Consider the following 56596-nt stretch of genomic DNA (forward strand, 5'->3'; position numbering starts at 1 on the left):
CGAGGCGGAGGCCGAACCCGCGGCCGAGGCGGAGCCAGAAGCCGAGGCGGAGCCGGAAGCCGAGGCGGAGGCCGAACCCGCGGCCGAGGCGGAGCCAGAAGCCGAGGCGGAGCCGGAAGCCGAGGCGGAGGCCGAACCCGCGGCCGAGGCGGAGCCGGAAGCCGAGGCCGAACCCGCGGCCCAGGCGGAGCCGGACGCCCCCGCCACCGCCCTGGCAAAAGCAGGCCTCACCACCGCCCGCGCCAAGGTCTACCTCGTACTCGACCGCTCCGCGAGCATGCGCCCGTACTACAAGGACGGCTCCGCCCAGGCCCTCGCCGACCAGACCCTCGCCCTCGCCGAGCACCTGGACCCCGACGGCAGCGAGAAGGCCTCCGTGCACGTCGTCTTCTTCTCCACCGAGGTCGACGGCACCACCGACCTCACCCCGGCCTCCTCCGAGACCGCCATCGACGACGCACACGCCGGCCTCGGCCGTATGGGCCGTACCAGCTACCACGCCGCCGTGGAAGCCGTCCTCGCCCACTACGACAAGACGGCCGCCGCCCCCGACTCCCCGGCCCTCGTCATCTTCCAGACCGACGGCGCCCCCGACGCCAAGACCCCCGCCACCCAGTCCCTCACCGAGGCCGCGAAGACCCACCCCTCGGTGTTCTTCTCGTTCGTCGCGTTCGGCGACCACGACAACAAGGCCTTCGACTACCTCCGCAAACTGAAGACCGACAACACGGCCTTCTTCCACGCGGGCCCGACCCCCCTGGAACTCACGGACGCGGAGCTCTACGACGGCGTCCTGATCGACTGGCGCCCCTGACCCCGTACTCCCGCAGAACCCGCAGAACCCGAGGCCGCCCCTTCCCACCCCTTAAAACGGGAAGCGGGCGGCCCACCCATGTCGGCTACGATTTCAAGGTTCGCGAGAACGCAAGCAGGCAAGAACCACGCACCCCGAAATCCGACCTGGGAGCAGCCCCCGATGGCTCGACACCTCATCACCAGCGCCCTTCCGTACATCAACGGAATCAAGCACCTGGGCAACATGGTGGGGTCCATGCTCCCGGCGGACGTGTACTCCCGCTACCTCCGCCAGCGCGGCCACGACGTCCTGTACATCTGCGCGACGGACGAACACGGCACCCCCGCCGAACTGGCGGCGAAGGAGCAGGGCATCCCCGTAGACGAGTTCTGCGCGCAGGCACACGACGCGCAGAAGGCGGTCTACGACGGCTTCGCCCTCGCCTTCGACTACTTCGGCCGGAGCTCCAGCCCCCAGAACGTCGAGATCACCCAGCACTTCGCCCGCCGCCTCAACGAGAACGGCTTCATCGAGGAGCGGGCGATCCGCCAGGTCTACAGCCCCACCGACGGCCGCTTCCTCCCGGACCGCTACGTCGAGGGCACCTGCCCCCACTGCGGCTACGACAAGGCCCGCGGCGACCAGTGCGAGAACTGCACCCGCGTCCTGGACCCGACCGACCTGATCAACCCCCGCTCGGCGATCTCCGGCTCCACGGACCTGGAGGTCCGTGAGACGAAGCACCTCTTCCTCCTCCAGTCGAAGCTGGAGGGCGAGGTCCGCGAATGGGTGGCCCGCCACGACAAGGACTGGCCGCAGCTGGCCTCCTCCATCGCCCACAAGTGGCTGACCGAGGGCCTGCACGACCGCGCGATCACCCGCGACCTCGACTGGGGCGTCCCGGTCCCGGCCGACACCTGGCCGGAGCTGGCCGCGGAGGGCAAGGTCTTCTACGTCTGGTTCGACGCCCCGATCGAGTACATCGGCGCGACGAAGGAGTGGTCGGACCTCGACCCGGAGAACCGCGACTGGAAGTCGTGGTGGTACGACGTCGACAACGACGTCCGCTACACGGAGTTCATGGCGAAGGACAACGTCCCCTTCCACACCGTGATGTTCCCGGCCACCGAGCTCGGTGTCCGCGAGCCGTGGAAGAAGGTCGACTACGTCAAGGCCTTCAACTGGCTGACGTACTACGGCGGAAAGTTCTCCACGTCCCAGAAGCGCGGCGTCTTCACCGACCAGGCCCTGGACATCCTCCCGGCGGACTACTGGCGCTACTTCCTCATCGCCAACGCCCCCGAGTCGGACGACTCGTCCTTCACCTGGGAGCACTTCACGGCGACAGTGAACAAGGACCTGGCCGACACCCTCGGCAACTTCGTCAACCGCGTCCTGTCGTTCTCCAGGAAGCGCTTCGGCGACGACGTCCCCGCGGGCGGCGTGCCGGGCGAGGCGGAGACCAGGCTGGGCGAGCAGATCGCCGAGCTCCTCGCCGAGTACGAGGGCCATCTGGAGACCCTCCAGTTCCGCAAGGCCGCGGCAGCACTGCGCGCCCTGTGGTCCGCGGGCAACTCCTACCTCGAGGAGAAGGCCCCCTGGCTGGAGATCAAGACCGACAAGGACGGCGCGGCCCTCACGCTCCGTACGGCGATGAACCTGATCCACCTCTACGCGGTGGTCTCGGAGCCCTTCATCCCGACGACGTCGGCCGCCATGCGCCAGGCCTTCGCCCTCCCCGCCGACACCGCAACCTGGGTCACCCCGGACGAGGCGAAGTCCCTCACCTCGGTCCCCGCCGGCACCTCCTTCACCGTCCCGCCGGTCCTGTTCGCCAAGCTGACGGACGAGGACCTGGAGACGTACAAGGAGCGCTTCGGCGGCGAGTCGGCCTGACACCCCACGCCCCTGGGCCCGGAACCGAACGGTTCCGGGCCCTCTCTCATGTCTCCAAGCAGGCGAAGCAGAAAGGTAGTGTCCTCGCTTCCCGCCGACCCGGAGCCTGTGCCCAGGACGGCCGGCCCGCGGGATGTGGTCTCCGCGTGGGAATCGTGAGACCCGGGCAGGTGCCTCCACTGCCCCCTGGTCCTGCCCTACGAGTGTCGGCGAAACTGAACGCGGGCAGGAGGCAATCGCCTAGGCTGCTGGATCGAACAGGTGGGGGCGATGGCGGCACCGGGGGAGACCGGACCAGAAACAGCGTCGGTCCGGAATGAATTCGCGCTGGAACGGTACCGGTACATCCTCCAGCAGATCCACGCGGTGAACGAGAACGCGCACCGCTTCCTCGCCCTCTACCAGACGCTCGCCACCGCACTCGTCAGTGCTGCCCTCCTCCTCTTTGTCGGCTACCGAAAGTGGGACCTGGCGCCGACCACCGCGCGGGGTGGAGTTATCGGGTTACTGATCCTCGTCACCGTCGTCGCTGCCTTCACCAGCACGCTGATCGTGGTGGGGGCGATGACCTGGCTCGACTATCGCAACGAAGAGTGCGACATCACCGACGAGGTCGTCGGACCGGGGTTCCGAAAGCGCCCCCGGCCGGGCAACTTCCTGCGTTGGTACGAGACATACGTACTGCTCTTCGTCCTTGTCTCGGTGATCATCATGTGGTTGATCGCCGTGCTCTTCCTCCTGCCGGCAATGAGGTGATCGTCCCCGGTGTCCGAGCACGACTACACCAGCACGTCTCTGTGGCAGAGCACCCTTGCCGTGCAACCGGGTGACGACCCCCACTCCGAACAGCGCGAACGACTGCGTACGTCGTATCTCGAACTGAGGAAGAAAGCAGCCGTACTCCTTCAGGAGAATGCGCGCAGCATGCCCGAGTTCACGGTGCACGACATCACGCACGTGGACGCTCTGTGGGAAACAGCCGATCTCGTATGCGGAAACGAGGTGACACTCAATCCCGCAGAGGCCTACGTGCTGGGCTGTGCCTTCGTGCTCCACGATGCCGCGATGGGGGAGGCCGCATACGGGACGAGCGTGCCCGCGGCCCTGGGAGAGAAGCGGTGGCGCGATCTGCTGTCGGTGGCCTACTACCGCCAGGAGGGATGCTGGCCCGATCAGGACCAACTCGACTCCCCGCCTGCCGAGATCGCCGACGCATGCCGGGCCACTGCGATCCGCGAATCACACGCCGAGCAGGCACGCCGGCTGGTGGACCGGTCCTGGCGGTCCAGCACGGGCAACGAGATCCACCTCATCGAGGACGTCCCGTTGCGCGAGGCATACGGCCCGCTGATAGGCAATCTGGCAGTCAGCCACTGGTGGCCGGTCGACCGGCTGGCCGACGAGTTCCGCCGCGAGTGGGGCTCATGGCCGTGGCAACCGCGCGGCTGGACCATCGATCGGCTCAAGCTGGCGTGCATTCTGCGGTTGGCCGACGTGACCCAGATCGACAGCCGCCGTGCTCCGACACTGCTGTTCGCGCTGCGCAATCCGCAGGGTGTCTCCCGCGAGCACTGGCGCTTCCAGGAGCACGTCAGCCGCCCCGACCGGAGCGGCGACCGGGTCACCTACACCTCGCACCAGCCCTTTCTCCCCAAGGACGCCCCCTCCTGGTGGCTGGCCCTCGACTATCTGCGCGATATCGACCAGGAGTTGAAAGCGGTCGACGCCCTCCTGCACGACCTCGGCCGTAACCGGCTCGCGGCCCGCGCCGTTGCGGGGGTCGACTCCCCCGAACGCTTCGCCGAGCACTTCCGCGTGCAGGACTGGCGCCCCATCGACGGGGCGATCAAGGTCTCCGACGTCCCCGGTCTGGTCCGGAGCCTGGGCGGCGAGCAGTTGTACGGCGACAAGCCCGAAGTCGCGCTTCGGGAACTGATCCAGAACGCCCAGGACGCCGTGCTGGCCCGCCGGGCGCTGCAACCCGGCTTCCCCGACGGACGCATCGAGATCCGTCTGAGCGAGGCCGACGGCTCCTGGTGCCTGGAGGTCCGTGACAACGGCGTCGGCATGGACGAGGAGACGCTCATCCATGGGCTGCTCGACTTCGGCACCAGCGGCTGGAGTTCTCCCACCGTCCGCAACCTGCTGCCCGGACTGGCCAGCGAGGGCTTCGCGCCCAGCGGCCGGTTCGGCATCGGCTTCTTCTCCGTCTTCCTCCTCGGCGACCGGGTGGAGGTGATCACCCGCCGCTATGACGCCGCGAGCCGGGACGCCCGCCGCCTCACCTTCGACGGCCCCTCCCATCGCCCTCTGCTCACGCCTCTGCCCGAGCAGGGCTGGTTCGCCGAGGGCACGACAGTACGCGTCACCTTGAGCAAGGCTCCCAACGACGTCAAAGGCCTCTTCCACCGGACCGTCGACGAACGGCTCTCGCAGCTCGCCCAGCAGTTGGTCCTGGAAAGCACGGTGCCTATCCACACCTGGGAACCCGGCGCGACCGCACCCGAGATCCTCGCCCCGTTCTCCCTGGCCACAGGGGCGGCGGACGAGGTTTTCGACCGTCTGTATCCGCCACTGCCCCATGGTTGGCGCACCGGGGAGGAGAAACAACGCCTCCAATTTCGAGACGATTTCGTCAGACAGGCCACCGAAGTGCTCGACGACCGGGGACGGCGCATCGGTCTGGCTACGCTCGGGAACGACCTGTACTACGCGGGACGGCGTAATTACTCGGGAGTCGTCACAGTCAACGGACTCCTCGCCGACGAGTCGATCTCCTTCGCCGGGTACCTCGCCGGTCAGCCCAGTCGAGCCTCACGCGACCAAGCCACCCTCGCCGCCACCCCGGACCAGGTGCGCGACTGGATGCGCACGCAGGAACAACAACTCCGCAGCACCGGGAGCTTCGGGGATCCGGTCCAGCTGGAACAGGCTCACACCCTGTACGGCGCCTTCAACGGGCTCTCCGACGACGTCGCCTTCGCCCTCACGGCCCAGGGTCTGCTCCGTCCGACCGACGCGGCCGACTGGGTCGCACAGCGGAACGAGGTCTTCATGTGCTTCGGCCTTCCCCTGGCAGTGCATACCCGGCCTCCGGCGGTCTACCACTACCTGTCCGGGCAGAATGTGCAAGTGCCCGAGAACTGGGTTCTCACCTTCAGCAGGATTCCTGACGGGCCTCTGCGGGAGGCTTTTCCACAGGTGATGAACCGCGACGCTGATTACGAGTTCGCACGTCACCACCTCACGCTGACATGGCAGAAGGTGTGGTGGCGGATGTCCGGCACCCTCGACGGACTCTTCCTGCGCGCCCTGTGCGAGGCATGGTCGTGCACCCCCGAGTCCGTGCTGGCGCCGGTCGAGCGGCGCGGCTGGTCCGACATCCGCCCCCTGGACGACGAGAGCCTCGGTGCCGTTCCGGGCTACCTGTTCCACCGGCCATCGGGCCACTGAGTCTGAGTAGGAACCGTGAGAGACAGGGGCTCGGAAGGCAGAACGGCTTTCCGAGCCCCGTATTGTTCCGCCATGGCAGTGCCCGAAGTCGTCCCGATCGCCTACACGCCCAAGCACCGGACCGAGTCCATCGGCCGGTACGCGGATGGGCAGTTCCTGGCGTCGATCACCTATGCCTTCCCTCAGGGATTCCGCCTCGACCAGGGCTGGGAAGAGCACAAACGCCTCTACACGGTGCTGCACACCTTCGACGCCGAGGGCCGCTACCGCGACTCGGAGATCTGGTGTGCCGGCACCTGGGCGCAGCAGCTGCGCAACCCGGACGGAGACGGGTCGGTCCTGCAGAGCGCCCGTATCCACCTGGCAAAGCTCCTGCGCAGTCTGCCCCGCCGTTCCTACACGGACATCGCGATACGGCCGTTCCAAGTCACCGTAGAGGGTGTGCTGTTCGGCCTGGTGATCCGCGAGGACGAAGGCGAGAGCTGGGCCGAGCTCTACCCGGACCGTCTCGCCTTCGCCGAGCCCTGGGACGGCACGTACGACACCTGACCCCTGGGACTCTCTAGGACGGGTTGCTGAATGCGATGCCGACCGCCGTCGACGTCGTGAAGGACGCCAGCGCCACCAGTACGGAATCGGCGAGCTGCTGCATCGCGGGCCCGGCCCAGTGGCTCTCCGCGATCTGCGCCGTGCGCCGTTTCACCGCGGCCTGGTCGGCGTCCGGGAACGCCGAGGCGTGCAGCCCGCCGTGGTGCAGGAGCACGAGGAGGGCGGCGGTGCGCTCATCGGGGTCCCGGCCCGCCAGGACGACCTGGTCCAGCGTGCGGCGCAGGGCGGCCTCGACGCTGCCGTCGGCCTCGGGAAAGCGGCTGGTGCGGAACAGGCCGAGGACGCGCCGCTGCTCCTCCCGGATCAGCCCCTTGTCGAGCAGCCCCTGCCGTGCAGCCTCGTAGGCCTCCTTGCGCAGGCCGAAGACCCACTTCTGTGCGTCGCCCTTGTCGTCCTGCTGGTCCTGGCCGGCGATTCGCGCCAGCGGGGCGTCCAGCGCGGCCGCACCGAGCGGAGTCGCGTCCTGGAGGACGACCTTCCCGTCGCCGATCCGGATGCGGCCGGCCAGCGCGAGCTCGAGCAGGGCGGCGGCGGAGATCATGTACTCGGCCTGCGGCTGCTGCTCGGCCTTGCCCGTGGTGTCGTCGAGGGCTAGGAGCAGGATCTGCTCGCCCAGGGTGGTGGCGGTGCCGGCGGGCTCGGTGTCGCTCATGTCTGTCGTGCTCTCCCTGGTCGTGATCTGCGCAACGTTACGCGCGTCATGGCAACGGGTGCGGACCGGGGCAGCCCGGCCCGCGCACACGGAGCGGGTGACGGAGCCGGTGGGACACGGGTACGGCCGCCGGTTCGCGCTGCTGGACGAAACGGCGGCCGTACGGAGTGGGGGTGACGCCTATGAGTTGGTCAGGACCCCGGCGCCCGTGGTCGTCGCCAGCTCCGTCGGCAGGTTCTTCGCCGACGTCTCCAGCCCCGCCGTCAGCGTCGGCGTCCAGTTCACCGTCGTCTTGATCTTCTTCGACGAGGCGGCGTTGTACGCGGCGACCAGGTCGGTCGCGGTGCCGTTGACGAGGTTGCCGCTGCCGGCCACCGAGCCCGTGCCGTCGCCGCTGAGCAGCTTGGAGACCTTCTGGGAGGCGGAGGTCTTCCAGAAGTTGTTCTGCGCCACGACCTGGGCCTTGGCGCGGGAGTTGATGCTGTACAGCAGGTCGTAGCCGTTGAGGGCCGTGACGTCGTAGAAGTTGTTGTAGATGTGGATCTGGCCGATGCGGGACAGCGGCGCGCGCTGCACGATGCCCTTCCACACGTTGTGGTGGATGGAGACGCGCAGCTTGCCGGTGCTGTCGGTGTCGCTGCTGCCGATCAGCATCGTCTTGTCGTGGCTGGTGAACTGGTTTCGCTCGACGGTGACCAGGTCCGAGCCCTTGGTGATGTCGAGTTCGCCGTCGTGGATCTGGTACTGGCGTCCGTAGTACGTCGGATCGGCCGTGTCGAAGCCCGGCGCGTCCGTGAACGTGTTGTGGTCGGCCCAGACATGGGTCGCCCCGCGCAGGGTGACCGAGTCGTACTGCGAGTTCCAGTTGCCCTTGTCGCCGTCCGTCGGGTCCCACTGCGGGAAGCAGTCCTGGGTCGCGGAGAAGGTCAGGTTGCGGACGATGACGTTGTCCACCTTCTGGATCTGCAGCATGCCGCCGGTGATCCCCGCCTTGGTGCCGGGCACGCCCACGATGCTGGTGTTGGCCGGCACCTTGAAGACGATGTTCGCCGCCTGCTTCTTCTGTGCGGTGGCACGCGCCTTCTCCTGCGTGCCCGACGCCAGCTTGGAGCGGCCGTAGGTGGCCGGGTCGTACGCCTTCAGGTACGAGGAGAGCGAGTAGCCCGTGCCCGACGCGTAGTTCGCGCAGGTCCGCTTCTTGCCGCTGTCGTCCGTGTTGGCGTCGATGGTGCCCTTGACCCTGATGATCCGCGGGGTGGTGTCCGACACCGAGCCCAGCGCCTTCACCAGCTGCGCGCGCGTGGAGACGGTGAAGGTGTGCGCGGAGTCGGCCTTCGCGCCACCGGTCGTGCCGGAACCGGAGGACGCCCAGCCGTCCTTGGCAGCAAGCGTCTGGTGGTACAGGTCGACGGTCGTCGTCCCGGCGTTCGCGTTCATCACGAGAACACCGGCACCGACACCGGCTGCCACGACGGCGGCGGAGACGACGAGGGTGCGGCGCCCTCGGAGGGAGCGGCGGTGCGAGGCAGATGCCACGGGGATTCCTTACGCGGTTGTGGGACAGGTGCTGCTCGTGATGCTCCGGTGAAGGAGCTTCCGTCCCTAAGTGGCCGCCGGAATCAAGGGAGTTGCCGCGGGGGGCCGGAAATTTCTCCGACCGCCCCGCACCGCGTGAGGACTATGACGATGCCGACGCGCTCGGCTGGGTGTCCGTGCTGTCGTGCGTCTCGTCCGGCGCGACGCCCATGGTCAGGTGGGCGCGCACGCCCTTGGCGATGTGCTTCTTGTCGTACTTGAGGTAGAGCAGGCCGCCCTCGTGCCCGTTGTCCGGGTAGATCGTGTCCTCGTCGAGGGTGGTGCGGGTCGTGGTGTTCGTGGAGTACGGGGCGACCTTCGCCGAGGCCAGCACCGACTTCTCGTCGAAGAACAGCTGACCGGTGTGGCAGGTGTGGCCGCCCTCGTAACCGGCGTCCGTCCAGGTGCCGTCCACGTGCACCTTGACGTGGATGTGTACACAGCGGCCCTGGTACCAGCCCGGGAAGACCGTCTTGAAGGTGACGTAGCCGCGCTTGTCGGTCTTCCAGGTGCCGCGCAGATAGCGCTCGTCGTCGGTCGGCTCGGAGTGGCCGCCGCCCGTACCGCCGGAGGGGGCGCCGGACGGGGGCTCGCCCGTCGGGGTGCCGGAGGGTGCGTCGGTGGGTGTGCCGGTGGGTGTGCCGGACGGGGCGTCCGTCGGGGCGCCGCCCCCGCCGCCGCTGCCCATCGCCTCGTAACCGGAGTAGACGCCCAGCGCGGTGCAGTGCCAGATGTCGACGGCCGCGTTCTTCACGGGCTTGCAAGTCTCCGCGTCGATCACCTTGAGGGTGAGGGTCAGGGGGATGCCGTCCTGGTCCTCGGTGATGTCCTGGCGGATCTTGTCTGCGTCGATGTAGTACGGGCCCTCGGTGGTCTCCGACGTGAGCGTGTAACAGGTCTCCGCGGTGCTCGAGGCGCTCGGCGAGGCGTCGGTGGCCGACTCGTCCGCGGAGGCGGTCAGGGCGAGTCCGCCGCCCACGCCCACCGCTGCTACCGCGCCCGCGCCCACGACGACGACCTTGCGGCGCGTCAGGTCCTTCTTGTGTTTCGGCTCTTCGGCCGTCTGCTTTCCCGTCATGGTCCGCGAAGCTAGGGGGGCCGCCTGTCAGGAGCGTGGGAAAGCACTGTGGAACCCATGAATCCTTAAAGCCGGGCCGCAATCGGTTCTTGAAGGGCGTGCTCTTGAAGGGCGTGCTCTTGACGGGCCTGCCTTGCTTGTGGCGCCGGTTCGGGAGCGACGGAAGCCGGGTCCGCCGCCAGCCCCAGCGCCTCACGGGCCGCCTGGACGTGCCGGAGCCCTTCCTGCGCCGTCCGCGTCACCCGCTCGTACTCCGCCGTCGTACGGGCCTCGGCCAGCAGGGACCGGGCGGCGCGATGACACTCCGCGGCGTCGGTCAGCGCCTGCCCCGCCGTCTTCCCGTTGCTCGCCCAGCTGCTTGCACCGGGCGGCATCAGGCTGCCGCCCAGCCGTATCAGCCAGCGGTTGGCCTCGGCCTCCGCGTCCAGTTCGGTCGCGCCCGGCACCACCCGTGTCCGCCGCAGCGCGACGACCGCGCCCACCGTCCCGGCGATCAACAGCACCGAGAGCGCGATCGCGTACCCCATGACTCCTCCTCGGCCCGGCGGCCCGGAAGGCCGGCACCTGCGATGTCACTCCCTATGACACAACAGGCTTCTGTGCTGCCCCCTCGGGATTCCTGTGTGCCTCCGGTGAGGTTTCCAAGCAAGCGAAAGGGCTCGAAACCGACGGTCGGTTTCGAGCCCCTGTCACTTCAACTGGCCTACTTCGGCTGCGGCTTGCGCACCGTCAGGTGCAGCTCCTTCAGCCGGGTCTCCTCCAGCTCGGTCGGTGCGCCCATCATCAGGTCCTGGGCGTTGCCGTTGAGCGGGAAGGCGATGGTCTCGCGGATGTTCGGCTCGTCCGCGAGGAGCATGACGATGCGGTCGACGCCGGGGGCGATGCCGCCGTGCGGCGGGGCGCCGAAGCGGAAGGCGCGCAGCATGCCGGCGAACTTCTCCTCGACGGTCTCGCGGTCGTAGCCCGCGATCTCGAAGGCCTTGAGCATGATCTCCGGCTCGTGGTTCCGGATCGCGCCGGAGGACAGCTCGACGCCGTTGCAGACGATGTCGTACTGCCAGCCCAGGATGTCCAGCGGGTCCTGGGTCTCCAGGGCCTCGAGGCCGCCCTGCGGCATGGAGAAGGGGTTGTGCGAGAAGTCGATCGCGCCGGTGTCCTCGTCCTTCTCGTACATCGGGAAGTCGACGATCCAGCAGAACCGGAAGACGCCCTCCTCGAAGTGCCCGGCGCGCTTGGCGGCCTCGACGCGGACCGCGCCCATGATCTTCGAGACCTCGTCGAACTCGCCCGCGCCGAAGAACACCGCGTGACCGGCGGCCAGTTGGAGCCGCTTCGTCAGCTCGGCGACGTTCTCCTCGGTGAGGAACTTCGCGATCGGGCCGGTCAGCGAACCGTCCTCGGCGACGCGCACCCAGGCCAGGCCCTTGGCGCCCTGCGAGACCGCGAAGTCGCCGAGCTGGTCGAAGAACTTCCGGGGCTGGGCGGAGACGTCCGGCACCGGCAGCGCACGCACGTGCTTGCCTGCGAAGGCCTTGAACTCCGAGCCCTCGAAGATGTCGGTGATGTCGACGAGCTCCAGCTGGGCCCGCAGGTCCGGCTTGTCGGAGCCGTACTTCAGCATGGCCTCGCGGAACGGGATCCGCGGGAACGGGGAGGTGACGTGCCGGCCGTTGCCGAACTCCTCGAACAGCTCCGTCATCAGCTGCTCGATCGGGCGGAAGACGTCCTCCTGCTCGACGAAGCTCATCTCGACGTCGAGCTGGTAGAACTCGCCCGGCGAGCGGTCCGCACGCGCGTCCTCGTCGCGGAAGCAGGGCGCGATCTGGAAGTACCGGTCGAAGCCGGAGATCATCAGCAGCTGCTTGAACTGCTGCGGAGCCTGCGGCAGGGCGTAGAACTTGCCCGGGTTCAGACGGGACGGCACCACGAAGTCACGCGCGCCCTCGGGGGAGGTGGCGGACAGGATCGGCGTCGCCATCTCGTTGAAGCCCAGCGCCGTCATCTTGTGCCGGATCGCCGAGATGACCGCCGTGCGCAGCATGATGTTGCGGTGCATGCGCTCACGGCGCAGGTCCAGGAAGCGGTACTCCAGGCGCCGCTCCTCGTTGACCCCGTCCTCGGTGTTGATCGTGAAGGGGAGCGGGGCGGCCGCGCCGAGCAGCTCGACCTCGCCGACCTCGACCTCGATCTCACCGGTCGGCAGGTCCGGGTTGACGTTCTCGGTGCCCCGGGAGACGACCTTGCCGTCGACGCGGACCGTCGACTCCTTGGTCAGCTTGTCGAGGGCCTCGTAGGCCGGGGTGCCCGGACGGGCGACGAGCTGCGTGATGCCGTAGTGGTCACGCAGATCGATGAAGAGGATGCCGCCCAGGTCGCGCCGATTGTGCAGCCAGCCACTCAGCCGGACGTCGGTGCCGACGTCAGAGGAGCGGAGCTCGCCGCAGGTGTGGGACCTGTACCGATGCATCGTCGTTCATCCAGTCTTCGCGGATCGGGGTCTGTGTCACTCAGGGTGTTTCACGTGAAACAACCCCCAGGGTACCGGGCACCCCAAGATCGGCTCCCCACCATTAAGAGTGGGCAATCGGTGGCACTCCTCGATCACCTCTCCATAAAGTGGGGCAATGCGCACTGGTGAGCCTCTGCCCGCCGTGGGGGAGGTTCTCGCCGCCCTCGCGACCGGCCTGTGGCACTGGGACACCGCCACCGAACTCGTCACGGTCGACGCCGAAGCGGCTCGGCTGCTCGGGCTGCCTGCCGTGCAGACCACTCTCACGGAGGCCAAGGCCCGGGCCCGGCTCCATCCGGTCGACTGGAACGAGATCATCGCCGTCGTCGGACTGGCCGTCGCCGAGGGCACGCTGGCCGAGGTGCGGATCCGGATCATGGACGAGCACGGCCGGATCATCCGTGTCGTGCGCTCCCGCTCCAAGCCGTCGTTCGACGCCGGGAAGAAGTCCTTCCAGCTGATCGGCACGCTCCAGGAGGTCACCGAGCCGACCCCGGGCACGCCGGCCGGACGCAGCGCCGTCACCGGCGACTGGCGGCGTTCCAGGGAGGCGTTCCTGCTGGACGCGGGCCGGGCGCTGGCCGAGGCGCGGTCCACGGAGGAGGTGCTGCGGGTCGCGGCGGGCCTGTCGATGCCGGGGTTCTCGCCGGACGGGCTCGCCGTGTTCAGCGTGCAGGGCGACCGGCTGAGGATCATCGGCCACCACGGCCATCAGCCCGGCGACGAGGGTCCCTTCTCGCACATGTCGCTGGACACCGACTACCCGGCCGCCGAGGTGGTCCGCACGGGCCGCGCCGTCTATCTCACCACCCCCCAGCAGTACAAGTCCCGCTACCCGGTCACCTGGCCGCTCGCCTCGTCCTTCGGCCGCAGTTCCTGGGCGTTTCTGCCGCTGACCGTTGCGGGTCGCACGATGGGCGCCTGGATGGCGGCCTTCGCCTATCCGGTGACCTTCAATCCCGACGAGCGGTCCGTGCTGACAACGGTGGCCCGCATGCTCGCCCAGGCCCTGTCCCGGGCCGGCGCCGCCGAGACCGAGCGGGCGCTGACCGACGGCCTGCAGCGCTCGATGCTGCCCACCCTCGGCCCGCAGATACCGGGCATGAGCGTCGCGGCCCGCTACGTCCCCACCGGCGGCGGCCTCCAGGTCGGCGGCGACTGGTACGACATGATCCCGCTGCCCAACGGCCGTATCGCCCTGGTCATCGGCGACGTCCAGGGTCATGACGTGCGGGCGGCCGGCCTGATGGGCCAGCTCCGTATCGCCCTGCGCGCGTACGCCTCCGAGGGCCACCGCCCCGACGCGGTGCTCTCCCGCGCCTCCCGTTTCCTGCACGGCTTGTCGGACGGCGCCACCCAGCACGGCGCCCCCGAGGAGGACGCCCTCGCGGACCTGCGCTTCGCGACCTGTCTGTACGTCGAGGCCGACCCGGCGACCGGCACCCTCGACATCGCCCGCGCCGGGCACCCCGACCCGGCGATCCGGATGGCGGACGGCACGGTGCTGGCCCGCCCGACGGCGGGCGGTCTGCCGCTCGGCATCGACCCGGACGCCGACTACCCGACCACCCGGATCACCCTCGAATCCGGCGAGACCATGCTGATCTGCACCGACGGTCTGATCGAGACCGGCGGCCACGACCTGGAGAGCGGCTGGCAGCGGATCCGCACCATCCTTGAGGACCACAAGGGCGACGACCTGGAGGAGCTGGCCGACGCCCTGGTCCAGGGCGTGCACGGCCCCTCCTCCCACCACACCACCGGCCCGCTCGCCGACCGGCGCGAGGACGACATAGCCGTACTGCTGCTGTCCCGGCCGGTGGAGGGCCACGGCGAAGCGCTGTTCGTGCCGCCGCCGGTGCGCCGCACGATGCTGTCCGTCGCGCAGGCCGAGCCGGAGCGGGTGGCGGTGGCCCGTCAGCAGCTGCGCGAACTGCTCCACGACTGGCCCTCGCCGGACCAGGTCGACTCGGCGGTGCTGCTGGTCTCCGAGATGCTCACCAATGTCCTCGTGCACACCGACGCCGACGCGCTGCTGCTGGCGGAGGTGCGGGGCGAACACGGCAGCCGCCGGATGCGCATCGGGGTCACCGACAACAGCGACGCCCTCCCGCACAGGCGCAGCCCCGGCGAACTGGCCTCCTCCGGGCGGGGGTTGATGCTCATCGAGCTGCTCGCGGACGCGTGGGGCGTGGACCCGCAGGGCGAGGGCAAGAGCATCTGGTTCGAGCTCTACGAGTCCGACGGCTCGGCTTCCGGCTCCGGGTAGCGCGTCCGCAGTTCGTGCAGGACCCCGAAGGCGGCCGCGGTCAGCGGCACCGCCAGCAGCATGCCGAGGACCCCTGCGACGGACGCTCCCGCCGTGATCGCGACCATCACCACCGCCGGGTGCATCTGCACGGTCCGGCTCTGGATCATGGGCTGCAGCACATGCCCCTCCAGCACCTGGACCGCCAGCACCACCCCGAGCACCCACAGAGCGATCACGAAGCCCCGGTCGGCAAGCGCGACCAGCACGGCGACGGCGCCGGAGACGAAGGCGCCGAGGTAGGGGACGTAGGCACCGACGAAGACGAGCGCACCGAGCCCTACGGCCCCCGGGACGCGGAGGAACAACAGCCCCACGGTGATGCAGACGGCGTCGATGAGCGCGATGAGGGTGGTTCCCCGCATGAACCCCTCGACGGCCTCGAAGGCCCGCCGGGCCATGGCTTCGAGGGTGTCGCCGCTCTTCCCCGGAGCGATACCCCGGATCAGGTCGGCGGCCTTGTGCGAGTCCCGCAGGAAGAAGAAGACGAGGAACAGCGCCAGCACGGCCATGGCGATGCTCTCGCCGACGATGCTCACCCCGCTGATGACGTTGGACGCGGCCGTCCCGCCGAACTTGGTGAGCAGGTCCTTGGCGTTCGTGGCGAGGTCGTCCAGCGAGGTCCCCGCGGCCCCGAAGTGATCGGCGACGCCCTGAGCCGCGTCCTTGAGCGAGGCGACGATCTGGTCCCCGGTGTCGATGAGCGCGGCGACGACGATGTACACGGCCCCGCCGACGACGGCGACCACCGCAACACATGTGAGCCCGGCGGCGATCGACCGGTTGACCTTCGCCTTGACGAGCCGCCGGTGCAGGGGTCCGAGCAGCGCGGTCCCGAGCAGGGCGAGCAGCACCGGCGTGACGGCGGTCCGGAACTCCGAGCACAGCCGGACCCCGACGTAGACGACCCCTGAGACGAGCAGGACGACGGCACACCAGCCGGCCAGGCGGCGGGCGGCGTCGGGGAGGAGCTGCACGGCTCAAGGCGATCACGGGCGGCCTCGCCTGTCCTGCGCGGACAGGCCGCCCGGGTGACGGAACGTCAGAGCCTGTGAACAGGCTCTCGGCTCACGTGCGCGGGCCCGCCGGCACCTTCGGCGGCTCGGTCGGTGCCACGGACGGCTCGGCGGGCGCCGTGGTCGGCCGCTCCGCCGCTGCGGCCGGTGGACGCAGCACCAGCAGCACGCCGGCCGCAAGGATCCACACCCCCATGAGCAATGTGGTGATCCAGGCGGTGAACGGGCCCGCCAGGGACCCGAGTGCGATGACCAGCGCCGGCCAGCCCAGCCACTGCGGCAGGTCGTCGGTCGTCCGGGACACCCGCCACATCGCGAACAGCAGGACGGCCGCCGCGGCCATGGCTCCGATGAATGCGCCGTAGGCCAGGTCGATCAGCAGCATGGCCAGCAGGGCCGTCCCCGCGACCACCAGGAACGTGTCGTCGTACTTGGCCGAGATCGCGAAGATGCCGGAGATCAGTGCCGCGGCCATCATGAGCACGGCGAAGGCGATGCCGCCCGCCAGGACCAGCTGCGACCGCTTCCCGGCGATGCGGGTGAGGGGGCCCAGGAAGAACAGGAACAGCATGGACGAGGTGAGCAGCAGCAGGGTCGTGGTCTCGAGCAGGTCGAGGTTGCTGCTCTTGAGGTAGAAGGTGAGGGTCTTGGCCAGGCCCCTCTTTCCGGTGTCGTCCGGGATGTTGCTGTTCAGGATGATCACCGCGGTGAGCATGATCACCCCGGACCCCACCCCGGCGACACCGGGCCAGTACAGGCGCTTCGTCATCTCGGCCTCCTCGCGACGAAGTTCCGCGAGGGTCCCGATTCAGGACTCTTTTCCTATTCTGCCCCTCTTATCCCCTGTTTACCTTTCGATCTCAGAGCCCGCCCTCGGTCATCCCGTGCACCGCCGGGATGGTCCCCAGCCGCCCCTTCTGGAAGTCATCGAAGGCCTGCTGGAGCTCCTCGCGGGTGTTCATGACGAACGGGCCGTAGTGGGCCATGGGCTCACGGATCGGCTGCCCGCCCAGGAGCACGACCTCCAGGTCCGGCGTGTGGGAGTCCTGCTTCTCGTCCGCACGGACGGTCAGCGCGGAGCCCGCACCGAACACGGCGGTCTGGCCCAGCTGGATCGGGCGGCGCTCGGCACCGACCGCGCCCCGGCCGGCGAGGACGTACGCGAGGCCGTTGAAGTCCTCGCGCCACGGCAGGGTGATCTCCGCGCCCGGCGCCAGCGTCGCGTGGATCATCGTGATCGGCGTGTGCGTGATGCCGGGGCCCTGGTGGCCGTCGAGCTCACCGGCGATGACACGCAGCAGCGCACCGCCGTCCGGGGTCGTCAGCAGCTGCACGTTGCCGCCGCGGATGTCCTGGTAGCGCGGGGCCATCATCTTGTCCCTGGCCGGCAGGTTCACCCACAGCTGCAGGCCGTGGAAGAGGCCGCCGGACATGACGAGGGACTCCGGCGGAGCCTCGATGTGCAGCAGGCCCGAGCCCGCGGTCATCCACTGGGTGTCGCCGTTGGTGATGGTGCCGCCGCCACCGTTGGAGTCCTGGTGGTCGAAGATCCCATCAATGATGTACGTCACGGTCTCGAAGCCGCGGTGCGGGTGCCAGGGGGTGCCCTTGGGCTCGCCCGGCGCGTACTCCACCTCGCCCATCTGGTCCATCATGATGAACGGGTCGAGGTACTTGTAGTTGATCCCGGCGAACGCCCGGCGCACCGGGAAGCCCTCGCCCTCGAAACCGCTCGGCGCGGTCGTGACGGCGAGTACGGGACGCGCCACGGCGTCGGCCGGTGCGGCCACGCGGGGCAGGGTCAGCGGGTTCTCGACGGTCACTGCAGGCATGTCGGTACCTCCTTGTGCGGCCAGTTTAGTTGAGCATTGAACTTTCTGCCACCCGTAACACAGAAAGCCCGGAGGGCATTCCCTCCGGGCTCTCGTAGGGGGGTGTCAGCCGTACATCCTGCGCATCGCGAACTCGACCATCTGCTCCACGGCCTTCGCGTCGAAGACCATGCGGTGCTCACCCTCCATGTCGAGGACGAAGCCGTAGCCGGTGGGCAGCAGGTCGATGACCTCGGCCCCCGTGATCACGAAGTACTTGGACTCCTTGCCCGCGTACCGGCGCAGCTCCTTGAGCGAGGTGAACATCGGGATCACCGGCTGCTGGGTGTTGTGCAGGGCGAGGAAACCGGGGTTGTCGCCGCGCGGGCAGTAGACCTTCGAGGTCGCGAAGACCTGCTGGAAGTCCTCCGCGGACAGCTGTCCGGTGGTGAAGGCCCGTACCGCGTCCGCGAGCGACGGCGGGGACGGCTCGGGATACAGCGGTGACTGCTGCCCGTAACCGCCGGGGCCCTGCTGCGGCTGGGCGTACTGCTGCTGAGCACCCGCACCCACGTTCTGGTCGTAGCCGTACATGAGCGCAAGAGTACTGAGTCACAGATGACCCATTCGGGGTTGCTTCTTATTACCGGCGGGTAGCATCATCGTAGCTACTTGTTGGTACGTGAACTAGCGCGAGGATCCAGTGCCTCGCCGATCTCTCTAGACGGAGCAGTCGCCATGGGGCACTACAAGTCGAATCTCCGCGACATCGAGTTCAACCTCTTCGAAGTACTCGGGCGCGACAAGCTGTACGGCACCGGCCCGTTCGAGGAGATGGACGCCGAGACCGCCAAGAGCATCCTCGAGGAGCTGAGCCGCCTCGCGGAGAACGAGCTGGCGGAGTCCTTCGCGGATGCCGACCGCAACCCGCCGGTCTTCGACCCGGAGACGAACACCGCCCCGGTCCCGGCGTCGTTCAAGAAGAGCTACAAGGCCTTCATGGACTCGGAGTACTGGCGCCTGGGCCTGCCCGAGGAGATCGGCGGCACCACCTCCCCGCGCTCCCTGATCTGGGCCTACGCGGAGCTGCTGCTCGGCTCGAACCCGGCCGTGTGGATGTACGCCTCCGGCCCGGCGTTCGCCGGCATCCTCTTCGACGAGGGCAACGAGGTCCAGAAGCACATAGCGAAGATCGCCGTGGAGAAGACCTGGGGCTCCACCATGGTGCTCACCGAGCCCGACGCGGGCTCGGATGTCGGCGCCGGCCGTACCAAGGCGATCCAGCAGGAGGACGGCTCCTGGCACATCGAGGGCGTGAAGCGCTTCATCACGTCCGGTGAGCACGACATGGAGGAGAACATCCTCCACTACGTCCTCGCCCGCCCCGAGGGCCACGGCCCCGGCACCAAGGGCCTGTCCCTCTTCCTCGTCCCGAAGTACCTCTTCGACTTCGAGACCGGCGAGCTGGGCGAGCGCAACGGCGTGTACGCGACGAACGTCGAGCACAAGATGGGCCTCAAGGCCTCCAACACCTGCGAGATGACCTTCGGCGACCAGCACCCCGCCAAGGGCTGGCTGATCGGCGACAAGCACGACGGCATCCGCCAGATGTTCCGGATCATCGAGTTCGCGCGGATGATGGTCGGCACGAAGGCGATCTCCACGCTGTCGACGGGCTACCTGAACGCGCTGGAGTACGCCAAGGAGCGCGTCCAGGGCCCCGACCTGGCCAACTTCATGGACAAGACGGCGCCCAAGGTCACCATCACGCACCACCCGGACGTCCGCCGCTCGCTGATGACGCAGAAGGCGTACGCGGAGGGCATGCGCGCGCTGGTGCTCTACACGGCCTCCATCCAGGACGAGATCCAGATCAAGGAGGCGGCGGGCGAGGACTTCAAGGCGCTGGAGGCGCTGAACGACCTGCTCCTGCCGATCGTCAAGGGCTACGGCTCCGAGAAGGGCTACGAGCAGCTCGCCCAGTCGCTGCAGACCTTCGGCGGCTCCGGCTTCCTGCAGGAGTACCCGATCGAGCAGTACATCCGCGACGCCAAGATCGACACCCTGTACGAGGGCACCACCGCGATCCAGGGCCAGGACTTCTTCTTCCGGAAGATCGTCCGCAACCAGGGCGCGGCGCTGAACTCGCTGGCCGAGGACATCAAGAAGTTCCTGGCGCTCGGCGAGGGCGGCGAGGATCTGGCGGGCGCCCGCGAGCACCTCTCGAAGGCCGCCGTCGAGCTGGAGGCCATCGTCGGCCTGATGCTGACCGACCTCGCGGCCACCGAGCAGGACGTCAAGAACATCTACAAGGTGGGCCTGAACACCAGCCGCCTGCTGCTCGCCTCCGGTGACGTGGTCGTCGGATACCTGCTGCTCAAGGGCGCCGCGGTCGCCGCCGAGAAGCTGGAGACGGCCTCGGCGAAGGACAAGGCGTTCTACCAGGGCAAGATCGCGGCGGCGAAGTTCTTCGCGGCCAACGTGCTGCCGGGCGTCACAGGCGCCCGCAAGCTCGCCGAGAACGTCGAGCTGGGCCTGATGGAGCTGGACGAGGCCGCGTTCTAACCTCCCCGGTTCTGGGTAGCCAGAATTCCACATCGCCCTCACGAGGGCCCGCTCCCCATCACGAGGAGTGGGCCCTCGTACGTCGTTAAGGTGAACCCCATGAGCGAACCCCCCCGCTTCGACCGCGGCCACACCGACGACCTCATGTCCTTCCTGACGGCCAGCCCGTCGCCGTACCACGCGGTGGCGAGCGCCGCCGAGCGGCTGGAGAAGGCAGGGTTCAGGCAGGTCGCGGAGACGGACGCCTGGGACGGGACGAGCGGCGGCAGGTACGTACTGCGCGGTGGCGCGATCGTGGCCTGGTACGTCCCCGAGGGCGCGGCGCCCCACACGCCGTTCCGTATCGTCGGCGCGCACACCGACTCCCCGAACCTGAGGGTCAAGCCGCTGCCCGACACCGGAGCGCACGGCTGGCGCCAGGTGGCGGTGGAGATCTACGGCGGACCGCTGCTCAACTCCTGGCTCGACCGCGACCTGGGCCTGGCGGGCCGGCTGACCCTCAGGGACGGCTCGACGCGCCTGGTGAACGTGGACCGGCCGCTGCTGCGCGTCCCGCAGCTCGCCATCCACCTGGACCGTTCGGTGTCGGCGGAGGGCCTCAAGCTCGACAAGCAGCGCCATCTGACGCCCATTTGGGGTCTGGGCAACGATGTGCGGGACGGCGACCTGATCGCCTTCCTGGAGGAGACCGCGGGGCTGCCGGCCGGTGAGGTCACCGGCTGGGACCTGATGACGCACTCGGTGGAGCCGCCGGCGTACCTGGGCCGCGACAAGGAGCTGCTCGCCGGGCCTCGCATGGACAACCTGCTGTCCGTGCACGCGAGTGTGGCCGCGCTGACGGCGGTGGCCGGGGGCAAGCCGCCCTGCATCCCCGTACTGGCCGCCTTCGACCACGAGGAGAACGGCTCGCAGTCGGACACGGGTGCGGACGGTCCGCTGCTCGGCAGTGTCCTGGAGCGTTCGGTGTTCGCGCGCGGAGGCTCCTTCGAGGACCGGGCGAGAGCGTTCGCGGGCACGGTGTGCCTGTCCTCGGACACCGGTCACGCGGTCCACCCCAACTACGCGGAGCGCCACGACCCGACACACCACCCGCGCGTCAACGGCGGCCCCATCCTCAAGGTCAACGTCAACAACCGCTATGCGACGGACGGTTCGGGCCGTGCGGTCTTCGCCGCCGCCTGCGAGAAGGCGAACGTCCCCTTCCAGTCCTTCGTCTCCAACAACTCCATGCCCTGCGGCACGACGATCGGCCCGATCACGGCGGCCCGGCACGGCATCAAGACGGTCGACATCGGCGTCGCGATCCTGTCGATGCACAGCGCGCGGGAGCTGTGCGGCACGGACGACCCGTATCTGCTGGCGAACGCGCTGGTGGCGTTCTTGGAGGGCTGACGCCCGGCGCCGGTCCAGCTCCCCGAGGCCGCTTCGGGTGCCTCGGGGAGGCGGTCGGCGATGGCATGGACCGCGGTGAGAACGGTGGCGAAGCCGCTGCGCAGCTCAGCTTCGAAGGCGCCGACGCGCTCCGTCAGCCCTGGCGGATCACGTCCGTGCCGGGGCCGCCGGAGAGCGTGTCGCTGCCCGCGCCGCCGTACAGCCTGTCGTTGCCGCTGTTGCCGTACAGCTTGTCGTTGCCGCTGTTCCCGTACAGGACATCGTTGCCCTTGCCGCCGTACAGGGTGTCGTCGTACGTCCCGCCGGTGATCGTGTCGTTGCCGTCGTCGCCGGACAGGTACTGGGCGCCGGAGCCGCCGTGCAGCGTGTCGTTGCCCGCGCCGCCCTGGATGATGTTGTCGCCGCCGCTCGCGGTGATCGTGTCGCTGCCGTCACCGCCCCAGGCCAGGCCCTCCGCGCCCACGGTGATGGTGTCGTCGCCCGCGCCGCCCGAGACGTAGGCGCCGTCGAGGCGGCCCGAGTCGGTCGACTTGTCGTTGCCGGCGCCCAGGGAGATCTGGGCATAGGTGTACACCTGGTCGGTGTTGTTGGCGTACGCGAGCGTGTCGTTGCCGTCTCCGAGGTCCACGATCACGCCGGCGTACGGGTCCTGGCTGTCCACGGAGGTGACCGTGCAGGAGACCTTCGTGTGGTCCGAGCCGACGGGGTAGGCGCAGTCGTGGCCCGCGCTGACCGGGACGACGTCGTCGATCACGTAGGTGATGCCCGTGCGGTCCGCGGTGAGCGTCGCGGTGACGGTGGCCTTGTTGGTCTGGCCGGGGGCAGCCTTGTAGGTGAGCTGCCAGTCGTACTGGTTGACCGCGGCGGTGGCCGGCGTCGTCGCGGCGTCGGCGGTGCCGGCCACGGTGAGCGGGACGGCGAGGGCCGTACCGAGCACGACCGTCGCCGCCGAGACGGCGCGTATCATCCGGCGGCGGGCGGGACGAGAGAGCATGGTGGGACCTCCGAGAAGAACGTGCGGCGCGGTGCGCCTTGTGCAGGATCCGACTCGGAGGCCACCTGATTGGTTGGTCAACTTCCCTGTACGCGCGCGAAGTTCACCTGCGGGACACCTCTTTGCCCGGTGGAGTGCGAGGTCCGGTCAGGTGAGGGCGTGGCCGGTGGTCGCGTCCACGTGCGACGGGACGTCGTCATGGCGATCGCCGACCGTCGAGGTGCCGGTCGGTTCGAGGAGCAGGATCTCGGTGGGCACACGCGCGTACGGCTTGTGTTCGGTGCCGCGCGGGACCGTGAAGACCGAGCCCTTGGGGAGCGTCACCGTGCGCTCGCCGGCCGGCTCGCGCAGGGAGATGTGGAGTTCGCCCTCCAGGACCAGGAAGAACTCGTCGGTGTGGTCGTGCACGTGCCAGACGTGCTCGCCCTCGACCTTCGCGACGCGTACGTCGTAGTCGTTGACAGCCGTGACGATGCGCGGGCTCCACTGCTCGGTGAAGGAGGCGAGGGCCTGGTCCAGGGAGATGGGTTCGCTGCTCATGCACGTCATCGTCGGCGGTGGCCCGGCGACTGCACGAGTGCTAGAAATCGCACATGCCGCAAGGATCCTCGCACCGCTGCCCGCACAAGGTCGCCGTGATCGTCGACGAGGGCACCAACCCGTTCGAGGTCGGCGTCACGACCGAGCTCTTCGGGCTGCCGCGGCCCGAACTCGGGCTCCCCGGCCCGCTGTACGAGGTGACACTGTGCACGCCCACCCCCGAGGTGCGCATGAACCACGGCTTCTTCACGCTGACCGGGGTGCCCGGCCTGGACGCCGTGGACGACGCGGACACCCTCGTCGTGCCCGGCCGCCCCGACAACGTCGTGCCGCGCGGGGCCGCCGTACTGGACGCGATTCGCCGCACGCACGCGCGTGGCGCCCGCGTCATGAGCCTGTGCACCGGCAGCTTCGCGCTCGCCGAGGCCGGCCTGCTGGACGGCCGCCGGGCCACCACGCACTGGATGTGGGCCGACGTCTTCCGCAAGCTGCACCCGCAGGTCCGCCTGGAGCCGGACGTGCTCTTCGTCGACGAGGGCGGCATCCTGACCGCGGCCGGCAGCGCGGCAGCGCTCGACCTCGGCCTGCACGTCGTACGCACGGACCACGGCGCCGAGATCGCGAACGCCGTCTCGCGGCGGCTGGTGTTCGCCGCCCACCGGGACGGCGGGCAGCGGCAGTTCGTGGAGCGGCCGGTGCCTCAGGTGCCCGACGAGTCGCTCGGTCCGCTGCTGGCATGGGCGCAGGAGCGGCTGGGGGAGCCGCTGACGGTGGCGGGCCTCGCGGCTCGCGCGGCTGTCTCCCCCGCCACGCTCCACCGCCGCTTCCGGGCGCAGCTCGGTACGACGCCGCTGGCGTGGCTGACGGGGGAGCGGGTGGCGCTCGCCTGCCGGTTGATCGAGCGGGGGGAGGAGCGGCTGGACGTGGTGGCCGCCAGGAGCGGCCTGGGGACCGCGGCCAACCTACGCGCGCGCGTGCGGCGCGAGACCGGACTCAGCCCGTCGGCCTACCGGCGGCGTTTCGGACCGGCCGCCGGGGAAGCGGTGACGGTATGAGATTCCTCGTACGCGACCGGATCCTCGGCATCGGTGACGACTACTGGATCGAGGACGAACACGGCAGCAAGGTGTTCCTCGTCGACGGCAAGGCCATGCGCCTCAGGGACACCTTCGAGCTGAAGGACACGCACGGGCACGTCCTGATCGACATCCACCAGAAGATGTTCGCCCTGCGCGACACGATGGTGATCGAACGGGACGGCGACGCACTCGCGCGCATCAAGCGCAAACGCCTGTCCCTGCTGCGCAACCACTACCGGGTCTCCATGGTCGACGGCACGGAACTGGACGTCAGCGGCAAGATCCTCGACCGGGAGTTCGCCGTCGAGTACGACGGCGAACTGCTGGCCGTGATCTCGCGGCGCTGGCTCCACATCCGGGACACGTACGGCGTCGACGTCGTACGGGAGGACGCGGATCCGGCGCTGCTGATCGCGGTGGCGGTGTGCGTGATCCACCTGGCGGAGAAGGAGCGGGAGGACGACTGAGGGCCGTGGCGGTGCCAGGGCGGTCTACAGGACCCGGTCCTTCAGTGCCGGGAACTGCTCCCGCGTCGTCGCGACCTTCGCCGGATCGAACTCCACGGTGAGGATCTCCTCGTCCGCCCCCGCCTGAGCGAGTACCTCGCCCCACGGATCCACCACGATCGAGTGACCCGCCTGCGGAACTCCCGCATGTGTCCCGGCCGTTCCGCAGGCAAGCACGAACGCCTGGTTCTCGACCGCCCGCGCCTGGGCCAGCAGCGTCCAGTGCGCCCGGCGGCGCTCCGGCCAGCCCGCCGGGACGACCAAGGTCTCGGCGCCGGCGTCGACGAGGCCGCGGAAGAGTTCGGGGAAACGGAGGTCGTAGCAGGTGGCGACGCCGAGGGTCGTCTCGGGCAGGCGCACCGTCACCAGTTCCCGCCCCGCGCCCATCAGCACGGCCTCGCCCTTGTCGAAGCCGAAGCGGTGGATCTTGCGGTAGGCGGCGGCCAGATCACCGGAGGGGGAGAAGACGAGAGAGGTGTTGTAGAGGGGACCGTCAGGGTCACGTTCGGGGATCGAGCCCGCGTGCAGCCACACGCCCGCGTCGCTCGCTGCCTTCGCCATGGCCTCGTACGTCGGTCCCTCGAGCGGCTCGGCCTCGCGGCCGAACTCCTCGTAGGCGAAAGCGCCGGTCGTCCACAGCTCCGGCAGCACGACCAGATCGGCCCCGGCCTGCTCCCGTACCAGCGAGGTCACCCGCCGCCTACGCGATTCGACCGATTCGCCCTCGTCTACGGCGATCTGGATGAGAGAGGCGCGCACACTACCACCGTCCTGGCATTCGAGCCGTCCACACGGGCCTACGATCGTCACACGAAAGCACTGCCGGGGTGCCTCACAGCAGCGTAACTTAGCGTTTCAAGACACCCGCCGAGTGCAGCCACCTCCCGCTGGCAACGCTGCCACCAACCGCCCGTGTACCGACCGCCGAGGGGTCCCGTTCCGTGAGTCTGCATCCCACCCTCCAGCCCTACGCCGACGCCTGGACCCATTCGATCGAAGCGATATCCGAGCTGGTGGGGCCGCTTGTGGAGGGAGAGTGGAACCGGCGGACGCCGTGCCCGGGCTGGTCCGTCCGGGATGTCGTCTCCCATGTCATCGGGCTCGACTGCGAAATGCTCGGCGACCCGCGCCCCATCCACACGCTCCCGCGCGACCTCTTCCACGTCACCAACGACAGCCAGCGCTACATGGAGATGCAGGTCGACGTCCGCCGTCACCACACGGCGCCGGAGATGACCTCCGAGCTGGAGTACGTGATCATCCGCCGCAACCGCCAGCTGCGGAACGAGTCGCGCGACCCTGGCACCAAGGTGCGCGGCCCCCTCGGCACCGAGCTCACCCTCGAAGAGTCCATGCGTGCCCACGCGTTCAACGTGTGGGTGCACGAACAGGACCTCCGGGCGGCCCTCGGCCGCCCCGGCAACCTCGACTCCCCCGGCGCACACATCGCCCGTGACGTGCTGCTCGGCGCGCTCCCCGAGGTCGTCGCCGAAAAGGCGGACGCGCCGCGCAGTTCGGCGATCGTCTTCGACGTGCACGGCCCGGTCGAGTTCCTGCGCACCATCCGCGTCGACATCCAGGGCCGCGGCACCCTCGAGACCGCCCCCGCCCTCGGCCCCGCCGCCACCCTCACCCTCGACTGGGAGACATACGTACGCCTGGCCTGCGGCCGGGTGACACCGGAGGCGGTGGCGGACCGGGTGAAGGCGGAGGGGGCCCCGGAGCTGACGGCGGCGATCCTGCGGAACTTCACGGTGACGCCGTAGCGCCTTCGGATGCGGTGATCAGTGGTCCTCGGTGATCGTCGTGGCGACACCGCCGCTGATCACGACCTTCGCGGAGACGCCCTTCTTGGCGGCGCTCTCCAGCTGGTCCAGGGTGCAGCGCGTGGTCCCCGACGATCCCGCGGTGCCGCAGATGGTGCCCGCGCCATACACCTTGGTGTCGTCGGCGACGTAGAACGCCTGCTCGACGCCCTTCATGTCGGACACGGTGAACTTGCCCGGCGCGAGGTAGCCGACGTTGCCGAGCCAGGTGCCGTTCACGCCCTTCGCGCCGGTGCCGCTGCCGGCGCTCCGGCGTTCGCGTACGACGGTGGCGACGCCCTTCTTGATCGTCACATCGGCGGTGACGGCTGCCTTCTTGGTGGCCGTCTCCAGCTGGTCCAGGGTGCAGCGCGAGCCGCCGCAGATCTTGCCTGCGCCGTAGACCTGGGTGTCGTCGGCGACGAAGAAGGCCTGGTCGGTCTTTCCGGGCACGGACACGATGTACTTGCCCGGGGCAAGGTAGCCGACCGTGCCACCGGTGATCGTCGTGCTCACGCCCTGCTGGGACCTCGACGTGTTCCGGGCGGAGGTGCCCGACGAGCCGGAGTGCTTGGACGTCCCCGAGGTCTTCGACGTCCCCTGCGACTCGGCCGTCTTGGACGCCGATGCGTTCGGGGAGCTGCCGGTGCTCGTGGAACCGTTCTGGCAGGCCGTCATCAGCAAGCCGGCCGTGATCGCGGCGGTGACGAGGGTGGCCTTGCGCACGTGGCGGTTCATCGGGAGGTTCCCTTCGGAAGCGAGGACTGCGTTCGAGGCGTTCGATACGTTCGATGCGCTCGATGACTATGAGGGCCCGCCGGTCCCCCGGGTCACGCCCGTCCTCGCTTCACGACACCTCTGTCACACGCCTATGACAGAGCAACACCTGGGCTGTGAACGTCCATTGCGGTGAACCGCCCCACCTCACGCGGGCACATGCACCGTCTCCACCCGGCTCGCCACCAACCGCTCGCGCTCCCGCCGGGCGACCCGCCCCCGCAGCCGCATGATCTGGCTGACCCCGAGCGCCTGGAGCACGAACACCGCGGAGAACGCGACGGTGTAGTCGTCGCCGGTGGCGTCCAGCAGCACCCCGATCGCGAACAGGGTGGTCATCGACGCGACGAAGCCGCCCATGTTGGTGATCCCGGAAGCCGTTCCCTGCCGCTCCGCCGGGTTGGCCGGCCGCGCGAAGTCGAAGCCGATCATCGAAGCCGGACCGCACGAACCGAGCACCGTGCACAGCACGATCAGCAGCCACATCGGCGCCCGGTCGGCCGGGTAGGCCAGCGTCGCCGCCCACACCGTCGCCGTCGCCGCCACGGTCCCGAGCGCCAGCGGCAGTCGCGCCGCGTGGTGCCGGGCGATGATCTGGCCGTAGACGAGGCCCACGACCATGTTCGACAGGACGACCAGGGTGAGGAGTTCGCCGGCCGTGGCCCGGGACAGGCCCTGCGCCTGGACCAGGAACGGCAGGCCCCACAGCAGCAGGAACACCATCGCCGGGAACTGGGTGGTGAAGTGCACCCACAGCCCGAGCCGCGTCCCCGGCTCCCGCCAGGAGGCCGCGATCTGCCGCCGGACGTAAGCGGCACCCTGGTGCGGGAAGGGCTCGGGCTCGTGGCCCTCCGGGTGGTCCTTGAGGAACAGCAGCATCAGGACGAGGACCACGACACCCGCGAGCGCACTGCCCCCGAACGCCGCCGTCCACCCGACGCCGTGCAGCAGCCGGGCCAGCACCAGCGTGGAGACCAGGTTGCCCGCCATGCCGACCAGGCCCGCGAGCTGGGCGACCAGCGGCCCGCGCCGCGCCGGGAACCAACGGGTGCCCAGCCGCAGCACGCTGATGAACGTCATCGCGTCACCGCACCCGAGCAGCGCACGGGAGGCGAGGGCCATGCCGTACGAGGGCGAGAACGCGAACCCGAGCTGACCGGCCGTGAAGAGAACGACCCCGATGGTCAGCACCTTCTTGGTGCCGAGCCGGTCCACCAGCAGGCCGACGGGTATCTGCATTCCGGCGTAGACGAGGAGCTGCAGGATCGAGAAGGTCGACAGCGCCGAGGCGTTCACATGGAAGCGGTCGGCGGCGTCGAGGCCGGCGACCCCGAGGGACGTACGGAAGATGACGGCGACGAAGTAGACGGAGACGCCGATGCCCCAGACGGCCATCGCGCGCCGGCCGCCCGGCGGATCACCCGGCAGCGCGGTCACGGCGGCCGACGACCTCATCGGACCTCACCCCGGGCCAGGTGCGAGAACCAGCTGACGTGCCGGTGTACGACCCCGACCGCCTCCTCCGCGTCCCCGGAGCGCAGCGCCTGAAGGATCTCCTCGTGCTCGGCGAGGGTCTTGGCGATCCGGTCGGGGTGGGAGTGCAGGACGGCGACGCCCATCCGCAGCTGGCGGTCGCGGAGTTGGTCGTAGAGCCGGGAGAGGATCTCGTTGCCCCCGCTGCGGACGATCTCGGCGTGGAAGCAGCGGTCGGTGACGGCGGCCCCGGCGAGGTCGCCCGCGGCGGCCTGCGCCTTCTGCTTGGCCAGCAGCTCCTCGAGCCGCTCGACGAGCCCGGCGGGGGCGGGCACGGCCTTGCGCGCCGCATGCTCCTCGACCAGCAGCCTGGTCTCCACCACGTCCGCGATCTCCTGCGCGGACACGGGCAGGACCAGGGCTCCCTTTTTCGGGTAGAGCTTGATCAGCCCTTCCACCTCCAGCCGCAGCAGCGCCTCGCGCACCGGAGTGCGGGAGACCCCGACGGCCTCGGCGAGCTCGCCCTCGGTCAGGAGGGTCCCGCCCTCGTAGCGGCGCTCCAGGACGCCCTGCTTGACGTGGGCGTATACGCGGTCGGCGGCGGGTGGTTGCTTGACGGTCTGCTTGCTGGTCAGGGTCCCCGGGCTGCTCATGCGAACAGCATAGATACAACACGTACGCATGAGGACGCCCGTCCAGCATACGGAACACTCGCTGTCCGATTGCTGCCCGAAGGACCCCGCCTCAGCAACAGCACAACCATCTGTGCTACTTACGTGTCACACACGTGCGGCCCCACCTTCTTTGCACGCTCAACTGGGCCGCACGCCAGGGGCATTCAACATACATCGGGGTAAATCACTTGATTACCGGCATTCCGGGCAGCCGTGTCCGCAGAGCCGCCGCCGTCACCGTGACGGCGAGCGCCATGCTCGCGACCGCCGCCCTCACCGCTGCGCCCGCGCAGGCCGTCACCGTGCCCACGATCGTCGCCAAGGGCGGCTACGTGATGGACAACTCGAACGGCAAGACGCTGTACACGAAGGCAGCGGACACCAGGCGCTCCACCGGCTCCACCACCAAGATCATGACCGCCAAGGTCGTGCTCGCATCGGCGAACCTGAACCTCGACGCCAAGGTCACGATCCAGAAGGCGTACAGCGACTACGTCGTCGCCAACAACGCCTCCCAGGCCCACCTGATCGTCGGCGACAAGGTGACCGTCCGCCAGCTGCTCTACGGCCTGATGCTGCCGTCGGGCTGCGACGCCGCCTACGCGCTCGCCGACAAGTTCGGTTCGGGTACGACGCGGGCCGCGCGCGTGAAGTCGTTCATCGGGAAGATGAACACCGCCGCGAAGAACCTGAACCTGCCGAACACGCACTTCGACTCGTTCGACGGCATAGGGAGTGGCTCCAACTACTCGACGCCGCGCGACCTGACGAAGATCGCCAGCAGCGCGATGAAGAACTCCACGTTCCGCACGGTCGTGAAGACGAAGTCGTACACCGCGAAGACCATCACCAAGACGGGCAGCATCCGCACGATGCAGCCGTGGACCAACACCAACGGGCTGCTCAGCAGCTACAGCGGCACCATCGGCGTGAAGACGGGCTCCGGCCCCGAGGCCCAGTACTGCCTCGTCTTCGCCGCCACCCGCAACGGCAAGACGGTCTACGGCACCGTCCTCGCCTCCACCTCCATCGCCCAGCGCGAGGCGGACGCGAAGAAGCTGCTGAACTACGGGTTCGCGAAGCTCGGCTGACGCCGACGTAGGTGATTACGTGACTGGAGGGGTCTGCCGCCTGTGGGCGGTGGGCCCCTCGGTGTCTAGAGTCAGGGGGTGACCGAGCCCTCGCATCTCACTGCGATTCTCACTGCGATCCGGGAGTCGTACGACACCGTCGCCGCCGACTATGCCGAGCAGGTCAAGAGGCCTGGCGAACTGGACCCGTTGTCACGCGCGTTGCTGGCCGCGTTCGCGGAGTCCGTGCGGGAGGACGAGGAGGGGCGACCGGTCGCGGACCTGGGGTGCGGGCCGGGGTTCGTCACCGCACACTTGGCGGAGCTCGGGGTGCCCGCTTTCGGTGTCGACGTCTCGCCGAGGATGGTCGAGATCGCCCGACGGACCCATCCCGGGCTGACCTTCACGGTGGGGTCGATGACCGGACTGGAGATCGCCGACGGGACGCTCGGCGGCATCCTCGCCTTTTACTCCGTCCACCACACACCGCCGGAGGCGCTGCCGGTCGTGTTCGCCGAGTTCTACCGGACGCTGGGACCCGGTGGCCGCCTGATGCTGGCGGGCTGGGTGGGCGACGGCGAGCGGCTCCGCCCGGCGCAGGCGTACGGCGGCCATCCGGTGTCGTACGAGTCCCATCTGCTGCCGGCACAAAGGCTTGTGGAGCTGCTGGAGCAGGCAGGGCTGGTAGTGACGGCGAGGGTGGTGCAGGAGCCGGAGGAGGGGAGAAAGCGGAGGATCGCGACGCTGATGGCGCGGAAGGCGGTCTGAAGTGGTAAAGCGGGATGACGAATTGGCGGTGCTGCTGAAGCGGCTGGCACACCGGCACCGCGTCTACGTCCGCTCCGGGCTGCTACCGGCGACGACTGGCGGCGTGAGCGGCGTCCTGGCCGCCGTCGCCGCCGAACTAAACATCCTTCTCCGGCAGTTGCATCGGCGGGACTGGCAGGACTCTGCGGGCCCGGCGTCCGTCCAGGAGGTCGAGGAGGCCGAGGCCGTCGCTGGGCAGGTCGTGCAGCTGCTCGGGGCGGACGCGCGGTGGTGGTCCAACCGGGACGGCAGCAGCTGGACGGACGTCTCCGGCTGCACCTTCGACAGCCTTGTCGCGGGCACGGACGGGCGGCGCTTCGCGGTACTGATCCAGGTCGGCGAGGACTGATAGACGGGCGCACGCGCGTACAGGTGCCGATGGAGTCCCGTCGCGAAATCGGCCGTCTCTTCCCTCTTGATCGTGAACATCCTTGTGCGGGCTGGCATATTCGATTTTCTCCGTCCTAGCGTCCGCGGCGGAGGTGGTTCACATGATCGAACCCAGCAAGCACCAACCCCGCCCCGGGGCGCAGAAGGACGCGATCGACGTCAGCGACTTCGTGTACGCGGCCACGGGATCGCGCGTACGACGGCTGACCATGCCGGACGGGAAGCACTGGTTTCCGGCGGTGGACGTCTGCAAGGAGTTGGGATACACCACGCCACGCAAGGCCCTCCTCGACCATGTCCCAGAGAAGCACCGAGACTTTCTCGAGACAGTGACTGGAAGTCACTGTCTCAGCATCCCTGCAGGTCGCGAGTGGCGCCGAGACTTGCGCCTCATCGATCTGGAAGGGCTGATCCTTCTGGTCAACGGCTGCACCAAGGAGGAGTGCGCGCCCTTCAAGGAGTGGGCCGCAGAGGTGATCGCGACCGTCCAGCGAGAGGGTTCCTACACACTCGAAGAGGCTGAGGTACAGCCCGCAGACCCCGGTACCCCCATCGCCTACGCCATGCCCGAGCAGGTCGCCGAAGCCATCGTCCGGCTCGAAGAACGCAATCTCGAGGCCGACGAACGATTCGCCACCGCCCAGGACAGGGCACTCGCCCTGCAAGAAAAGATGCTGGAAATCCAGCTGACCATGGCCCAGGCCATGGAGCGCATCGCCAACCGGCTGGACGCCCTGGCTCTCGACCGGCCGACGCCCGCGGCCGAGTTCCCCGAGCGCCCCACGACCGAGACCGTCCTGGCCGACTGGCGGCGGCGATTGTCCGTGACTGAGGACGTCTGGACGGTGGCTGTGGTCATCGCGCCGGTTCTCGTCGAGGAGGGCGAGCTCCGGCAGCCGCTCGAGTCGATCGCGGCTCGGACGGGGCTGTCCGTGCACCGGGTCAATGAGTGCCTGCGCCTGTTGCGCAAGCACGCCTGCATCCGCTCGCAGGGTGCGACGGAGGACGGGGCGCCGGTCTACGTGCTCAGCCACGCCTGAGCTACCTCGTGAGTAACTGAAGGGGCGGCCGCAACGCGAATTTGCGGCCGTCCCTTCAGCGTTCAACCTATCGTGCCGGACCCGTCACGCCCAGGTGATCAACCTCTTCGGCTGCTCCAGAATCGCCGCCACATCAGCCAGCACCTTCGAGCCCAACTCCCCGTCCACCAGCCGGTGATCGAAGCTGAGCGCCAGGGTTGTCACCTGGCGCGGCTTCACCTTGCCCTTGTGGACCCACGGCTGGAGCTTGATCGCGCCGATTGCGAGGATCGCGGACTCACCGGGGTTGAGGATCGGCGTGCCCGTGTCGACGCCGAAGACGCCGACGTTGGTGATGGTCACCGTGCCGCCCTGCATGGCCGCCGGGGACGTCTTGCCCTCGCGAGCCGTCGACACCAACTCGCCCAGGGATTCGGCCAGTTGGGGAAGCGTCTTGGCGTGCGCATCCTTGATGTTCGGGACGATCAGGCCGCGCGGCGTCGCCGCGGCGATGCCCAGGTTGACGTAGTGCTTGAGCACGATCTCCTGGTTCGCCTCGTCCCAGGACGCGTTGATGTCCGGGTTGCGCTTGATGGCGACCAGCAGCGCCTTGGTGATCAGCAGCAAGGGGTTCACGCGCAGTCCCGCGAACTCCTTGTCCTGCTTGAGCTCCTCGACCAGCTTCATCGTGCGGGTCACGTCGATCGTCACGAACTCCGTGACGTGCGGCGCCGTGAACGCCGAGCCGATCATCGCGGCCGCCGTGGCCTTGCGGACGCCCTTGATCGGGATACGGGTCTCACGCGCCGTGTCGTACGTCGCGACCGGGGCCGGGGCCGGGGGCACGGAAACAGCCGGAGCCGTCACAGCCGTCACCGGCTCCGCGGCCGGCGGCGCCACCGCCGCGTGCACGTCCTCGCGCGTGATGATGCCGTCCGGGCCGGACGGGACCACGGTCGCGAGGTCGACGCCCAGGTCCTTCGCCAGCTTGCGCACCGGCGGCTTGGCGAGCGGGCGGGGCTTCTCGGCCGGTGCAGGTGCGGCCGGAGCCGGCCCGTGGCCGTTGAGCTCCTTCTGAACCGCCGTCGAGGCCTCGGAGACCACGACCTCGGGACCCTTGCGCGGGCGGCGCTTGGTGGAGGACGCGGCAACGCCGTAGCCGACGAGCACCGGCTGGCGTCCGGAGCCCTCCGGCTTCTTCTCCTCGGCGGGGGCAGCGGCGGGAGCAGCGGTCTCGGCCGGCGCCGGGGCGGGAGCAGCGGCGCCGCCCGACACGTCCACCGCGATGATCGGCGTGCCCACCTCCACCGTGGTGCCCTCGGGGAAGTGCAGGTCGCGGACCACCCCGTCGTACGGGATGGGCAGTTCCACCGCCGCCTTCGCGGTCTCGACCTCGCACACCACCTGGCCGTCGGTGACCTGGTCGCCGGGCTGGACGTACCACTTGAGGATCTCGGCCTCGGTGAGGCCCTCGCCGACGTCCGGCATTTTGAACTCGCGTACGGACGCTTCCGTCATCGTCGTCACGACCCTCTCCTCAGTACGCCAGGGCGCGGTCGACGGCGTCGAGCACCCGGTCCAGGCCCGGCAGGTACTCCTCCTCCAGGCGGGCCGGCGGGTACGGGGCGTGGTAGCCGCCGACCCTGAGGACCGGTGCCTCCAGGTGGTAGAAGCAGCGCTCCGTGATGCGGGCGGCGATCTCCGCGCCCGAGCCGAAGAACACCGGGGCCTCGTGGACCACCACCAGGCGGCGGGTCTTCTCCACCGACGCCTGGATGGCGTCGAAGTCCAGCGGGGACACCGAGCGCAGGTCCAGGACCTCCAGGTTCTTGCCCTCCTCGGCGGCCGCGTCGGCGACCTCCTGGCAGAGCTTCACCATCGGGCCGTAGGCGACGAGCGTGAGGTCGGTGCCCTCGCGGACCACCTGCGCCTTGTGCAGCGGGCCGGGGATGGCCTCGGTGTTGACCTCGCCCTTGTCCCAGTAGCGCCGCTTGGGCTCGAAGAAGATCACCGGGTCGTCGCTCTGGATGGCCTGCTGCATCATCCAGTACGCGTCCGACGCGTTGGCGGGGCTGACGATCTTCAGGCCCGCCACGTGCGCGAAGAGGGCCTCGGGGGACTCGGAGTGGTGCTCGACCGCGCCGATGCCGCCGCCGTAGGGGATGCGCACGACGACCGGGAGCTTGACCTTGCCCAGCGAGCGGGCGTGCATCTTCGCGAGCTGCGTGACGATCTGGTCGTAGGCCGGGAAGACGAAGCCGTCGAACTGGATCTCCACCACCGGGCGGTAGCCGCGCAGGGCCAGACCGATCGCGGTGCCGACGATGCCCGACTCGGCGAGGGGGGTGTCGATGACGCGGCTCTCGCCGAAGTCCTTCTGGAGGCCGTCCGTCACGCGGAACACGCCACCGAGCTTGCCCACGTCCTCACCCATGATGAGGACCTTGGGGTCGGAGTCCAGGGCACGGCGCAGCGACTCGTTGATCGCCTTGGCCAGGGCCAGCTTTTCGATTGCCATGATCAGACCCCCTCTTCCTCTGCGAACGACGCCTGGTAGGCGGCGAACTGGGCTCGCTCCTCGTCGACGAGCGCGTGCCCGTCCGCGTAGGCGTGCTCGAAGATGGCGAAGTGGTCCGGGTCCGGCATGGCGCGGACCGCCTCACGCACTCGTTTGCCCAACGCCTCGCTCTCGGCCTCGAGTTCCGCGAAGAATCCCTCGTCCGCGTGGTTTGAAGCCTCCAGGTACCGGCGAAGCCGCAGGATCGGGTCCTTCGCCTCCCAGGCCTCGCGCTCCTCGTCGGCCCGGTACTTCGTCGGGTCGTCGGAGGTGGTGTGGGCTCCCATGCGGTACGTGTACGCCTCGACGAGGGTGGGGCCCTCGCCGCTGCGGGCACGCTCCAGGGCCCACTTCGTCACCGCGAGGCAGGCCAGTACGTCGTTGCCGTCGACCCGGACGCCGGGGAAGCCGTAGCCCTGCGCACGCTGGTAGAGCGGTACGCGGGTCTGCTTCTCGGTGGGCTCGGAGATCGCCCACTGGTTGTTCTGGCAGAAGAACACCACGGGGGCGTTGTAGACCGCGGAGAAGGTGAAGGACTCGGCGACGTCGCCCTGGCTGCTCGCGCCGTCGCCGAAGTAGGCGATGACCGCGCTGTCCGCGCCGTCCTTGGCCACGCCCATCGCATAGCCCGTGGCGTGCAGCGTCTGGGAGCCGATGACGATCGTGTACAGGTGGAAGTTGTTGCTGTTGGGGTCCCAGCCGCCGTTGTTCACGCCGCGGAACATGCCCAGCAGGTTGGTCGGGTCGACCCCGCGGCACCAGGCGACGCCGTGCTCGCGGTAGGTCGGGAAGACGTAGTCGTCCTCGCGGGTGGCGCGCCCTGAGCCGATCTGGGCGGCCTCCTGGCCGAGCAGCGAGGCCCACAGGCCCAGCTCGCCCTGGCGCTGCAGGGAGGTGGCCTCGGCGTCGAAGCGGCGGGTGAGCACCATGTCGCGGTACAGGCCGCGGAGCTCATCGGGGGTGATGCCGGCGACGTACTTGTCGTATTCGGCGTTCTTCACGCGCTCGCCCTCGGGCGTCAGCAGCTGTACCAGCTCGGGCTCGGTGCCCGGCGTGTTCGTTGCGGTCGTGCGCTTGCCGGCCGTGCTCTTGGTTCCGGCGCTGCGTCGCGGCTTGCGCGGGGCAGTGCTCTCCACGGTCACGTGTGCTCCTCCGTCGGTCCGGCTACCCGGGTTCGCCGGGCGCCAGTGCGGCTCACCTGAACCCCTACGGGCGCACGGGGTGGGTGCGGCCCGGTCGGGAACAGGCGTGACAGGTGCCCCGGCGAGCGCCCTGCAAAAGGCACGTTACCCAGTGCTCCACATTTCTGTGAAACCCCTCCTGACCTGCGTTTTTGCTTGGATTTCCAAGTAAATCGCGAAAGTCGGGAACTCTTCCTGGTCACAGCCTTGCAGGGGGCCGGAACAACGGCACGTTATCCCGGTGACCCTCGTCACCGGAAGAGTTCACCTCGAGCAGGATCAGGATCAGGGACGAGGATCATGCAGGCCGGAATCGCCGGGTCAGCCGACGCCCGCCGTGCCGCCTGTCGCACCGCTGTCGGTGCCGCCGTCCGCCGGGTCCGTCGGGTTGGACGTCGGCGGGGTCGACGGGGTCGGATCGTCCGTCGGCTCCGCAGACGTCGGCGTGTCCGTCGGCTCGTCGGTGGGCTCGCTGCTGGCGGTCTGGGAGGGGGTGTACGACGGCGTGTACGACGGCGTGTAGGAGCCGGACCCCGAGCTCGTGCCGGTGCCGGTGTCCGTGGACGTGTCCGTCGGCTCGTCGGTGGTGGTGTCGGTGGGCGACTCGGTGGCGGTGTCCTTGCTGGTCGGCGAGGTGGTCGGCGACTGCGAGGTGCCGCTGCCACCGCCCCCGCCACCGCCGTGGTTCAGCGCAAACGCGACCCCCGCGGCGATGGCGATCACCGCGAGGACGGCGAGGATCCACAGCTTGCCGCGGCCGCTGCCCTTGTTGCCGTGCCCCTCGAAGCCGCCGTCGTCCCCGCCGCCGTAGCCGGTGGGCAGGATCGGCTGCGGAATCTGCGTCGTACCGGAGGAGACGCCGGGGTGCGGCAGCACCGTCGTGCTCGCGAAGCCCGACGCCGGGGTGTGCCGGCCCTCGTGCACGGCGACCGGGCCGGTGTTCCAGGTGCCGGTGTGGCCGCCCTGGTCGTACAGCATCTGCAGCCCGTACTGGACGAGCCCGCGCATCTCCTCGGCGGTCTGGAAGCGGTCGTCCGGCTCCTTCGCGAGCGAGCGCATGACGAGGCCGTCGAGCTCCGGCGGCACGGCGTCGGAGACCTCGGACGGCGGCGTCGGGATGTCCTGGACGTGCTGGTAGACCACCGACAGCGGGGTCTCACCCGTGAACGGGGGCCGCAGCGCGAGGAGTTCGTAGAGGAGGCAGCCCGTCGCATACAGGTCGGAGCGGTGATCGACGGCCTTGCCGAGGGCCTGCTCCGGGGAGAGGTACTGCGGCGTGCCCATGACCATGCCGGTCTGCGTCATCGTCGACTGCGCGCCGTGCAGGGCACGGGCGATGCCGAAGTCCATCACCTTCACCGCACCGGTGTGCGTGATGATCACGTTCGCGGGCTTGATGTCGCGGTGCACGATGCCGTGCTGGTGCGAGTAGGCGAGCGCCTCCAGCACGCCGGAGACGATGATCAGTGCCTGCTCCGGACCGGGCGCCTCGGCGTTGATCAGCAGATCGCGGATGGTGCGGCCCTCGACGATCTCCATCACGATGTACGGCACCGAGTGGGCGCCCCCCGTGGCGAAGCCGCCGGTGGACACCATGTCCTCGCCGGAGTCGTACACGGCGACGATCGCATGGTGATTGAGGCCGGCCACCGACTGGGCCTCGCGCGTGAAGCGGGCCTTGGAGACCGGGTCCTCGGCGAGGTCGGCACGGAGCAGCTTGACCGCGACGGTGCGCCCGAGGCGCACGTCCTCCGCGGCGAAAACCTCTGCCATGCCGCCCCGGCCGAGTCTGCGGGTCAGCCGGTACCGGCCGTCCCCGACCAGCCCGCCGTTACCCCACATTTCCGGCGCATCTGACATACCGCCGCCAGCCGCCTCGGGGTCGGACGGGCCCTGGGCGCGCTGCTGCTGTGCCATCAGTCCTCGCCGTCGTTTCTGCCCGCGGTGCGCGCGGTGTTGTTACGGTCTCCGTCGGCCACGCTACAGCCTCAACGCAAGCCGCCGGTCCGAGAAGGGGGCCGGAACCGGCACAGGACGGACCGGCCATCAAACCGTCACTTCGTCTGTGCGTGCAAGTTCTGTGTACCGCCCGTACAGCCTCTGTAACGCTCCCGCGACGCTTCTATCGCTAACGGTCACGGATCGGGCACCGCGCTTGACGTGTCAGTGCCCTGGGGCAGACTTGGCCGGGAATAGCACTTTGGATCATCGGCGGTCAACGGCGCCTCAAGGCCCACGGGGGAAGCGGAACATGAGCCAGGACGGCGCACAGGGCCGGTATCCGGGGCGGGCGCTCGCCGGCGGCCGCTATCAGCTGCGCGACCTCCTCGGCGAGGGCGGCATGGCCTCCGTGCACCTCGCGTACGACTCCGTGCTCGACCGCCAGGTCGCGATCAAGACGCTGCACACCGAACTCGGCCGGGAGCAGGCCTTCCGCGAGCGTTTCCGCCGCGAGGCCCAGGCCGTGGCCAAGCTCACGCACACCAATATCGTCTCGGTCTTCGACACCGGCGAGGACAGCCTCGACGGGATGACGACGCCGTACATCGTCATGGAGTACGTCGAGGGCCGCCCGCTGGGCTCGGTGCTCGACGAGGACGTACGGCAGTTCGGCGCGATGCCGGCCGACAAGGCGCTGAAGATCACCGCGGACGTTCTGGCGGCGCTGGAGATCAGCCACGAGATGGGCCTGGTCCACCGGGACATCAAGCCGGGCAACGTGATGGTCACCAAGCGCGGTGTCGTCAAGGTGATGGACTTCGGCATCGCGCGCGCCATGCAGTCCGGTGTGACGTCGATGACACAGACCGGCATGGTCGTCGGCACCCCGCAGTATCTGTCGCCGGAGCAGGCGCTGGGGCGGAGCGTGGACGCCCGGTCCGACCTCTACTCGGTCGGCATCATGCTGTTCCAACTGGTCACCGGGCGGCTGCCGTTCGAGGCGGACTCGCCGCTCGCGATCGCGTACGCGCATGTGCAGGAGGAGCCGGTGACTCCTTCGTCGGTCAACCGGGCGCTGCCGCCCGCGGTGGACGCGCTGGTTGCCCGCGCGCTGAAGAAGAACCCGAACGAGCGCTTCCCGAGCTCCGAGTCCATGCGTGGCGAGTGCCTGCGTGTGGCCGCGTCCTTCCAGGCCGCCCCGCCGAGCATCGTGCCGGGCGCGCGCACCCAGAGCGGCACCGGCGTCGGCGCCGCGGTGTTCCCGCCGGTCGGCCAGGCACCCCCGGCGCAGCCGGGCCCCGTACAGACGCCGTACCAGCCGCCCCAGCCGCCGACCCCCAACCCGTACAGCGCCCCGACGCCTCCTCCTTCCCCGGCGTACGGCTACCCGCAGCAGGGCGGCTACCGGACGCCGTCCCCGTACGCGCAGCCGCAGACCCCGCCGCCGTACAACATCACGCCCCAGCACAGGCCCTCCGCGCCCTCGGGCGGCGGCAGGAGCAACAAGTCGGTGGTCATCGGCACGATCGTCGTCTCGATCATCGCCGTCGGCGGCCTGATCGCGGCACTGGCGCTCAACGGGGGCAGCGGAGGCAACGAGGGCAAGGGCGGCGGCACCAGCAGCAGCGCGAGTGCTTCGGCGACCCATGCGGCGGACTGGCGCGGGCCGGACACGACGAAGGTGATCGACTCGACGGAGTGCACGGAGCCCCAGGAGTCGTACACCGACGAGAACAAGATCCGGGTTCCCGACTTCCGGTTCAAGTACATCGAGTCGGTCAGGGAGTGCGTGAAGGCCGCGGGCTGGTCGCTGGTCGTCAACGACTACAACGAGAACACGTATGGCGAGGGCGCGGTGATCGACCAGTCCCCCGAGGCCGGCTCGGACGTCGACCCGGACAAGGTCGTGATCAAGCTCGACGTCTCGACCGGCAACCCGTCCTGATCCCGGAGCGCGCATACGAAGGGCCCGGCGGTTTCGGCCGCCGGGCCCTTTCGCTTGCGTAGCTGGTCGCTTGCGTGGCTACAGGTACGGTCCGCCCGAGCGGCCGGCCGTGTGGCCGTCCTCGCCCATCTCGTGGCCGACGCCCGGCGGCAGCGCGCGCCGCATCTGCTCCAACTGGGCCCGCGCGGCCATCTGCTGGGCGAACAGCGTGGTCTGGATCCCGTGGAAGAGGCCCTCCAGCCAGCCCACCAACTGGGCCTGCGCGATGCGCAGTTCGGCGTCGCTGGGCGTGCCGTCGTCCGTGAAGGGCAGCGAGAGCCGCTCCAGTTCCTCGACCAGCTCCGGCGCCAGCCCGTCCTCCAGCTCCTTCACCGAGCTGCGGTGGATCTCCTTGAGCCGGACCCGGCTCGCCTCGTCCAGAGGAGCGACGCGCACCTCCTCCAGGAGCTGCTTGATCATGCTGCCGATCCGCATCACCTTGGCCGGCTGCTCGACCTGCTCCGTCACCGGAATCTCGCGAGAGTCGTCGTCTCCACCGCCGATTGCCATGCCGTCCTGGCCCACGACCAGGATCTGGGGGGTCTCCGGCGACCGTTCGTTCCTCGGCATCTCCATGCCGCCATTCTCTCGCACGCGTGCATCTCATCACCGTGGTGCCCCCTGTGGAGGGTGATCCACCGTTTACGGTGCGGGAGTTTCCGTCCTCAGCCGCAGCAGCCGGGCCTCGCAGTGGTCGAGCCAGCGGATCTCGGCCTCGGTGTGACAGATGAGCTGCTCCAGGACGAGCAGCCGCGCCAGCTCGTCCGGATGCCCGGGCCCCCGCGCGAGCGCCTGCGCCCGCTGCCGCACGTACTCGTGCAGCGCCTGAGCCACATGCCGGCGCTGCGCCTCGACGACCTTCCGTACGTCGACGCCGGGCGCCCCGACCGCCAGGACCAGCTTGATCGCCAGCTCGTCGCGCGGCGGAGCGGCCCGCTGAACGGGACGCGCGAACCAGGACCGCAGCTCGGCCCGGCCCGCCTCCGTCAGCGCGTACAGCACCCGCCCGGCCTGGTCCTCGCCGTCCTGGACGACCATCCCGTCCCGCTCCAGCCGGCCGAGGGTCGTATAGACCTGCCCGATGTTCAGCGGCCAGGTGCCGGCCGTGCGCGCCTCGAACTCCGTGCGCAGCCGTGAGCCGTAGCGGGGGCCGTGTTCGAGGAGCGCCAGCAGCCCATGACGAATCGACATACCCGGATTGTGCAGCGGGTTCGGATTTTTGGCGGAACCCGGAATGCCGGAAGTACGGGGCAATGTGACGCTTGGGGCGTGAATCCATGGCTGAGTGCTTTGAAGGGGGCTGGACTGGTGGTGGGGGTGGGGGCGGGCGTACTCGCGTTTACGTGCGGGAGTGGTTCGTCGTACGGGGCTGTTGCGTCGTACGGGGCTGTTGCGTCGTACGGGGCTGTTGCGTCGTACGGGGCCGTATCGACGCACGGGAGCTTTTCGACGCACGGGGCCGTATCGACGTATGACGCTGGGCGCACGCCCGCTGCCGGCGCCCCTGCGGCTGCTTCCCGATCTGCCTCTGCCTCCGCCTCCGCCTCCTCTGCCACCTCCCCCGAGCCGTCGCGTGCCGGGAGCCGGGCGGGTGAGGGGCGGGAGCGGCCCGGGCGGCGGGAGACGCCACCGGCGGAGTCCACGGGCGATTCCTCGGACGAGGGGGACCAGAGCCGGAACACGGCCCACCCAGCGGGGGAGGACACGGGCGCGGACGCCTCCGCGTCACCGCCCGCGGAGGCCGGACTGGTGCCCTCCAAGCCCCCGCAGCGCCCCGGACAGCAGGGCGCCACGCAGGCCGCGCAGCCCGCCGAGCCCGTTCTGCGGATCCTGCCGCTGGGCAGCGGACTGGTCCTGATCGGGCTCGGCCTGGGACTCGCCTTCATCGGCCTGCGGATGCGACGGGCATAGGGAACTCGGGCAATTCAGGGCACGACCAGCAGCACCTTGCCCACGTGTCCGCTCTCCTCCACGACCCGGTGGGCCGCCGCCGCGTCGTTCATCGGGATTTCGCGGTCGACGACCGGGCGGACGTGGCCGGCGTCGAGCAGGGGCCACACGTGCTCGCGTACGGCCGCGACGATCGCCGCCTTCTCGTCGAGCGGACGGGCGCGCAGCGAGGTCGCACTGACGGCGGCCCGCTTGTTCAGGAGCGCGGCGATGTTCAGTTCGCCCTTGATGCCGCCCTGCATGCCGATGATCGCGAGACGGCCGTTGACGGCGAGCGTCTGGACGTTTCGGTCCAGGTACTTCGCGCCCATGTTGTCGAGGATGACGTCGGCGCCCGCACCGTCCGTGGCCTTCTTGACCTCGGCGACGAAGTCCTGCTCCCGGTAGTTGATCAGGATGTCGGCGCCCAGTTCGGCGCACCGCTCCAGCTTCTCCTTGGTGCCCGCAGTGACGGCGACCTTGGCGCCGACGGCCTTGGCCAGCTGGATCGCCATGGTGCCGATGCCGCTGGAGCCACCGTGCACGAGCAGCGTCTCGCCGGGGCGCAGATGGGCGACCATGAAGACGTTGGACCAGACCGTGCAGACCACCTCGGGGAGCGCGGCCGCCTGCTTGAGGTCGACGCCCTTGGGGACGGGCAGCAGCTGGCCGGCCGGGATCGCGACCTTCTCGGCGTAGCCGCCGCCGGCGAGCAGGGCGCACACCTCGTCGCCGACGGCCCAGCCGGAGGCTCCGGGACCGAGCGCGGCCACCCGGCCGGAGCACTCCAGACCGGGGTAGCGGGACGCGCCGGGCGGCGGGTCGTAGAAGCCCTGCCGCTGCAGGATGTCGGCGCGGTTGACGGCGCCGGCCACCACCTCGACCAGGACCTCGCCCTCACCGGCCACCGGATCCGGGACCTCGTCCCACACCAGCGCCTCGGGCCCACCAGGTTCGGGAATCGTGATCGCATGCATGAAGGGGACGCTACTCCCTCCCCCTCGCTGTACCGGTAGGTGTCAGCCCTGTCGGAAGGGCCGGACGCCGGATGCGACCTGTGCGCCCGGCGACGCCCGCACGATCGTGATCAGCCGGTCCGTCAACTGCAGTGTCCCGACGGCCGGATCGTCGTATCCGAGCACCCGGTGCCCGCGTACGACGCTCACGACCAGGTCCTCGGTCTCTCGCGGTGTCTTGCCGACCTCGGCCTTTATGACCGTCCGCTCGATCATGTCGAGCCCGCTGCCCTGCTGGATGAGGTCCTCCATGACCATGCCGGCCGCGGGGCTGAGCACGGACAGGCCGAGCAGACGGCCGGCGGCGCCGGCGCTGGTGATGACCGCGTCGGCGCCGGACTGCTGGAGCAGCGGCACGTTCTCCTCCTCGCGCACCGCGGCCACGATCTTCGCCCCGCGGTTGAGCTGCCGAGCCGTCAGCGTGACGAGTACGGCGGTGTCGTCGCGCTGGGTGGCGATGATGATCTGCCGCGCCCGGTGCACCTCGGCCCGCTTGAGCACGTCGCTGCGCGTCGCGTCCCCCAGGACACCGGCGTAGCCGTCGGCCGTCGCGGCGTCGATGACCTCGGCGGCCGGGTCGACCACGACGACCTGCTCCTTCTTCAGCCCCGTCGCACACACGGTCCGGATCGCCGAGCGCCCCTTCGTCCCGAAGCCGACGACGACGGTGTGATCTCGCAACGTGGACCTCCAGCGGTTCAGGCGCCATTCCTCACGCGTGCGTTCGGTGAGGACCTCGAGCGTGGTGCCGACCAGGATGATCAGGAAGAGCACGCGCAGCGGCGTGATGACGAAGATGTTGGTGAGCCGTGCGCCGTCACTGACCGGTGTGATGTCGCCGTATCCCGTGGTGGAAAGGGTGACGGTCGCGTAGTAGAAGGCGTCGAGCAGGTCGACCGATCCGTCGGAGTTGTCGTTGTAGCCGTCGTGGTCGGCGTAGACGATCAGGGCGGTCGCGAGCAGGACCGCCAGGGCCAGTAACAGCCGTTTGGCGACCTGGCGGATCGGCCGCTCGACCACCTTCCTCGGCAGTTTCACCCGATGGGTCACGAGATGTTCGTCCGCTTGGCGGGCGATCGCGTCATGGCCCGGAAGTTTCACGTGAAACACACCCCGATTCCGGCGGACGCCCAGGGCAGGTCGAGGAGTTCCAGCTCCTGACCTGGGCGGGAGCCGCCCGGTGGTACGACGGCGAGGCCGTCGGCCGCCGCGATGCCGCGCAGCATGGCCGGACCGTTGTAGTGCAGCGGTACGGCGCTGTCGCCGCGCAGCACGACGGGGATGAGCCGGGTGTCGTGCGGGTGCCCGTGTGCCCCGTCCTGGAGCGGCAGGGTGTACGGCTCCGGGGCGGGACGTGCGGCGAGCGTGCGCAGCAGGGGTTCGGCGAGGGTGAGCAGACCGGAGACGGCGGCGAGGGGGTTGCCGGGCAGGCCGACGAGGTGCTGGTTCTCCTTGGTGCGGGCCAGCAGCATGGGGTGGCCGGGGCGCACCTTCACGCCGTCGACGAGGAGCTCGGCGCCGATCCGCTCCAGGATGGGGTGGACGTGGTCGACGGGGCCGGAGGCAGTGCCGCCGGTGGTGACGATCAGGTCGGCTTCGGAGCCTGTGATGGCCTTGCGCAGGGCCTTTGCGTCGTCGCCGAGCCTTCGTACGGACGTCACCTCGGCGCCCAGCGCCCGCAGCCAGGGCGGCAGCATCGGGCCGAGGGCGTCCCTGATCAGGCCGTCGTGCGGTCGCCCTTCGGTGAGCAACTCGTCGCCCAGGACGAGGACTTGGACGCGGGGGCGGGGGACGGCGGTGACGGTGTCGTAGCCGGCGGCCGCGGCGAGGCCGAGTACGGCCGGGGTCACGAGGGCGCCGACGGGGAGGAGCTGGTCGCCGGTGCGGCACTCCTGGCCGCGGGGGCGGATGTCCTGGCCGTGCTGCATGTCGCGGGTGGCGTGCAGGCGGCCCTTGTCGTCGGTGCGGCCGTGTTCGCTGCGGATCACGGCGGTGGTGTCGGGGGGGATGCGGGCGCCGGTGGCGATACGGACGGCCTCGCCGTCGGTGAGGGCTTCGGCCTCGGCGTGTCCGGCCAGGACGCCCTCGCCCCGTACGTCCCAGGGGCCGGGTCCCGCGACCGCCCATCCGTCCATCGCGGAGGTGTCGAAGGAGGGCAGGTCGGTGAGGGCCGTGAGGGGGGCGGCGAGGGTGAGGCCGAGGGAGGCCTCGAGGGGGACCGAGACGAGGGGGCGGCGGGCGCCGGACCGGGCGGCGCGTGCGGCGATCACCCGGGCTTCGGGCCAGGAGGTGGCCTTGTGGTGGGCGTCGGACTTGTGCGGCGCGGCGTGGTGGGCACCCTGCGGGGCGGGTACGGAGTCGCCGGGGGTGCGGTTGTCGGGGTCCTTCACCAGGGCGAGCACCTCCTCGACGTCGAGGTCTTCGATGTCCTCGCCGGTGGGGGTGGAGCGGGCGGTCATCCGGCGTCCGGGCGGGTGTAGGGGGTGGCGTCGGGGTCGGTACCGGGCTTGGCGCCGGCGGCCTCGTCCGCCTCGGCGGCCCAGCGCAGGGCGAGGGCCACGGCCTTGCGGGTGGCTTCGGCGACGGCTTCGGGGCCCCCTCCGGCCTGGGCGGCCGCGTAGCCGACGAGGAAGGTGGTCAGTGGTGCCGCGGGCCTGGCCACTCCGTGGGCGGCGTCGCGGGCGAGGTCGAGCAGGATGCCGGTGTCGACGTCTAGGTCGATGCCCAGCTCGTCCTTGGCTGCGGAAATCCATTCATCCAACACGTGCCCATGCTCCCTGATGCGTGCCCTGGCGGTGGCGATGTCGTCCCAGGTGTCGCAGTCGAAGGAGGCGACGGGGTCCGGGACGCGGGTGAGGTGGAGGGCGGCGGTCAGCCGGCGCAGCGGCAGCCCGGTGAGGCTGCCCTGCTCGGTGGAGAGGGCGGCCAGTTCGCGGCGCAGCGCCTGCGTGCGGTAGGCGGCCACGAGGGGCTGGTCACGGCCGTCGGCGTCGGTGAGCAGGACGCCTTCGGCGTCGCTCGCGCGCAGCGCGCTCAGCAGCCGCCGCACGGTGGCCGCCCCGAGGAACGGCAGGTCGGCGGAGAGGACGACGGTCTGCTCGGCCGTGGTGTGGTGCAGCCCGGCGCCGAGCGCCGCAAGGGGTCCGCCGCCGGGCGGGTCCTCGCGGGCCCACAGCACGGGCCGGGCGGTGGGCCGGGCGCCGGCGACGACGACGGTCGTACGGGCGTCGGCGCAGGCGGTCAGCACCCGGTCGAGCAGCGCTCGGCCGCCGACACGTACACCGGGCTTGTCAGCGCCGCCGAGCCGCCGGGCGGCGCCCCCGGCGAGCACGACGGCGTCGTACGCGTCGTACGGCGGGTCGGCGCCGCTGTCGCCGGAGGGCTCGTACGAGGTCATCCCCCGAGTATGCGTGCCGTCGCGATCACAGGGAACGTGTGGGCGTCATCGCGGGGAGGGTGTGGGCGCCCTCGCCGTCACAGCGTGCGCAGCAGGACCGCGGGCTGTTCCACGCAGTCCGCCACGTACCGCAGGAAGCCGCCCGCCGTGCCGCCGTCGCACACCCGGTGGTCGAAGGTGAGCGAGAGCTGGACGACCTGGCGCACGGCGAGCTCGCCCTCGTGCACCCACGGCTTGGGGACGATGCGGCCGACGCCGAGCATGGCGGCCTCGGGGTGGTTGATGATCGGCGTGGAGCCGTCGACACCGAAGACGCCGTAGTTGTTCAACGTGAAGGTGCCGCCGGTGAGTTCCCCTGGCGTGAGGCTGCCCGTGCGGGCCGCCTCGGTCAGGCGGGCGAACTCCGCGGTGAGCGCCTCGGCGTCGCGCGCGTGTGCGTCCCGTACGACCGGGACGACGAGGCCTCGCTCGGTCTGCGCGGCGAAGCCGATGTGGACGTGGTCGAGCTGGACGACCTCCCTGGCCTCCATGTCGACCGTGGAGTTGAGCTCGGGGAACCGGGCGAGGGCGGCCGTGCAGATGCGGGCCAGCAGGGCGAGGAGGGAGATCTTCGGCCCGCCGGCCGCATTCATGGCGGCACGCGCGCGCATGAGCTCGGTCGCGTCGGCGTCCACCCAGCAGGTCGCGTCCGGTATCTCGCGGCGGCTGCGGGAGAGCTTGTCGGCGACGGCGCCCCGGATGCCCTTGAGGGGGATGCGAAGGGCGGTACCGGGTGCTGTGATGGGGGTCGGCGGGGGCGCCTGGGGTTCGGCGGTCGGCTCCGCCGTCCGTCCCTGTGCCTCGGCGGCACGCAGCGCGTACTCGACGTCCGCGCGCAGGATCAGCCCGTCGGGGCCGGAGCCTGTCATCTCCTTGAGGTCCAGGCCGTTCTGCCGGGCGAGCCTGCGCACCAGCGGCGAGATCACGGGAACGGGTCCGTCCGCCGTCTCGCGTGCACCGGCGTTTCCGTTCGCCTCCCGGGGAGCCGCGGGTGCCGCCTGTCCCGGCCGTACCCTCCGGCGTCGCGCGGGTGCCTCCGAAGTGCCGTATCCCACCAGCACATTGCCCGAACCCTCGGTTTCGGCGCCGGAGGCCGCCGGTCCGACCGCGACCGTCAACAGCGGTGCCCCGACGGGCAGTTCCGTGCCCTCCTCGCCGAAGCGGGCGGTGACCACACCCCCGTAGGGGCAGGGGACATCGACCAACGCCTTGGCCGTCTCTACCTCGACGACCGGCTGGTCGACCGCGACGACGTCGCCGACCTCCACCAGCCAACGGACGATCTCCGCCTCGGTGAGCCCCTCCCCGAGGTCGGGGAGCTTGAATTCCAGCACCTGTGCCATCAGCTCTCGGCCTCCCACTGCAGACGCCCCACGGCATCCAGGATCCGGTCCACGCCGGGCAGGTGGTGGCGCTCCAGCATCGGCGGTGGGTAGGGGATGTCGAACCCTGCCACGCGCAGCACCGGTGCTTCCAGGTGGTGGAAGCAGCGCTCCGTGACACGGGCCGCGATCTCCCCGCCCGGGCCGCCGAACCCGCCCGACTCGTGTACGACGACCGCGCGCCCGGTCCGCCGTACCGAGGCGCAGACCGTCTCGTCGTCGAACGGCACCAGGGAGCGCAGATCGACGACTTCGAGGTCCCAGCCCTCGGCCCGCGCGGCCTCGGCGGCTTCGAGGCAGACGGGCAGGGACGGTCCGTAGGTGACGAGGGTGGCGCTCCGGCCCGAGCGCCGCACCACCGCGCGGCCTATCGGTTCAACGTCCGTCGGGTGCTCCGGGTTCCAGGAATCCTTGGACCAGTACAGGCGCTTGGGTTCGAGGAAGACGACCGGGTCGTCGGAGGCGATGGCGGCGCGCAGCAGGCCGTAGGCGTCGGCGACGGTGGCGGGCGTGACGACATGGAGCCCCGGAGTCGCCATGTAGTACGCCTCGGAGGAGTCGCTGTGGTGCTCGACGCCGCCGATGCCGCCGCCGTAGGGGACGCGGATGGTGAGCGGGAGCGGCATCGTGCCGCGGGTGCGGTTGCGCATGCGGGAGACGTGCGAGATCAGCTGCTCGAAGGCCGGGTAGGCGAACGCGTCGAACTGCATCTCCACGACCGGGCGCAGGCCGTACATCGCCATGCCGACCGCGGTGCCGAGGATGCCCGCCTCGGCCAGCGGGGTGTCCGTGCAGCGGTCCTCGCCGAACTCCTTGGCGAGGCCGTCGGTGACGCGGAAGACACCGCCGAGGGTGCCGACGTCCTCGCCCATGACGTGCACGGTGGGGTCGGCGGCCATGGCGTCGCGCAGCGCGCGCGTGAGCGCCTGCGCCATGGTGGCCGGCTTGAGGGCGACGGTGGTCATCAGTGGCCGCCTTCCTGTTCCGCGTGCAGCTCTGCCCGCAACTGGGCCTGCTGTTCGCGCAGTTGCCCGGTGGGCTCGGCGTACACGTGGGCGAACAGGTCCATCGGGTCGAGCACCGGGTCCTGGTTCATGCGCTCGCGCAGGTCGGCGGCCATGGTCTCGGCGGCGTCGCGGGCGGCCCGTATGCCGTCGTCGTCGAGCAGGCCGCGCTCGGTCAGTTCGTGCTCCAGGAGCGCGATGGGGTCGTGCGCGCGCCAGGCCTCGACCTCGGTGTCGCCGCGGTAGCGGGTCGCGTCGTCGGCGTTGGTGTGGGCGTCCACGCGGTACGTGATCGCCTCGATCAGGGTGGGTCCGCCGCCCTCGCGCGCGTGCCGCACGGCATCGGTGAGGACCTCGTGCACGGCGGCCGCGTCGTTGCCGTCGACCAGGCGGCCGGGCATGCCGTAGCCGACGGCCTTGTGGGCCAGCGACGGGGCCGCGGTCTGCTTGGCGAGCGGGACGGAGATCGCGAAGCCGTTGTTCTGGACGAGGAAGACGACCGGGGCCTGCCAGACGGCGGCGAAGTTCAGCGCCTCGTGGAAGTCGCCCTCGCTGGAGCCGCCGTCGCCGACCAGGGCGAGCGCGACCACGTCGTCGCCCTTGAGGCGGGCGGCGTGCGCGAGGCCGACGGCGTGCGGGAGCTGGGTGGCAAGCGGGGTGCACAGGGGGGCCACGCGGTGTTCGTGCGGGTCGTAGCCGGTGTGCCAGTCGCCCCGCAGAAGGGTGAGCGCCTGGACGGGGTCCAGGCCGCGGGCGACCGCGGCGAGAGTGTCGCGGTAGCTGGGGAAGAGCCAGTCCCGCTCGTGCAGGGCGAACGCGGCGGCGACCTGGCAGGCCTCCTGGCCGGTGCTGGACGGGTAGACGGCGAGGCGGCCCTGCTTGGTGAGGGCGGTCGCCTGCGCGTTGTACCTGCGCCCGCGGACCAGTTCGGCGTACAGGCGGCGCAGCAGGGCCGGGTCGGCCTTCGCGGCGGCCTCGGTGCCGAGGACGCGGTAGGGCTCCGCGTCGGGCAGCAGCGGCGCGGGGTCCGTGCGGGGCTGCCAGGCGGGGGGCGGCGATGGCCGATACCCGCCCCGCTGCTCCATGACCGTCATGACGGCACCTCCTCGTGGGAGCGGCTTCAGGCGCGCCACGGGTGTGATGCGCCTCACCTACCGATTGTTCGGTCGTCGGCACATTTTGGCTACAGGCACCTTCAGGCTGTGGACAAACGGTTCTCCACAACCTGAAATGAACGCAGTACGTCCATGGTAGGGAGGCGGGGGGACATGGCACCTGAACAAATGGCCGAGGGGCCGGAGGGCGGCGGTCCCCTGCCGCAGCCGCGGCCTCTCGACGCCATCGATCTGGACATCCTCCAGATGCTCCAGGCGGACGGCCGCGCGTCGATACGGTCGGTCGCGGAACGGGTGCATGTCTCACGCGCCAACGCCTACGCGCGTATCAACCGCCTCATCGAGGACGGCGTCATCCGCGGCTTCGGCGCCCGCGTCAACCACGAGCGCGCAGGTCAGGGCACCTCGGCGTACATCACCCTGAAGATCGTCCAGAACTCGTGGCGCACGGTGCGCGAGCAGCTCCGACAGCTGCCCGGGGCCTCCCACATCGCCCTGGTGGGCGGCGACTTCGACGTACTGCTGCTGGTGCACACGTCGGACAACAGGGCGCTGCGCGAGCTGGTGCTCACCCGTCTCCAGGCGATGCCCGAAGTGCTCAGCACACGCACGCTGCTGGTGTTCGAGGAAGAGGACCTGGAGCCGCAGGGCTGAGCGCTGCGCGGCCGCTCAGGCCTCCTTGCGGAGCCCTCCGAAGACCAACTGCACGACCGCATCGGCCACTTCGCGCTCGCTCACGCCCCGCCCGTCGGGCCGGTACCACTCGACGATCGAGTTGATCATCCCGAAGACGAGCCTTGTCGCGAGCCGCACCTCCACGTCCCCGCGTACCTCCCCGTCGGCGGCCGCCGCCTTCAGCAGCTCGGCCACCTGGTGGTCGAAGTCGCGGCGCCGCTCCAGGGCCCACCGCTCGGTGCCCGTGTTGCCGCGCACACGCAGCAGCAGCGTCACATACGGCAGTTCGCCGATCAGCACCTCGACCATGCGCCGCACGACGTACTCCAGGCGTTCGGCGGCACGCCCCACGCGCGCGTGCTCCTCGTCGAGGATCCCGAAGAGCCCGTCGAGCGCCCGGCTGACGGCCCGGCGCAGCAGCTCCTCCTTGCCGGCCACATGGTGGTAGATCGACGACTTGGAGATGCCGGCCGCCTTGGAGAGGTGCTCCATGGAGGTGCCGTCGTAGCCGCGGTCGTTGAAGACCTGGACGGCGACGGACAGCAGCGTCTCCGGCGTGTACGTGTCGCGCTTGGCGGTGGTCATGACGTGCTGCCCTCCCGCTTGTCGGAGGCGTACGCGTGCCGGTACAGCGCCAGGGACGGCGCGTAGCGCCCGGAGGGGTCGCGCAGGTGCAGGTCGTCGAGGAGGGCGTACGCCCAGTTGCGGCCGAGCCTGCGGCTCCACTCGAAGGGCCCGAGCGGGTAGTTGACGCCCAGGCGCATCGCGGTGTCGATGTCCTCCTCGGTGGCCACGCCCTTGGCGACGGCGTCGTGCGCGAGGTCGACGATCCGGGCGACCGTGCGGGCGACGATCATGCCCGGGACGTCGCCGATGACGCTGACGTCCTTGCCGAGCGCCTGGAAGAGGCCGGTGGCTTCGGCGAGGGTCTGCGGCGACGTGTCCTGGGAGGCCGACAGGGCGATGCGGGTGGCCCTGCGGTAGTCGAGCGCGAGGTCGAAGTAGACGACGTCCCGGAACTCGACCGAGGTCTGGCCGTCGGCGAGCGCCAGCTGGCCGCCGCTCGGCAGCACCAGGCGGGTGCCGTGGTCCTCTTCCTCCTCGCGCACGGCGATGCCCGCCTCGCGGATCAGCGCGAGCAGCTCGGAGGCGGGGCCCAGGTCGCCCTCGGCGACGACGTACGCGGGCTGCTGTGCGGGTTCCGCGGTGTGCGGCTCGGGGCGCTCGGCGTCGTCGCCGTAGTCGTACCAGCCCTGACCGCTCTTGCGGCCGAGCCGGCCCGACTCGACGAGGCGCTGCTGGGCGAGCGAAGGCGTGAAACGCACGTCCTGGAAGAAGGACCGCCATACGGAGTGGGTGACGGACTCGTTGACGTCCTGCCCGATGAGGTCGGTCAGTTCGAAGGCACCCATCTTGAAGCCGCCCGACTCGCGCAGGATCGCGTCGATGGTGGCGGGGTCGGCGCCCTGGGCCTCGTACACCGCGAAAGCCTCTGCGTAGAAGGGCCGGGCGATGCGGTTGACGATGAAGCCGGGGGTGTCGGCACAGGCGACCGGTGTCTTGCCCCAGGCGCGCGCCATCTCGTACGCGCGCGTGGCCGACGACACGTCGGTGGCGAACCCGGAGACGACCTCGACGAGGGGGAGCAGCGGTGCGGGGTTGAAGAAGTGCAGGCCGAGGAAGCGGCCGGGGTTGCGCAGGGCGCCGCCGATGGCGGTGACGGACAGGGAGGAGGTGTTGGTGGCGAGCAGACAGTCCTCGCCGACGATGTCCTCCAGCTCACGGAACAGGCCCTGCTTGGCGTCCAGCTGTTCCGGGACGGCCTCGACGACCAGGGAGCAGTCCGCAAGGTCGGCCAGGTTCTCGGCAGGCAGCAGACGGTCTCGTGCCGCGTCCCGGTCGGCGGCCGTGAGCCGGTCCTTCTCGACGAGCCGGTCGAGGCGGGCGCCGATCGCCGCGGCCGCTTCCCGGGCGCGCCCGGCAGCGGCGTCGTAGAGCCGTACGCGATGGCCTGCGACCAGTGCGACCTGGGCGATGCCCTGGCCCATGGTGCCGGTGCCGACGACGGCCACGGGGCTGCTGAGGTCGAGTGCTGTCATGTGCGCGATCCTCCCGCACGGGGTTTTCCACAGATGCGGCGGACCCCCTTGTCCCGACCGATCGTTCGGTTACTCTAACTCTGACCGGCTGTTCCTGCCCATGTTTCTGCCCAGGTCATGAGCTCGACGAAGAGTTCACAAGACGAGGAGTTGGTCCCGCATGGCCGCCGACCTGACCACGCACGAGCTGATCGCGAAGCACCGGCCCACCCTCGACCAGGCGCTGGAAGCGATCCGCACACGCGCGTACTGGTCCCCGCACCCCGAACATCCCAAGGCGTACGGCGAGAACGGCAGCCTGGACGCGGCGGCGGGCAAGGCCGCGTTCGACGCGCTCCTGGGCACCCGCCTCGACCTCGGCCAGCCCGGCACGGACGACTGGGTGGGCGCCGAGGTGTCGCCGTACGGCATCGAGCTGGGCGTGACCTACCCGCATGCGGACGTCGACGAGCTGCTGCCCGCCATGAAGGCCGGACAGCGCGCGTGGCGCGACGCCGGCGCGGAGGCGCGCGCGGTGGTGTGTCTGGAGATCCTCAAGCGGATCAGCGACCGGACGCACGAGTTCGCGCACGCGGTCATGCACACCTCCGGCCAGGCGTTCATGATGGCGTTCCAGGCGGGTGGCCCGCACGCACAGGACCGCGGCCTGGAGGCGGTGGCCTACTCGTACGTGGAGCAGGTCCGCACACCCGACACCGCGGAGTGGACCAAGCCCCAGGGCAAGCGCGACCCGCTCGCGCTGACCAAGCAGTTCACGGCGGTCCCGCGCGGGGTCGCACTGGTGATCGGCTGCAACACCTTCCCGACGTGGAACGGCTATCCCGGCCTGTTCGCGTCTCTCGCCACCGGCAACGCGGTCCTGGTGAAGCCCCACCCGCGCGCGGTGCTGCCGCTGGCACTCACCGTGCAGGTCGCGCGCCAGGTGCTCGCCGAGGCGGGCTTCGACCCGAACCTGGTGGCGCTGGCCGCCGAGCGCCCCGGCGAGGGCATCGCGAAGACGCTGGCCACCCGCCCGGAGATCCGGATCATCGACTACACGGGCTCGACGGCGTTCGGCGACTGGCTGGAGGCCAACGCCCGCCAGGCGCAGGTCTACACGGAGAAGGCCGGCGTCAACACGGTGCTCGTGGACTCCACCGCAAGCTACAAGGGCATGCTCTCCAACCTGGCCTTCTCCCTGTCCCTGTACAGCGGCCAGATGTGCACGACCCCGCAGAACCTGCTGATCCCCCGCGACGGCATCCGCACCGACGAGGGCCCCAAGACCTTCGACGAGGTGGTCGCCGACCTCGCCCGTTCCGTCGACGGCCTCCTCGGCGACGACACGCGCGCGAACGCCCTGCTCGGCGCGATCGTCAACCCGGACGTGAAGGCCCGCCTGGAGGCGGCGGCCGGTCTCGGTGAAGTCGCCCTGGCATCAAGGGAGATCAGCAACCCGGAGTTCCCGGACGCGGTCGTGCGCACGCCCGTGATCGTGAAACTGGACGGCGCCAAGCCCGACGACGAGGCCGCCTACATGAGCGAGTGCTTCGGCCCCGTCTCCTTCGCCGTCGCGGTCGACTCGGCGGCGGACGCCGCGGAGCTGCTGCGGCGCACGATCCGTGAGAAGGGCGCGATGACGGTCGGTGCGTACACGACCGACGAGGAGGTCGAGCAGACGGTCCAGGAGGTCTGCCTGGAGGAGGCCGCCCAGCTGTCGCTGAACCTCACGGGCGGGGTGTACGTCAACCAGACGGCCGCGTTCTCGGACTTCCACGGGTCCGGGGGCAACCCGGCGGCGAACGCCGCACTGTGCGACGGCGCATTTGTGGCGAACCGGTTCCGGGTTGTCGAGGTTCGCCGGGAGGCCTAGGCAGGGCCTAGGAGTTGATCGCGCCCCCGGTCGCGCTCCAGTGGTACAGCGTCATGGCCACACTGGTCGCGAGGTTGTAGCTGGAGACCTGGGGGCGCATCGGCAGCGACAGCAAGTGGTCGGTACGCACGCGTAGTTCGGCGGACAGGCCGCTGCGCTCGGAGCCGAAGGCGAGGACGGCGTCGTCCGGGAGCTTGACGCCCCGGATGTCGTCGCCCTCCGGGTCGAGGGCGAACAGCGGGCCCGCCGGCAGCTCGTCGACGGCTAGCCGTTCAACGGCGGTCGCGAAGTGCAGTCCCGCACCGCCGCGGACCACCGTCGGATGCCAGGGGTCGAGCGTGCCGGTGGTGACCACGCCGGTCGCACCGAACCCGGCGGCCAGGCGGATCACGGCACCCGCGTTGCCGAGATTGCGGGGGTTGTCCAGGACCACGACGGGGGCGGTGCGGGGGGTGTGCGCCAGCTTCTCGAGATTGGCCGCGCGAGGCGGTCGTACGGCCAAGGCGGCGACGGCGGTGGGATGCGGGCGGGGCACCAGGCCCTGATACGTCGGCTCCGGCACTTCGATGAGGAGTCCGGCCAGCGTGTCCCGCACATCGGGTGCCAGCTCGTCGGCGAGGGCGAGCGCCGCCTGTCGGTCGGCGGTGACCGCCACCGGGACCTCGGCTCCGAAGCGCACGGCGTGCTTGAGGGCATGGAAACCGTCGAGCAGCACGCAGGTACCGGCGAGCCGGCGCCAGGCGCTCACGGGGTCGGGGGTGGGGTCGGTCATGGCGTGCAGCCTACGTGCGCGTGGGACCTGGGCTCACGCCGTGGAGCACGCGTGCATGTGCTCGGGGCTCACGCCGTGGAGCTCACCTGCGTGGGCTCGGGGCTCTCCGGGGCACGCGGTCCGGACGGCGTCGTACGGCCGCCGCGGGCGAGGACGCGGCCACGCGCGCGTGCCGCCCAGCCGCCCAGCCTGAGCAGCAGCGACGTCGGCAGGAAGACCGCGTCCGTCGCGATCATCGCCAGCGAGAAGAACGGCAGGCCGAGGACCACGGCGATCACGGCGTGCTCGGTCATCATGGCCGCCAGCAGGACGTTCTTGACCCGCCGGTTGAACAGCGTGAACGGGAAGGCGACCTGCACGATGACGGTCCCGTACGTCACGAGCATCACCATCGTGCCGCTGGACGACAGCAGGTCGGCGAGCGCGGGCCAGGGCGAGAAGTAGTCGAGGTGGAGCGGGTAGTAGACCGCGGTGCCGTCCTGCCAGCGGGTGCCCTGGATCTTGTACCAGCCGGCCGTGGCGTAGATCAGACAGGCCTCGGTCATGATCACGAAGAGGGCGCCGTTGTGGACGATGTTGGCAACGACGTCCAGCAGGATCCCGGGCTCCCTGCTCTTCGCCCGGCGCCCGACCACCCACCACACGGCCTGCGCGAGCCAGGCGCCCCACAGGATCACGGGCACGGTCGGGTCGGCTCCGTCGAACCGGCCGCCGGCCGTCACCACGATCAGCGCGAACCCGAGGACAGCCCACAGAGCCGGGCCGACCCGGTCGGAAACGTGCTCTCCACGCGCGCGTGCCTCACGCGCGCGCTCTGCCCGCCGTGCGTCAAGCGACCAGACCTGCCCGCAGCGCGTGA

The 56596-nt window shown here is 70.0% G+C and carries 52 protein-coding genes (1 of these 52 running past the window's edge); 20 read left to right on the forward strand and 32 right to left on the reverse strand.

The window, feature by feature from the left end; all coding sequences use genetic code 11:
• The 5 genes from ACFY10_RS34270 to ACFY10_RS34290 all read left to right on the forward strand — a co-directional run.
• Positions 1 to 814, forward strand: an 814-nt coding sequence (locus tag ACFY10_RS34270) for a VWA domain-containing protein (protein WP_390669131.1), incomplete at its 5' end; no start/stop codon positions are given.
• Between the two features lie 162 nt (positions 815 to 976).
• Positions 977 to 2692, forward strand: a complete 1716-nt coding sequence (metG, locus tag ACFY10_RS34275; protein WP_390669132.1) for a methionine--tRNA ligase — start codon at positions 977 to 979, stop codon at positions 2690 to 2692.
• 270 nt (positions 2693 to 2962) lie between these two features.
• Positions 2963 to 3448, forward strand: coding sequence for a hypothetical protein (locus tag ACFY10_RS34280; protein ID WP_390669272.1), 486 nt, complete (start codon positions 2963 to 2965; stop codon positions 3446 to 3448).
• 9 nt (positions 3449 to 3457) lie between these two features.
• Entirely contained in the window at positions 3458 to 6145 is a 2688-nt protein-coding gene (locus ACFY10_RS34285) for an ATP-binding protein (protein WP_390669133.1), read from the forward strand.
• 72 nt (positions 6146 to 6217) lie between these two features.
• Positions 6218 to 6694: a hypothetical protein gene (locus ACFY10_RS34290; protein WP_390669134.1), complete on the forward strand. Its 477-nt coding sequence runs from the start codon at positions 6218 to 6220 to the stop codon at positions 6692 to 6694.
• Between the two features lie 13 nt (positions 6695 to 6707).
• Here ACFY10_RS34290 and ACFY10_RS34295 read toward each other — a convergent pair whose 3' ends face one another.
• The 5 genes from ACFY10_RS34295 to aspS form a co-directional block, all read right to left on the reverse strand.
• Positions 6708 to 7406: a GPP34 family phosphoprotein gene (locus ACFY10_RS34295; protein ID WP_390669135.1), complete on the reverse strand. Its 699-nt coding sequence runs from the start codon at positions 7404 to 7406 to the stop codon at positions 6708 to 6710.
• Positions 7407 to 7586: 180 nt separating this feature from the next.
• A complete protein-coding gene (locus ACFY10_RS34300; protein WP_390669136.1) occupies positions 7587 to 8942 on the reverse strand; it encodes a polysaccharide lyase family 1 protein in 1356 nt (451 codons plus the stop codon).
• 142 nt (positions 8943 to 9084) lie between these two features.
• Positions 9085 to 10059 (reverse strand): dioxygenase, encoded by a 975-nt coding sequence (locus ACFY10_RS34305; RefSeq protein WP_390669137.1) that lies wholly within the window; start codon positions 10057 to 10059, stop codon positions 9085 to 9087.
• Positions 10060 to 10124: 65 nt separating this feature from the next.
• On the reverse strand, positions 10125 to 10586 hold the full coding sequence (locus ACFY10_RS34310; protein WP_390669138.1) for a hypothetical protein: 462 nt from the start codon (positions 10584 to 10586) through the stop codon (positions 10125 to 10127).
• A gap of 176 nt (positions 10587 to 10762) precedes the next feature.
• Positions 10763 to 12526 carry an aspartate--tRNA ligase gene (aspS, locus tag ACFY10_RS34315; protein ID WP_390669139.1) on the reverse strand — a complete coding sequence of 588 codons (1764 nt, stop codon included), beginning with the start codon at positions 12524 to 12526 and terminating at the stop codon, positions 10763 to 10765.
• Between the two features lie 157 nt (positions 12527 to 12683).
• Between aspS and ACFY10_RS34320 the strand changes: the two genes are divergently transcribed.
• A complete protein-coding gene (locus ACFY10_RS34320; RefSeq protein WP_390669140.1) occupies positions 12684 to 14837 on the forward strand; it encodes a SpoIIE family protein phosphatase in 2154 nt (717 codons plus the stop codon).
• Here ACFY10_RS34320 and ACFY10_RS34325 read toward each other — a convergent pair.
• The 4 genes from ACFY10_RS34325 to ACFY10_RS34340 all read right to left on the reverse strand — a co-directional run bounded on the left by ACFY10_RS34325 (position 14801) and on the right by ACFY10_RS34340 (position 18297).
• Positions 14801 to 15853 carry an AI-2E family transporter gene (locus ACFY10_RS34325; RefSeq protein ID WP_390669141.1) on the reverse strand — a complete coding sequence of 351 codons (1053 nt, stop codon included), beginning with the start codon at positions 15851 to 15853 and terminating at the stop codon, positions 14801 to 14803. The genes ACFY10_RS34320 and ACFY10_RS34325 overlap by 37 nt on opposite strands.
• 91 nt (positions 15854 to 15944) lie before the next feature.
• On the reverse strand, positions 15945 to 16661 hold the full coding sequence (locus tag ACFY10_RS34330; RefSeq protein ID WP_390669142.1) for a hypothetical protein: 717 nt from the start codon (positions 16659 to 16661) through the stop codon (positions 15945 to 15947).
• A 91-nt stretch (positions 16662 to 16752) separates the two neighbouring features.
• On the reverse strand, positions 16753 to 17724 hold the full coding sequence (locus ACFY10_RS34335) for a pirin family protein (protein ID WP_390669143.1): 972 nt from the start codon (positions 17722 to 17724) through the stop codon (positions 16753 to 16755).
• Between the two features lie 105 nt (positions 17725 to 17829).
• Positions 17830 to 18297 carry an SseB family protein gene (locus tag ACFY10_RS34340; protein ID WP_390669144.1) on the reverse strand — a complete coding sequence of 156 codons (468 nt, stop codon included), beginning with the start codon at positions 18295 to 18297 and terminating at the stop codon, positions 17830 to 17832.
• A gap of 144 nt (positions 18298 to 18441) precedes the next feature.
• Between ACFY10_RS34340 and ACFY10_RS34345 the strand changes: the two genes are divergently transcribed.
• Both ACFY10_RS34345 and ACFY10_RS34350 read left to right on the forward strand, forming a co-directional pair.
• Positions 18442 to 20268: an acyl-CoA dehydrogenase gene (locus ACFY10_RS34345; protein ID WP_390669145.1), complete on the forward strand. Its 1827-nt coding sequence runs from the start codon at positions 18442 to 18444 to the stop codon at positions 20266 to 20268.
• A 99-nt stretch (positions 20269 to 20367) separates the two neighbouring features.
• Positions 20368 to 21660 (forward strand): M18 family aminopeptidase, encoded by a 1293-nt coding sequence (locus ACFY10_RS34350; protein WP_390669146.1) that lies wholly within the window; start codon positions 20368 to 20370, stop codon positions 21658 to 21660.
• 133 nt (positions 21661 to 21793) lie between these two features.
• Here the strand turns inward: ACFY10_RS34350 and ACFY10_RS34355 are convergent, their stop codons facing one another.
• Positions 21794 to 22654 (reverse strand): calcium-binding protein, encoded by an 861-nt coding sequence (locus ACFY10_RS34355; protein ID WP_390669147.1) that lies wholly within the window; start codon positions 22652 to 22654, stop codon positions 21794 to 21796.
• Positions 22655 to 22801: 147 nt separating this feature from the next.
• Complete coding sequence (locus tag ACFY10_RS34360; protein ID WP_390669148.1) at positions 22802 to 23194, reverse strand: cupin domain-containing protein; 393 nt, start codon at positions 23192 to 23194, stop codon at positions 22802 to 22804.
• A gap of 53 nt (positions 23195 to 23247) precedes the next feature.
• On the opposite strand from ACFY10_RS34360, the gene ACFY10_RS34365 reads away from it, so the two are divergent.
• Together ACFY10_RS34365 and ACFY10_RS34370 are read left to right on the forward strand one after the other, a co-directional pair.
• Positions 23248 to 24249, forward strand: a complete 1002-nt coding sequence (locus ACFY10_RS34365; protein ID WP_390669149.1) for a GlxA family transcriptional regulator — start codon at positions 23248 to 23250, stop codon at positions 24247 to 24249.
• Positions 24246 to 24740 carry an LURP-one-related/scramblase family protein gene (locus ACFY10_RS34370; RefSeq protein WP_390669150.1) on the forward strand — a complete coding sequence of 165 codons (495 nt, stop codon included), beginning with the start codon at positions 24246 to 24248 and terminating at the stop codon, positions 24738 to 24740. Before ACFY10_RS34365 ends, ACFY10_RS34370 begins: the two co-directional genes overlap by 4 nt.
• 24 nt (positions 24741 to 24764) lie before the next feature.
• Here ACFY10_RS34370 and ACFY10_RS34375 read toward each other — a convergent pair whose 3' ends face one another.
• Positions 24765 to 25538 carry a carbon-nitrogen family hydrolase gene (locus tag ACFY10_RS34375; RefSeq protein ID WP_390669151.1) on the reverse strand — a complete coding sequence of 258 codons (774 nt, stop codon included), beginning with the start codon at positions 25536 to 25538 and terminating at the stop codon, positions 24765 to 24767.
• Between the two features lie 182 nt (positions 25539 to 25720).
• Here ACFY10_RS34375 and ACFY10_RS34380 point away from each other — a divergent pair, with 182 nt between their 5' ends.
• On the forward strand, positions 25721 to 26545 hold the full coding sequence (locus ACFY10_RS34380; protein ID WP_390669152.1) for a maleylpyruvate isomerase family mycothiol-dependent enzyme: 825 nt from the start codon (positions 25721 to 25723) through the stop codon (positions 26543 to 26545).
• Positions 26546 to 26563: 18 nt separating this feature from the next.
• Here ACFY10_RS34380 and ACFY10_RS34385 read toward each other — a convergent pair whose 3' ends face one another.
• Complete coding sequence (locus ACFY10_RS34385) at positions 26564 to 27100, reverse strand: hypothetical protein (RefSeq protein ID WP_390669153.1); 537 nt, start codon at positions 27098 to 27100, stop codon at positions 26564 to 26566.
• Here ACFY10_RS34385 and ACFY10_RS34390 point away from each other — a divergent pair.
• The gene (locus ACFY10_RS34390) at positions 27084 to 27497 is read left to right on the forward strand and encodes a hypothetical protein (protein WP_390669154.1); all 414 of its coding nucleotides are present in this window, start codon (positions 27084 to 27086) and stop codon (positions 27495 to 27497) included. The two genes, ACFY10_RS34385 and ACFY10_RS34390, sit on opposite strands and share 17 nt — an antisense overlap.
• Before the next feature lie 11 nt (positions 27498 to 27508).
• Here ACFY10_RS34390 and ACFY10_RS34395 read toward each other — a convergent pair whose 3' ends face one another.
• Positions 27509 to 28816: a nitrate/nitrite transporter gene (locus ACFY10_RS34395; RefSeq protein WP_390669155.1), complete on the reverse strand. Its 1308-nt coding sequence runs from the start codon at positions 28814 to 28816 to the stop codon at positions 27509 to 27511.
• Positions 28813 to 29487 (reverse strand): GntR family transcriptional regulator, encoded by a 675-nt coding sequence (locus ACFY10_RS34400; protein ID WP_390669156.1) that lies wholly within the window; start codon positions 29485 to 29487, stop codon positions 28813 to 28815. The genes ACFY10_RS34395 and ACFY10_RS34400 overlap by 4 nt, the downstream gene beginning before the upstream one ends.
• Positions 29488 to 29696: 209 nt before the next feature.
• Here ACFY10_RS34400 and ACFY10_RS34405 point away from each other — a divergent pair, with 209 nt between their 5' ends.
• From ACFY10_RS34405 to ACFY10_RS34420, 4 genes are all read left to right on the forward strand, one after another.
• Positions 29697 to 30599, forward strand: coding sequence for a D-alanyl-D-alanine carboxypeptidase family protein (locus tag ACFY10_RS34405; RefSeq protein ID WP_390669157.1), 903 nt, complete (start codon positions 29697 to 29699; stop codon positions 30597 to 30599).
• A gap of 78 nt (positions 30600 to 30677) precedes the next feature.
• Positions 30678 to 31346 (forward strand): class I SAM-dependent DNA methyltransferase, encoded by a 669-nt coding sequence (locus tag ACFY10_RS34410; protein WP_390669158.1) that lies wholly within the window; start codon positions 30678 to 30680, stop codon positions 31344 to 31346.
• Between the two features lies 1 nt (position 31347).
• The gene (locus ACFY10_RS34415; protein WP_390669159.1) at positions 31348 to 31734 is read left to right on the forward strand and encodes a hypothetical protein; all 387 of its coding nucleotides are present in this window, start codon (positions 31348 to 31350) and stop codon (positions 31732 to 31734) included.
• A gap of 142 nt (positions 31735 to 31876) precedes the next feature.
• Complete coding sequence (locus ACFY10_RS34420) at positions 31877 to 32815, forward strand: Bro-N domain-containing protein (RefSeq protein WP_390669160.1); 939 nt, start codon at positions 31877 to 31879, stop codon at positions 32813 to 32815.
• An 84-nt stretch (positions 32816 to 32899) separates the two neighbouring features.
• On the opposite strand, the gene ACFY10_RS34425 is transcribed toward ACFY10_RS34420, so the two are convergent.
• The 4 genes from ACFY10_RS34425 to ACFY10_RS34440 form a co-directional block, all read right to left on the reverse strand.
• Positions 32900 to 34321, reverse strand: coding sequence for a dihydrolipoamide acetyltransferase family protein (locus ACFY10_RS34425; RefSeq protein WP_390669161.1), 1422 nt, complete (start codon positions 34319 to 34321; stop codon positions 32900 to 32902).
• Positions 34322 to 34331: 10 nt separating this feature from the next.
• Positions 34332 to 35312: an alpha-ketoacid dehydrogenase subunit beta gene (locus ACFY10_RS34430; RefSeq protein ID WP_390669162.1), complete on the reverse strand. Its 981-nt coding sequence runs from the start codon at positions 35310 to 35312 to the stop codon at positions 34332 to 34334.
• A 2-nt stretch (positions 35313 to 35314) separates the two neighbouring features.
• On the reverse strand, positions 35315 to 36493 hold the full coding sequence (gene pdhA / locus ACFY10_RS34435) for a pyruvate dehydrogenase (acetyl-transferring) E1 component subunit alpha (protein WP_390669163.1): 1179 nt from the start codon (positions 36491 to 36493) through the stop codon (positions 35315 to 35317).
• Between the two features lie 360 nt (positions 36494 to 36853).
• A complete protein-coding gene (locus tag ACFY10_RS34440) occupies positions 36854 to 38449 on the reverse strand; it encodes a protein kinase (RefSeq protein WP_390669164.1) in 1596 nt (531 codons plus the stop codon).
• A 334-nt stretch (positions 38450 to 38783) separates the two neighbouring features.
• Here ACFY10_RS34440 and ACFY10_RS34445 point away from each other — a divergent pair, with 334 nt between their 5' ends.
• The gene (locus ACFY10_RS34445; protein ID WP_390669165.1) at positions 38784 to 40418 is read left to right on the forward strand and encodes a protein kinase; all 1635 of its coding nucleotides are present in this window, start codon (positions 38784 to 38786) and stop codon (positions 40416 to 40418) included.
• 78 nt (positions 40419 to 40496) lie between these two features.
• Here the strand turns inward: ACFY10_RS34445 and ACFY10_RS34450 are convergent, their stop codons facing one another.
• Together ACFY10_RS34450 and ACFY10_RS34455 are read right to left on the reverse strand one after the other, a co-directional pair.
• On the reverse strand, positions 40497 to 41033 hold the full coding sequence (locus tag ACFY10_RS34450; RefSeq protein ID WP_390669166.1) for a bacterial proteasome activator family protein: 537 nt from the start codon (positions 41031 to 41033) through the stop codon (positions 40497 to 40499).
• A gap of 66 nt (positions 41034 to 41099) precedes the next feature.
• Positions 41100 to 41648 carry a PadR family transcriptional regulator gene (locus tag ACFY10_RS34455; protein WP_390669167.1) on the reverse strand — a complete coding sequence of 183 codons (549 nt, stop codon included), beginning with the start codon at positions 41646 to 41648 and terminating at the stop codon, positions 41100 to 41102.
• A gap of 558 nt (positions 41649 to 42206) precedes the next feature.
• On the opposite strand from ACFY10_RS34455, the gene ACFY10_RS34460 reads away from it, so the two are divergent.
• Positions 42207 to 42368 carry a hypothetical protein gene (locus tag ACFY10_RS34460; RefSeq protein WP_390669168.1) on the forward strand — a complete coding sequence of 54 codons (162 nt, stop codon included), beginning with the start codon at positions 42207 to 42209 and terminating at the stop codon, positions 42366 to 42368.
• Between the two features lie 14 nt (positions 42369 to 42382).
• Here ACFY10_RS34460 and ACFY10_RS34465 read toward each other — a convergent pair whose 3' ends face one another.
• The 7 genes from ACFY10_RS34465 to pdhA (ACFY10_RS34495) form a co-directional block, all read right to left on the reverse strand.
• The gene (locus ACFY10_RS34465; protein WP_390669169.1) at positions 42383 to 43363 is read right to left on the reverse strand and encodes an NAD(P)H-quinone oxidoreductase; all 981 of its coding nucleotides are present in this window, start codon (positions 43361 to 43363) and stop codon (positions 42383 to 42385) included.
• 42 nt (positions 43364 to 43405) lie between these two features.
• Complete coding sequence (locus ACFY10_RS34470; protein ID WP_390669170.1) at positions 43406 to 44503, reverse strand: potassium channel family protein; 1098 nt, start codon at positions 44501 to 44503, stop codon at positions 43406 to 43408.
• Positions 44500 to 45861, reverse strand: coding sequence for a molybdopterin molybdotransferase MoeA (locus ACFY10_RS34475; protein WP_390669171.1), 1362 nt, complete (start codon positions 45859 to 45861; stop codon positions 44500 to 44502). The genes ACFY10_RS34470 and ACFY10_RS34475 overlap by 4 nt, the downstream gene beginning before the upstream one ends.
• Positions 45858 to 46799 (reverse strand): NTP transferase domain-containing protein, encoded by a 942-nt coding sequence (locus ACFY10_RS34480; protein ID WP_390669172.1) that lies wholly within the window; start codon positions 46797 to 46799, stop codon positions 45858 to 45860. The genes ACFY10_RS34475 and ACFY10_RS34480 overlap by 4 nt, the downstream gene beginning before the upstream one ends.
• Before the next feature lie 77 nt (positions 46800 to 46876).
• Positions 46877 to 48181 (reverse strand): dihydrolipoamide acetyltransferase family protein, encoded by a 1305-nt coding sequence (locus ACFY10_RS34485; RefSeq protein WP_390669173.1) that lies wholly within the window; start codon positions 48179 to 48181, stop codon positions 46877 to 46879.
• Positions 48181 to 49185, reverse strand: a complete 1005-nt coding sequence (locus ACFY10_RS34490; protein ID WP_390669174.1) for an alpha-ketoacid dehydrogenase subunit beta — start codon at positions 49183 to 49185, stop codon at positions 48181 to 48183. The genes ACFY10_RS34485 and ACFY10_RS34490 overlap by 1 nt, the downstream gene beginning before the upstream one ends.
• Positions 49185 to 50318 carry a pyruvate dehydrogenase (acetyl-transferring) E1 component subunit alpha gene (pdhA, locus tag ACFY10_RS34495; RefSeq protein ID WP_390669175.1) on the reverse strand — a complete coding sequence of 378 codons (1134 nt, stop codon included), beginning with the start codon at positions 50316 to 50318 and terminating at the stop codon, positions 49185 to 49187. Before pdhA (ACFY10_RS34495) ends, ACFY10_RS34490 begins: the two co-directional genes overlap by 1 nt.
• Positions 50319 to 50507: 189 nt before the next feature.
• Between pdhA (ACFY10_RS34495) and ACFY10_RS34500 the strand changes: the two genes are divergently transcribed.
• On the forward strand, positions 50508 to 50993 hold the full coding sequence (locus ACFY10_RS34500) for an Lrp/AsnC family transcriptional regulator (protein WP_390669273.1): 486 nt from the start codon (positions 50508 to 50510) through the stop codon (positions 50991 to 50993).
• Between the two features lie 15 nt (positions 50994 to 51008).
• On the opposite strand, the gene ACFY10_RS34505 is transcribed toward ACFY10_RS34500, so the two are convergent.
• Both ACFY10_RS34505 and ACFY10_RS34510 read right to left on the reverse strand, forming a co-directional pair.
• A complete protein-coding gene (locus tag ACFY10_RS34505) occupies positions 51009 to 51599 on the reverse strand; it encodes a TetR/AcrR family transcriptional regulator (protein WP_390669176.1) in 591 nt (196 codons plus the stop codon).
• Positions 51596 to 53113, reverse strand: coding sequence for a 3-hydroxyacyl-CoA dehydrogenase (locus ACFY10_RS34510; RefSeq protein ID WP_390669177.1), 1518 nt, complete (start codon positions 53111 to 53113; stop codon positions 51596 to 51598). The genes ACFY10_RS34505 and ACFY10_RS34510 overlap by 4 nt, the downstream gene beginning before the upstream one ends.
• A gap of 160 nt (positions 53114 to 53273) precedes the next feature.
• Here ACFY10_RS34510 and paaN point away from each other — a divergent pair, with 160 nt between their 5' ends.
• The gene (gene paaN / locus ACFY10_RS34515; RefSeq protein ID WP_390669178.1) at positions 53274 to 54965 is read left to right on the forward strand and encodes a phenylacetic acid degradation protein PaaN; all 1692 of its coding nucleotides are present in this window, start codon (positions 53274 to 53276) and stop codon (positions 54963 to 54965) included.
• Positions 54966 to 54972: 7 nt separating this feature from the next.
• Here paaN and ACFY10_RS34520 read toward each other — a convergent pair whose 3' ends face one another.
• The gene (locus ACFY10_RS34520) at positions 54973 to 55737 is read right to left on the reverse strand and encodes a TrmH family RNA methyltransferase (protein ID WP_390669179.1); all 765 of its coding nucleotides are present in this window, start codon (positions 55735 to 55737) and stop codon (positions 54973 to 54975) included.
• A 68-nt stretch (positions 55738 to 55805) separates the two neighbouring features.
• A protein-coding gene (locus ACFY10_RS34525; protein WP_390669180.1) for an HTTM domain-containing protein crosses the window boundary here: on the reverse strand, positions 55806 to 56596 show its 3' portion. It continues 424 nt past the right edge of the window; the window shows 791 of its 1215 coding nt (coding positions 425-1215); its start codon lies off the right edge, out of view; the stop codon is at positions 55806 to 55808.

It is taken from the genome of Streptomyces sp. NPDC001401 (genome assembly GCF_042895385.1).
In the GTDB taxonomy this organism is placed as follows: domain Bacteria; phylum Actinomycetota; class Actinomycetes; order Streptomycetales; family Streptomycetaceae; genus Streptomyces.

Bases quoted from the DNA above. Each gene is read 5' to 3' on its own strand.
- metG (WP_390669132.1), top strand. From the start codon at position 977: ATGGCTCGACACCTCATCACCAGCGCCCTTCCGTACATCAACGGAATC.
- ACFY10_RS34280 (WP_390669272.1), top strand. From the start codon at position 2,963: ATGGCGGCACCGGGGGAGACCGGACCAGAAACAGCGTCGGTCCGGAAT.
- ACFY10_RS34290 (WP_390669134.1), top strand. From the start codon at position 6,218: ATGGCAGTGCCCGAAGTCGTCCCGATCGCCTACACGCCCAAGCACCGG.
- ACFY10_RS34295 (WP_390669135.1), bottom strand. From the start codon at position 7,406: ATGAGCGACACCGAGCCCGCCGGCACCGCCACCACCCTGGGCGAGCAG.
- ACFY10_RS34305 (WP_390669137.1), bottom strand. From the start codon at position 10,059: ATGACGGGAAAGCAGACGGCCGAAGAGCCGAAACACAAGAAGGACCTG.
- ACFY10_RS34310 (WP_390669138.1), bottom strand. From the start codon at position 10,586: ATGGGGTACGCGATCGCGCTCTCGGTGCTGTTGATCGCCGGGACGGTG.
- aspS (WP_390669139.1), bottom strand. From the start codon at position 12,526: ATGCATCGGTACAGGTCCCACACCTGCGGCGAGCTCCGCTCCTCTGAC.
- ACFY10_RS34320 (WP_390669140.1), top strand. From the start codon at position 12,684: ATGCGCACTGGTGAGCCTCTGCCCGCCGTGGGGGAGGTTCTCGCCGCC.
- ACFY10_RS34330 (WP_390669142.1), bottom strand. From the start codon at position 16,661: ATGACGAAGCGCCTGTACTGGCCCGGTGTCGCCGGGGTGGGGTCCGGG.
- ACFY10_RS34335 (WP_390669143.1), bottom strand. From the start codon at position 17,724: ATGCCTGCAGTGACCGTCGAGAACCCGCTGACCCTGCCCCGCGTGGCC.
- ACFY10_RS34340 (WP_390669144.1), bottom strand. From the start codon at position 18,297: ATGTACGGCTACGACCAGAACGTGGGTGCGGGTGCTCAGCAGCAGTAC.
- ACFY10_RS34345 (WP_390669145.1), top strand. From the start codon at position 18,442: ATGGGGCACTACAAGTCGAATCTCCGCGACATCGAGTTCAACCTCTTC.
- ACFY10_RS34350 (WP_390669146.1), top strand. From the start codon at position 20,368: ATGAGCGAACCCCCCCGCTTCGACCGCGGCCACACCGACGACCTCATG.
- ACFY10_RS34355 (WP_390669147.1), bottom strand. From the start codon at position 22,654: ATGCTCTCTCGTCCCGCCCGCCGCCGGATGATACGCGCCGTCTCGGCG.
- ACFY10_RS34360 (WP_390669148.1), bottom strand. From the start codon at position 23,194: ATGAGCAGCGAACCCATCTCCCTGGACCAGGCCCTCGCCTCCTTCACC.
- ACFY10_RS34365 (WP_390669149.1), top strand. From the start codon at position 23,248: ATGCCGCAAGGATCCTCGCACCGCTGCCCGCACAAGGTCGCCGTGATC.
- ACFY10_RS34370 (WP_390669150.1), top strand. From the start codon at position 24,246: ATGAGATTCCTCGTACGCGACCGGATCCTCGGCATCGGTGACGACTAC.
- ACFY10_RS34395 (WP_390669155.1), bottom strand. From the start codon at position 28,816: ATGAGGTCGTCGGCCGCCGTGACCGCGCTGCCGGGTGATCCGCCGGGC.
- ACFY10_RS34400 (WP_390669156.1), bottom strand. From the start codon at position 29,487: ATGAGCAGCCCGGGGACCCTGACCAGCAAGCAGACCGTCAAGCAACCA.
- ACFY10_RS34420 (WP_390669160.1), top strand. From the start codon at position 31,877: ATGATCGAACCCAGCAAGCACCAACCCCGCCCCGGGGCGCAGAAGGAC.
- ACFY10_RS34430 (WP_390669162.1), bottom strand. From the start codon at position 35,312: ATGGCAATCGAAAAGCTGGCCCTGGCCAAGGCGATCAACGAGTCGCTG.
- ACFY10_RS34440 (WP_390669164.1), bottom strand. From the start codon at position 38,449: ATGGCACAGCAGCAGCGCGCCCAGGGCCCGTCCGACCCCGAGGCGGCT.
- ACFY10_RS34445 (WP_390669165.1), top strand. From the start codon at position 38,784: ATGAGCCAGGACGGCGCACAGGGCCGGTATCCGGGGCGGGCGCTCGCC.
- ACFY10_RS34450 (WP_390669166.1), bottom strand. From the start codon at position 41,033: ATGGAGATGCCGAGGAACGAACGGTCGCCGGAGACCCCCCAGATCCTG.
- ACFY10_RS34455 (WP_390669167.1), bottom strand. From the start codon at position 41,648: ATGTCGATTCGTCATGGGCTGCTGGCGCTCCTCGAACACGGCCCCCGC.
- ACFY10_RS34465 (WP_390669169.1), bottom strand. From the start codon at position 43,363: ATGCATGCGATCACGATTCCCGAACCTGGTGGGCCCGAGGCGCTGGTG.
- ACFY10_RS34475 (WP_390669171.1), bottom strand. From the start codon at position 45,861: ATGACCGCCCGCTCCACCCCCACCGGCGAGGACATCGAAGACCTCGAC.
- ACFY10_RS34480 (WP_390669172.1), bottom strand. From the start codon at position 46,799: ATGACCTCGTACGAGCCCTCCGGCGACAGCGGCGCCGACCCGCCGTAC.
- ACFY10_RS34485 (WP_390669173.1), bottom strand. From the start codon at position 48,181: ATGGCACAGGTGCTGGAATTCAAGCTCCCCGACCTCGGGGAGGGGCTC.
- ACFY10_RS34490 (WP_390669174.1), bottom strand. From the start codon at position 49,185: ATGACCACCGTCGCCCTCAAGCCGGCCACCATGGCGCAGGCGCTCACG.
- pdhA (WP_390669175.1), bottom strand. From the start codon at position 50,318: ATGACGGTCATGGAGCAGCGGGGCGGGTATCGGCCATCGCCGCCCCCC.
- ACFY10_RS34500 (WP_390669273.1), top strand. From the start codon at position 50,508: ATGGCCGAGGGGCCGGAGGGCGGCGGTCCCCTGCCGCAGCCGCGGCCT.
- ACFY10_RS34505 (WP_390669176.1), bottom strand. From the start codon at position 51,599: ATGACCACCGCCAAGCGCGACACGTACACGCCGGAGACGCTGCTGTCC.
- ACFY10_RS34510 (WP_390669177.1), bottom strand. From the start codon at position 53,113: ATGACAGCACTCGACCTCAGCAGCCCCGTGGCCGTCGTCGGCACCGGC.
- paaN (WP_390669178.1), top strand. From the start codon at position 53,274: ATGGCCGCCGACCTGACCACGCACGAGCTGATCGCGAAGCACCGGCCC.
- ACFY10_RS34520 (WP_390669179.1), bottom strand. From the start codon at position 55,737: ATGACCGACCCCACCCCCGACCCCGTGAGCGCCTGGCGCCGGCTCGCC.